Raw genomic sequence first — 56,659 nt, forward strand, 5'->3', positions numbered from 1 at the left:
GGGGCGCGGGGGGGCGCCGCGCCCCCCCCCGGCCCCGCCCCCGCAGGACGTCAGGCGTGCGCCCAGGACGGGACGGTGACCAGCGCGACCAGCTGCTCACTGCTGAGCGCCGGGGGGAATGCGGTGACCTGGTGGTCGGGCCCGTACGTCCAGATCTTGGCGGTGACCATGGTGCCGTCGGGGAGCAGCGCGCCCGCGATCCGCTCGGTGCCCTGGGTGTCCTTGGTGCCGTCGGGGCCGGGAACAGGGACCTCCTTGACGAAGCGCAGGGTTCCGTCCGGGGTCTGGCTGAAGCTCCCGTCGAACCCGAAGTTGCGGAACCTGGTGGCCGGTTCGACGGGGAAGCCGCGCTGCCAGCCGTGTTCGACGGAGACCACCAGTTGGCTGGTGTGGCCGCCGAGGGAGACCGTTCCGTGCACCCGTCCCGGGGTTTCCTGCGTGCCCGTGCCCGGGTCGAAGGTGGCCCCGGCGGGCAGCGCGGTGTGCAGGGCGGTGAGCATGGCGGGGCCGCCGACGGGTGCGGCGGGCGGCACGGTGGAGGCGGGAAGGACGGTGAAGGCCGGCCGCCAGGCGTCGGAGGTGGCCACGGCCAGCAGTCGTTCCCGGGTGAGTGGCGGTTGCTCGCGGGCCGGGTGGCCCGGGCGGCCGGAGGCGATCTCGGTGGCGCTGACCATCCGGCCGTCGGGGTCGGCGAACGTCACCGTCCAGCTGCGGTCGTCGCCGTCCCAGCGTGGGGCGGTCGCGGTGGTGACCAGGCGCGAGCCGTCCGGGCGGGTGGCGAGCTCGCAGGTGGCGGTCGGCCGGGCGAGGGTGTCGGGGCACTGCAGGGCGGCGGCACCGTCGCCGAGCGGGGTGGGCAGTCGGTCGATGGTCAGCAGTAGCCGGGCCGGACCGTTGCCGTCGTCGTAGTCCAGCCAGGCCATCGGGGTGTGGCCGGGCTGCAGATCGTCGGGCGAGGTGCCCGAGAGGTCGGTGACCCGGCCGTCGGCGGGCATCAGTGAGCTCAGGGTGTCGGACATGAACGTCTGGCCGACGGGCGTGGCGGCCGGTGCGGGGCGTGCCGGGGAGCGGTCGGGCAGCAGGGCCAGCGCGCACCCGGCCGCGGCGACCAGGGCGAGCGCCGAGGCCCCGGCCGCCCGGCGCCGCCGCACCCGGGTGCGGCCGCGGCGTTCGGCGGCCAGCGCGAACAGCTCGGTGGGCGGTTCGGGGGCGTGCGCGGCGGAGGCCCGCAGGGCGCGGGCGAAGTCCTCTTCGGAAGTCATCGGCATTCTCCGGAAACGGTGCGGAGGGAACGTGCGGCGGGAAAGTGCGGAGGGAACGTCAGGGGAGGAGCTCGCCGAACTGCCCGCCTTGGTGGGCGCGCAGACGGCTCCGGGAGAGACGGAAGGAAACGTCAGGGCCGGACGAGCTCGTCGAACTGCTCGCCGAGGCGGCCGCGCAGGCGGCTGAGTGCGCGGGCGGCGCGGGAGCGAACGGCGCTCGGGGTGAGTCGCAGGGCGGTGGCGGTCTCCTCCACACCCAGGTCCTCCCAGTAGCGCAGGATGAGCACCGCCCGGTCCTGCTGCGGCAGTTCGGCGAGTGCCTGGAGCAGGGTCACGCGCAGCGCGGGGTCGGCGGCGGGCATGGCGGGCGTGGCGGATTCGGCGAAGGTGTCGGTGACGTGTTCGCGGCTGCTGCGCCGGCGCCGGTGGCTGAGGAAGGTGTTGACCAGGACGGTGCGGGCGTACCCGGCCGGGTTCGCCATCCGGGAGACCCGTCGCCAGCTGCCGTAGAGCTTGCCGAGTGCCTCCTGCGCGAGGTCCTCGGCGAGGTGGGCGTCGCCGCCGGTCAGCAGGTAGGCGGTGCGCACCAGGTGGCGGCTGCGGGCGGCGGCGAAGTCCCGGAACTCCGGGGGGCCGCCGTCGGCGCCGGTCGTCGTCGTGCTGTCCATGCCCCTCTAACGCGGTGGGACTTCACTCTTGTCGCACTGTCGAACAAACGCTGATCGATCATTTTTCAGCCGAACGGGGTGTCGGAACGGACAGAACGGGTCAAAGTGTGACGATGCCGTGGTGACCACCACCAGCGAGCCCAGTCAGGCCGCCCCGCCCGTCCTCGACCGGCGGCAGCGGAACGTCGTGTTCGGCACCATCGTGCTCGGCATGCTGCTGGCCGCCCTCGACCAGACCATCGTCGGCACCGCGCTGCCCACCATCGTCGCGGACCTCGGCGGCGCCGCGCACATGTCGTGGGTGGTGACGTCCTATCTGCTCGCGGAGACCGTCACCACGGCGCTGGTCGGCAAGTTCGGTGACCTGTTCGGCCGCAAGGTGGTCTTCCAGGTCTCCGCGATCGTCTTCATCACCGGCTCCTTCCTGTGCGGCCTCGCCACCAACATGACGCTGCTGATCGCCTGGCGGGCCGTGCAGGGCGTCGGCGCGGGCGGCCTGATGGTCACTTCGATGGCGCTGATCGCCGATGTCATTCCGCTGCGCGAACGCGGCAAGTACCAGGGCGCGATCGGCGCGGTGTTCGGTGTCGCCACCGTGATCGGCCCGCTGCTGGGCGGGCTGTTCACCGACCATCTGTCCTGGCGCTGGGCGTTCTACGTCAACGTGCCGATCGCCGTCCTGGTGGTGATCGCTGCCGCCCGTTCCATCCCGGTGGTGCGCTCCGCCGCCCGCCCGGTGATCGACTACCTGGGCATCGTGCTGGTCGCGATCGGCGCCAGCGCCCTTATTCTGGCGACCAGTTGGGGCGGCAACGAGTACGCGTGGAGCTCGCCCGTCATCATCGGCCTGTTCGTCGGCGGTGTGGTCGCGCTCGGCCTGTTCTGCTGGGTGGAGACCCGCGCCGCCGAACCCACCCTGCCGATGCGGCTGTTCCGCAACCAGGTGTTCACGGTCTGCTCGGTGCTCAGCTTCATCGTCGGCTTCGCCATGCTCGGCGCGATGACCTTCCTGCCGACCTTCCTGCAGTACGTGGACGGCGACTCGGCGACCGTCTCCGGCGTGCGGACCCTGCCGCTGGTGCTCGGCCTGCTGATCGCGTCCGTCTTCAGCGGCAACACGGTGTCCAAGACCGGCCAGTACCGGATCTTCCCGATCGTCGGCTCGCTGGTGATGGCGCTCGGCCTGTACCTGCTCTCGCTGCTGAACGCCGGCACCAGCGCCTGGCTGGCCAGCCTCTACATGTTCGTGCTCGGTACCGGCATCGGCCTGTGCATGCAGGTGCTCACCATCGCCGTGCAGAACACCGTCGACTACGCCGACCTCGACACCGCCACCTCCGGCGTCACCTTCTTCCGCACCCTCGGCTCCTCGTTCGGCACCGCCGTGTTCGGCACCATCTACACCAACGCGCTGCGGACCAACCTGGCCGACGGCGTCGCCGCGGCCGCCCGGGCCACCGGTGAGAGCCCCGAGCAGCTCGCCGTCCGCGCGCAGAGCCCGCACGGCGTCCAGGGGCTGCCGCCGGCCGCGGCCGAACCGGTCATCGGGGCGTACGCGGACTCGCTGCACACCGTGTTCCTGTGGACGGTGCCGGTGGCGCTGCTCGGCTTCGTGGTCGCGCTCTTCCTCAAGCAGGTCGAACTCCGCGACTCGGCCCGCGCCACCTGCACCGACATGGGCGAGGGCTTCGCGCAGCCCTCCTCCGGCGACTCCGCCAAGCTGCTCGAACTCTCCGTCGCCAAACTCCTCGGCGGCGTCGGACTGGACACCGCCCGGCAACTCGTTCAATCCTCCGGCACCCGGCTCGACATGGCCGGCGCCTGGGCCGTCATGCAGGTCGATCTGTTCACCCGCAGCGTCGGCCACGCCACCCTCAACCTGATCGCCGCCCGCCGCCGGATCCCCCCGGAGGTCCTCCAGCCGGTGTTCGACCGGATGGTCGCCGAAGGGTTCCTGGAGGCCCACGGGGGTTTCTACGCGCACACCGAGGCCGGCGAGCGGGAAGCCGCGACGATCAACCGCGCCTGGTCCCAGTGGCTGTGCCACCGCCTGGAGCAGGACATCGGCCGCCCCCGCAGCGCCGAACTGCGGGCCGCCGCCGACACCATCGCCAAACGCATGATCGCCGAGGACCTTGCCGAAGGGTTTCCGCAGAGCGGCGCGCCAGCCCGTCTCTGACTGCCCGGCCACGGCGATCGGCCGTCGTTTCATGCGAATGTCGGCCCGCTTGTCTTTGTTTCCCAGGTTTCGAGGCGGTTCGGATCATGCCGCCCCATAAACTGACCCCCATGCTCCTGTACGCCCCCGCGATCTTCTTCCTGCTCCTGACCGCCGTCGGCGTACAGCGCGACCGGCGCCGTTTCAGAAACGCCGTGTACCTCGGACTCGCCGTCACCTTCCTTGCCTTCGCCCTGCTCGTCACCCTCGGCAGGACCGGCTCCGTCTTCGTCGAAGTCTTCCTGATCGCGGTCGTCCTCTCTCCCACCGTCGCCACCCTGGTGCTCTCCGGCCTGCTGATCTCCAACGGTTTCAAGATGATCCGCAAGGAAGGCCGACGGCTCGCCAATCTGCTGTCGCTGCTCTGCGGCCTCGGCATCCTGGTGGTCGTCGCCCTGCTGATCGCCGCCAGCCAGGCCGACTCGCAGATCCTCGCGGTGATCGCCCGCACCGTCTTCCTGCTCGCCTGCTACCTGTCCTTCCTCTTCCTCTGCTTCATCGGATACGCCTACCTGTACGGCCGGCTGATCCCGCGTCAGGACGTGGACTACGTCGTCGTCCTCGGCTCCGGACTGCTCGGCGGCACCCGCGTCCCGCCGCTGCTGGCCAGCCGCCTCGAACGCGGCCGCGCCCTGTACGAGCGCCAGGCCGCGAACGGCCGCCCGCCGCTGCTGATCGTCTCCGGCGGCCAGGGCCCCGACGAACAGCTCCCCGAAGCCCACGCGATGGCCGCCTACCTCACCGACCGCGGCTTCCCCGCCGACCGGATCCTCCTGGAGGACCGCTCCCGCACCACCGAGGAGAACCTCCGCTTCTCCCGCGAGCTGATGACCGCCGCCAACCCCGCCTACCGCTGCATCGTGGTCACCAACAACTTCCACGCCTTCCGCGCCGCCCTCCTGGCCCGCCAGGAATCCCTCAACGGCCAGGTCGCGGGCTCCCCGACCGCCGCCTACTTCTGGCCCAGCGCCACCATCCGCGAGTTCGTCGCCGTGCTCGCCACCCACAAGTGGATCAACCTGACGGTCTGCGGGCTGCTCTCCCTGGTCTCCGTCACCGCTTAGCGATCGGAGCACCGGGCGAAGGGTGGTTCGGGGGCAAAGTTATGCTGGGCGCCTTCACCGTTCAGCGCTCGGGGGATGTCGTGCCGCCCAACAACGCCACTGTCCCGGGGCCTCCGGTGCGGCGCCGCCTGCGGATGCTGCTGGGCGCGGCGGCGGGGGTGCTGCTGCTCGGGCTGGTGCCCGCCGTGCGGCACGGGGCGGAGTCGGCGCTCGGGGCGGGCGGGCCGCGGCTGACGGTGGCGACCTGGAACATGTGCGGGGTGAGCGCCTGGGGCTGCGGCGAGTACGGCGGCGGTGAGCAGAAGGCCGGCGTGCTGCGCTCGCTGGCGAAGGAGCACGGGGCCCGGGTGATCCTGGTGCAGGAGGCCTGCCGGGGCGACCTGGACCGGGCCCGGGCCGGGCTCGGCGCCGACTGGCAGCTCGCCTTCCAGCCGTACGAGCAGGCGGACGCGACGGGCGCCCGCACGCCCGTGGACTGCGGCGGCGGACGAGGCGAGGCGGGCATCGGCATCCTGGCGGCCGCCCCGCTCACGGACATCGCGCCGGTCGCCGCACCCCAGCCCGAGCACGGCCTGCGCCGCGGCATCCTGTGCGCCACCGCCACCGCCGCCGCCGCCACGAGCGGTGCGGGCCTGCGGCTGTGCGTCGCGCACCTCTCGCTGCCGCCCGCCGACCGGTCCGACCGCGCTGCCGAGCTCCGCGACGACCAGCTCTCGGCGCTGATCGAGGCGGCCGGGACGGACGGCTCGGTGTTCGGCGGCGACTTCAACTCCTCGCCGCCCGGCCCGCACTACAAGGACGCCTGGATCTGGCCGGCGGCCTACTTCGACACCGTCCAGGAGTGCGCCCAGCGCGCGCCGGACCAGCGCAGCGGCTTCGCGCCCACCCACGAGAACGGGCTCAAGCTGGACTACCTGTTCACCGCGCTGCCCCGGCACGGCTGCTCCCTGGTGGACACCGGCTTCTCCGACCACCGGGCGCAGCTGCTCAGCGTCGCCGCCGCGCTCTGAGGGGGAGCGTCAACCGCCGTACCGCTGCTGCAAGTCGGCGTCGCGGGCGAGCGCACCGGCCACCACGAAGGTGACCTGGCCGGGCGCCGAGACGCGGCCGTCGGGGGCGGTGGCGCGGACCTCGACGGTGTGTCCGCCGCCGCGCCACTCCCAGGCGGGCTGCCAGCTCCACAGGCCGTCCTGGACGGGTGCGGTGCCCAGCGGGTGCTCCCCGATGGCGAGTTCGACCCGGTCGGCGCCGTCCGGGGCGTAACCGGTCAGCCGGACGGCGGGGCCGGGCACGTAGCTCTGGTCGGCGGGGTCGGTGACGACGGGCGCGGGCAGCGGTGGGGCGGGCTCGGTGACGGTGAGGGTGTGCTCGGTGCGGGTGCTCTGCTCGCCGTCGGCGGCGACGCCGAACAGTTTGAGGGTGTACTGGCCGGCTTCCCAGGGGAGGGTGAAGCGGCGTTCCCAGCGGCCCGCGGCGTCGGTCGGCCCGGAGCCCATGTACTTGCCGCTCAGCCAGATGCTGACCCGCGCCGCGCCGGGGGCGTGGCCGCCGATGGCGACGGCGTGCCCGGGGACGGTGGTTCCGGGCGCGGGGAAGTCGACCCGGGGCGGGGGGAAGCGGTCGGTGCCGGCGAGCAGCGCGTCGATCGCGGTGGTGTCCCGGTCGGGTTGTTCGCCGCCGGTGCGGACCTGGCCGAGGCGCGGGGTGATGCCGGCGACGAGCAGGTTGAGCAGTGCCATGACGGACGGCAGGGTGCGCGGGGTGACGGTGTTGTGGCCGGTGATCAGCGGGGAGTCGTTGTACACCAGGTGGAAGCTCGGGTAGTCGCGGAACAGTTCGACGAACGGGGCGAGCTGGCGCGGGTAGTGCTCGTCCTGGGGCGAGGTGACGAGGTAGACGTTGGTGTGCCGGTACGGGGTGGTGGCGACCAGTTCGGGCAGCACCGCGTCGAGGACGGCGACCTTCTCGGGCGTCACCTGCCCCATCATCAGGGCGGCGGTGGCGGGCCGGTGTTCGTACAGGTCGGTGCCGACGAGGAACTGCGGGACGACGGCGATGACGTTGCCGTAGCCGTGCCGCAGCGCGAACTGGAGGGCCGCGGTGCCGCCCTTGGAGCCGCCGAACATGGTGACCTGGTCGGCGGTGAGGCCGAGGGCGTGGACGAACCTGGCGATGAGCGCGGCGACGGCGTGCTCGACGCCGAAGTCCATGTTCCTGCACAGGTAGTAGGTGTTGCCGCCGTCGAACCGGTCGCGGATCCACAGGATGTTGGCGCGGACCTGGTCGAGGACGCCGTTGGAGAAGCCGTAGTCCTGCGGGGCGGAGAAGTTGGCGAACACCACGACGAGGTGCCGGGTGCCGTTGCGGGCGTGGCTGAACCGGTACTCGACGGGGACGGGCCCGCTCGCGTCCCGGCCTTCGACGACGGGGCGGGTGCGGGACTTGTCAGACACGGTGGGGGTCCGTTCCTCTGCGCATGTGCTGCAGGTCGCGGAGCCGGGCGGCGGCTCCGTCGGGGTCGGTGGGGGCGGTGAGGCCGGCGGGCAGCGGCCAGGGGACGCCCTCGAAGGTGTCGTGGACGCCCGGGTCGTGCCGGGGCCCGGCCGCAGGGGCCGGCGCGTCGAGGTCGCCGCCGGCGATCAGCAGCCGGTCGGCCAGCCGGGCGGAGGCGCGGCCGTCGTCGAGGTCGCAGTAGTCGTGCTGGAAGCGCCGGTAGCGCTCGGCGTAGCGGGCCCGCACCCCGTCGGCGTGGCGGATCGCGGTGATCAGCTGGGCGGACTCGGCGAGCAGCGGCCCGGGGGCGCTGGTCTCGAAGTCGAAGTAGAAGCCGCGCAGGGTGTCGCGGTAGTGCTCCAGGTCGTAGGTGAAGAACAGGATGGGCCGGCCGGTGTTGACGAAGTCGAACATCAGTGAGGAGTAGTCGGTGATCATCACATCGGTGATCAGCGACAGGTCGGCCATGTCGGGGTAGTCGGAGACGTCGTGGACGAAGCCGTCGCCCGCGCCGGGGACGGGGTCCACGACGTTGGGGTGGCGGCGGACCAGCAGTACGTGGTCCGCGCCGAGCCGGGCCCGGGCGTCGTCCAGGTCGATCCGGAAGTCGAGCTTGTACCGGCCGGGCGCGTAGTACTGGTCGTCGCGCCAGGTGGGGGCGTACAGGACGACCCGCTTGCCCTCGGGGATGCCGATCCGGCGGCGGATCGCGGCGGCACGGTGCCCGGTGCCCGGGCGGCGCAGCACGTCGTTGCGCGGGTAGCCGCATTCGACGATCTCGCCGGGGAAGCCGAAGGCGCGGCGCAGGATCGGGGTGGAGAAGGTGTTCGGGGAGACCAGCAGGTCCCAGTTCTCGACCTCGGTGGCCAGGCGTTCCAGGTAGCGCTTGTCGGCGAAGTGGACGGCCTCGATGTCGTGGCCGATCTTCTTCAGCGGGGTGCCGTGCCAGGTCTGCACGACGACCTGGCCGGGGCGCTTGCGGAACCAGTCCGGCAGGTGGTTGTTGGCCACGATGTAGCGGCTGGTGGCGAGCGCCTCGTACCACTCGGGCGACCACATGCGCACGGCGCGGGCCGTGTCGGGGACGTCCACCTGGTCGTCCCTGACCACCCACAGGTGCTCCAACGGCACGCGGCGGCGCACCAGTTCCTCGTGGACGGCGCGCGGGCTGTCGGAGTACTGGGTGCCCTTGAAGGCATCGAACAGCACGGCGGGCCGGACGGGCTGCTGGCGGGCGGCGGGGTAGGCCTTGGTGCGCAGCAGCTTCTGCCGGTAGGGGCCGCGGGCGTGGTCGGGCATCGCGGAGTGGACCTGGAGCGAGAGCCGGTCGTAGCTCTCGGCCTGGATCTCGTAGCCGCGCCCGTCGCTCTCCACGGCCTGCGGGAGGCCGGGGATGACGTCCTGCTCCAGCTTGAGCATCAGGTCGGGCAGGCGGTCGGCCGGTGCGGTGCGGGCGGGGTCCTGGCGGCGCAGGTAGAGGTCCCAGCGGCCGGCGGCGAGCGGGACGGTGCCGGCCAGGGTGCGGATCCGGGCGGGGGCGAAGCGGGCCCGGAAGTGCTCGCCGATCAGGTCGAGCGGGACGACGCGTTCGGTGCCCTGGGCGCGCGAGCGCAGCACCAGGTGGACCTGGTGGCGCCGCTCGGCGGGGACCAGGTGCAGGGCGGGGTAGCGGCCGACGAGCTCCAGGGTGCCGTCGTCCTCCCAGGCGTGGCGGGTGACCAGCGGGAGGGTGGCGCGCTCGAACAGCACCAGGTAGCCGGAGCCGTTGCGGTGGACCACGAGTTCGCGGTCGCCCTCGGCGGTCTGCAGGCTGCCGGGGAGGCGGTGGTGGCCGTCGGGGGTGTTCTCGGCCATCACCGGATACATCGTCAGCTTGCGTCCGGCGACGTGGAAGGTGGTCTTCCAGCCGTTGGCGCCGAGGTCCCAGGACTGCGGAACGGCCTGGTCGGCGCCCTCGCCGCGGTGCGCGGGCACCAGGGAGCGCAGCGGGACGCGGACGGTGAAGGTGCACCAGCCCTCACCGCCCGGGGTGAAGTGGACGGGAGCCTGGGTGCGGCCCGCGCCGCCGAGGCTGACCAGGCGCAGCTCGCCGCTCTCGGGGACGCTGGGGCCGAGGTGGACGCCGCGCAGTTCGAGCCGGTCGCCGACGATGCGGTGGCCGGTGATCCGGCAACGGACCACCTCGACGCGGAGCTTGAGCCGGTTCTGCACGAACAGCGGCAGCACCCGGGTGTTCTTGTCGACATACCGGTACGGCGGGTTGGCGGCGCTGCCGACGCTGCCGCGGTCCAGGCCCCGGTAGCGGAACAGGCCGCGGCTGAGCACGCCGGCGGCGACGTCCCAGGTGCCTTCCACCCACTGGCCCTTCTGCTTGAGCCGGTTGGTGTCGAAGCTCGCGCTGAAGCCCGACCAGTCGTAGCAGTAACGGTTCTGGTTGGAGTGCTCGGTGGCCTGCGGGGCGTACACGGTGCGGGTGGGGACCAGCAGCATCCGGTCCTGCTTGGTGTTGCGCAGGGCGAGGGCCTTGACCGACATGTGCCGCTTGTGGACGTTGACGAAGCGGATGTAGGCGCTGCCGGAGAGCTCCAACCGGTCGCCGTCCCAGCGGACTTCGCCGATCGAGCCGTGCAGGGACAGCTCCTTGCCGAGCCGGTACGCCTTGCGGCCGATGCCGACCCGGCGGTCGCCGAGGTGCGGGTACTTGAGGTAGCGGTGGAAGCGGCGCTGGACCGGCATCGGGCCGCCGCGCCGCTCGAACTCGACCACGTCGAGCAGCTCCTGGAGCTTGCGGCGGCGCACCAGCAGCCACTTCACCCGGGCCTCGGCGGGCAGTTCGTCGATCAGGTCCTCGCCGGCCTCGTCGAGGAACTCGTTGGTCCACTGGACGAAGGAGAGCCGGTACTCCTCGTCGCCGTCGGGCAGCGCCTTCAGGTGGAGCATCAGGTCGGAGGTGAGGCAGGCCAGGTCGTACTTGCGCTTGGACTCGGCGAAGCTCTTCGAGCGGTGCTGCCCGAGGAAGCGGCTGACGGACAGCACGGCGGAGACCCGGTCGCGCAGGTTGTCGATCTCGTGGTGGCGCTGGGTGATGGAGGGCGCGGCGTTGCCCTCGCGGCGGCGCCAGTAGTAGACGACGTCGGTGATGGTGTCGACCTTGGCCGCCCGGAAGTGGGCGAACATGTTGACCCAGGAGTCCTCGTACAGGACCCCTTCGGGGAACTCGATGTAGTAGTAGTCCCAGAAGCTGCGCCGGAACAGCTTGTTCCACACCGTGCGGTCGTAGATCAGCTTCTCGAACCTGGTGATGTGGGTGCCGCGCCGGTTGGCCTCCATCGGGCCCTTGTGCAGCGGAGACTGCCACTTCCTGGTGGAGTTCATCATCTGCACGTTGCCGGAGACGAAGTCCGAGCCGGACTCCTCCAGGGTGCGCAGCAGCGTCTCGTAGGCGTGCTCGGGCACCACGTCGTCGCCGTCGGCGAACACCAGGAACTCGGCCTCGGGGTGCAGTGCGCGCAGGCCGGTGTTGCGGGCGTGGCCCGGGCCGTTCGCGTCCTGCCGGATCAGCCGGAACCGCGCGTCCCGGGCGCACATCGCCCGCGCGATCGCGGTGGAGCCGTCGGTCGAGCCGTCGTCCACCAGGATCACCTCGAAGTCGCGGAACGACTGCCGGGCGATGGACTCCAGGCATTCGGCGAGGTACATCTCGACGTCCTGGAACGGGACGACGACGCTCAGCCTCGGTCGGTGGGCACGCACGGGATCCGCTCCTCCGTCAGCCTGCGGTGGCCGGGACGGGCTTGTCCTCGCGCAGCGCCTGCCAGAGCTTCTGCGCGCGGGGCTCGTCGGCGACCACCCGGTTGTGGTCGATCCGGTCGGTGACCACGGGGAGCAGCACGGTCTTCATCCGCTCGGGCTGCAGGCCCTTCATGCTCTGCGCGAAGTCGAGCAGGCCGCTCAGCGAGCCGAGGTCGGTGTCGGTGGTCAGCGCCTTGGTGGCCGCGTTCGCCACCCCGTACGCCTTGGTCGGGCTGGAGAGGGTGCCCTTGCGCTGGAGCTGGGAGAGGACGGAGAGCAGGAACTTCTGCTGCAGGCCGATCCGGCCGAGGTCGCTGCCGTCGCCGATGCCGTGCCGGGTGCGGACGAAGGCGAGCGCCTGGGTGCCGTCCAGGGTGTGGGTGCCGGCGGGCAGGTGCAGGCCGCTGTACTTGTCGTCGATGGCGACGTCGGTGGTGATCTCCACGCCGCCCATCGCGTCCACGAGTTCCTTGAACCCGGCGAAGTCGATCTCGACGTAGTGGGTCATCCGCAGGCCGGTGATGGTCTCGACGGTCTTCACCACGCAGGCCGGACCGGCCGTGGTGTAGACCGAGTTGAACATCACCCGGGGCGCGGCCGGGATCTGCTTGCCGTCGGCGGTGGTGCAGGCCGGCCGGGCCACCATGGTGTCGCGGGGGATGCTGACCACGGTGGCGTTGACGCGGCCCTGCGGTATGTGCACCAGCATCGCCGTGTCCGAGCGGGCGGTGCCGCCCACATCGCCGCCCGCCAGCTCGCCGTTGTCGCCGCTGCGGGAGTCCGAACCGAGTACCAGGATGTCCTGCGCGCCGGTGGGCAGTGCGGCCGGCCGGTCCTCGCCGAGCACCTTGTCGATGTCGACGGTGTCGAGGTTGCCCTCCAGGTGGCGGTACATCCACAGCCCGGTACCGCCGACGGCCAGACCGAGTGCCAGCACCACGCCGCCGCCGATCAGCAGAACCCGCCGACCCCGGCGACGCGGCTTCGGCCGCCGGCCCGGGGCGGCGGCAGCGTCGGTCTTGGGTCCGGCCGACACGCCGTCGGTCTGCGCCATGGATCGAGCATCCTCCCAGTTCACGGGCTACGGTGCGTGCCCGGAGGGGTCATGCTCTCACGGTGTTTTTCATGGCCTGTTGGTTTTTTGATCACAGACCGATACCGACTCTTTGCGTTTCCCTCACATCACGCTCCGTGACTGTGCGCCTTTCTGCTCCTACGGAGGGTGACATTTGATGATGTGGCGTCAAGTGGCCGAGAGACTCCCAAGCTTGACTGAGGGTCGGCTGGCGTCAGGGGCCGGTGTCCGTGGCGACGAAGGTGTACGCGCCGAGTTCGAGGAACAGGGCGTCCGCGAGTTCCGGCACGCCGGTGAGCGGGACGGCGAGTCGCCGTTCCAGCGCTCCGGGATTGTTGGTCACCGGGTTGTAGGCCCGCAGCACGATCCGGGCGTCGCACGGGAGGGGCTGGTCGAACCGGACCACGACCGTGACGGTGCCGGAGTAGTTGGCGGGCAGCAGGATCGAGCGCGTGTACCCCTCGTCGGTACCGGGCGAGTAGACCTGCGCCGTCAGGCTGAACGGGGCCTGCTGGTCGGTGTTGGAGAAGGTCGCGGTGCCGTCCGGCAGGTCGGTGCCGGAGATTCCGAAGACGAACCGGGTCGGGGTGTTGTTCAGGTTGCAGATCGCCAGGTTGGCGAGGACGTAGCTGGTCTGCCGGCACGGGATCACGTCGATGTTGCGCCAGCCGACGTTGGGGTTGTACCTGACCCAGTTCAGGTAGTCGACGAGCGAGCTGAAGGTGGGCAGCGTCGCGGACATCGGGTGGGCGGGGGTGTCCACGGTGGTGATCGTGCAGTAGTGGCCCGGCGGTGTGTCGCTCGGGAAGAGGAACGCGGATCTGCTGACGCAGATCTTCCCGGGCGGGATCTCCCTGGAGCCGCCGCGGACGGTGAACGGCACGCTGGTGCCGCCGCCCTCCGCGGGGATCGGGGTCCAGGCCCGCGGGTCCAGGAGCAGCCCGCCGGGGGCGAAGTAGAGCCTGACGTTGCCCGAGCTGGGGCAACTGGTCCGCAGGTTCTTTCCGCGGACGTAGATGCGGTTGAGCCTGCCCTGCACGATGGGATGGCGAATTCCGAGGTCCGGGCCGTTGTAGCTGGACTCCAGCAGGTCGAAGTCGAGGATGTCGCTGCCGAAGGGGACGATGTCCGGGGACTCCCAGACCGGGTCGGCGGTGGGGGTCTGTCCGAGGTCCTGGAAGTTGTCCCGGACCAGGATGTCGTCCCAGCTGGCGGCTGCGTTCATGGTTCCTCCCGAGAGTCTTCGCGCCGACGGGCATGCGTCGGTCTCGCGCGGGCGGGCAGGCAGTCTTCGGGGTGGCCGGGACGGCGAATGCACCCGTTCGGGGGAACGTCCCGGTGCAGCAAATGTACGTTCCCGAACCATTCGGCCCAATCCATCGGACGAGTGAACGTGCGTCACGCGCGGCTGACGGGTCCGAGGTGCCGTCAGAGGCCGGCCGGCACCATGGCCCCCGGCGCCGCCACGCCCGCCTCGGGCGCTACGGCAGTTCGGGACGCACCAGCGCCCGCGCGAAGGGCTCGCCCGTGCGCCGGGCGTGGGTCATCCGCTCGCGCACCTCGCCGAGGGTGCGCGGGCGGTAACCGGGGCCGCCGCAGCAGCCCTTGTGGAAGCGGATTCCGGCGTTCAGCAGGACCGACAGGGTCCGCCAGGCGGCGGTGTCGCGCCGCCGGGGTGCGGCGAAGGCGGAGCCCACGTGGATCAGCGGCTCGGCGCAGCGCGGGCAGCGGCGGTCGTGCCGCTCGTACAGCTCGCGGTAGGGCTGCTTCCAGGAAGCGCGGCAGGGCAGGCAGACGTAGGAGGTTTTGACGGAGGGCATGGCGGTCAGGGTAGGGCCCGCCGGGCGGCGGGCTCGACCGGATTTCCCGTCAACGGGCGTGCGAGGGAGGAAAGTTACCAGGTGAAGGGGGATACCCCCGCGCCGAGGCGGGTGGCGGTCAGGCACTGGCGCAGGCGGCGGTAGGCGTCTCCGTCGAAGTGGCCGGCCCGGGGGTGCAGGACGGTGGCGGCGGACAGCGCCACCGCGTCGGGGAGGATCGCGGACCAGCCGGCGTTGCCGGACAGGCCGGCGGCGAGGGCGGCGACGGCGGAGTCGCCGGCGCCGGTGGGGTTGCCGGTGACGGGGGAGGCCGGGGCGCAGCGCCACGCGCCGTGGGCGTCCACGGCGAGCAGGCCGTCGGGGCCGAGCGAGGCGAGCACGGACTCGGCGCCGCGGCGGAGCAGGGTGCGGGCGGCGTCGTGCGGGTCGGGCAGGCCGGTGGCGGCGGTGAGTTCGGCGGCGTTCGGCTTGATCGCGGTGGGGCGGGCGGGCAGCGCGGCGAGCAACGCGGGGCCGTCCGCGTCGAGCACCACGGGGATGCCGAAGCCGCGCCCAAGGGTGACGAGTTGGGCGTAGCCGTCGGCGGGGGCGCCGGGCGGGAGGCTGCCGGAGAGGACCAGGACGGCGGCCTGCGGGAGATGGCGTTCGGTCTCGGCGAGCAGGGCGTCCCACTCGGCGGCGGCGAGCACCGGGCCGGGCTCGTTGAACATGGTGGCGTCGGCGGTGTCCACCACGGCCACGGTGCGGCGGGTGTCGCCGGCGACCGGGACGGCGGCGTGGTCGAGCCCGGCGGCGGCGAGTTCGGCGCGCACCGCCTCGCCGGTGGGGCCGCCGAGCGGCAGGACGCAGCGGGCCGGGTGGCCGAGCGCGGTGAGCACCCGGGCCACGTTGACGCCCTTGCCGCCGGCCTGGGTGGCCGTCCCGGTGATCCGGTGGCTGGTATACGGGCGGATGTGGGGGACGGAGTAGGTGACGTCCAACGCCGGATTCGGTGTGACGGTGAGAATCATGAGGGACGCCCCGAGAAGACTTGGCTGACTGAAAGTGCTTGATCATAGCCATGTTCGAGCAGCTTCGAGCATCCCGGCCGGTGAACGTGAAGCGTCACTTGAGCAACCGGGACAGCCGCCGGTCGGCCAGCACCCGTCCGCCGGTCTGGCAGGTCGGGCAGTACTGGAGCGAGGAGTCGGCGAAGTTCACCGAGCGCACCGTGTCCCCGCACACCGGGCAGCGCTCGCCCTCCCGGCCGTGCACCGCCAGACCGGCCCTCTTCTCGGCCTTCAGCCCGCCGGCCGGGGCCGCCCGCAACCGCTCCAGGGCGCGGCCGAGTTCGTGCCCGATGGCGGCGTGCAGCCGGGCCAGCTGTCCGGCGTCCAGGGAGGCCGCCAGCGCGTAGGGGGAGAGCTTGGCGGTGTGCAGGATCTCGTCGGACCAGGCATTGCCGATCCCGGCCAGCACGCTCTGGTCGGTGAGGAAGGTCTTCAGCCGGTGCCGGGCCCCGGCGGCGAGGGCGGCGAGCTGCTCCGGGGTGAGAGTGAGCGCGTCGGGGCCGAGGCGGGCGATGCCGGGAACCTGCCGAGGGTCCGTCACCACGTAGGCCGCGAGCCGCTTGGTGGTGCCCTGCTCGGTGAGGTCGAAGCCGCTGCCGTCGTCCAGCACCAGCCGCAGCGCGAGCGGACCGCGGCGGCTCGGCGGCTTGGCGGGGAAGGACTCGCGCCGGTGCACCCAGCCCGCCCGGGCCAGGTGCACCACCAGGTGCGGGCCGCCGTCGGTGGCCAGGTCGAGGAACTTGCCGTGCCGGGTGACGCCGCTGACGGCCCGTCCGGTGAGCGCCTGTACCGGCGGGTCGAAGGTCTTCAGGGCGGGGATCGACAGCACGTCCACGCGCTCCAGCACGCGTCCGGCGCAGAGGGCGGTCATCCACTCGGCGAGCGCCTGTACTTCGGGGAGTTCGGGCATCCGCCCAGTCTGGCCCGGCCCCCACCGGGCGGGCCACCGGGGCAGTGGTCGATGGGCGGGGCCGCACGCTAAGTTGTCTGAACAAGTGGACGGTCGGGGAGCTGTCGGAGGGAGACGCGGACGGCAGCGGGGTACGGGCCTAGGCCTCCGCCGGTGGCTACATCGCCTGGATGTTCCTCCTCCAGGGCCTGGCCGTCCTCGCCGCCGTCCTCGCCGTCCGCGGCCGCACCCTGCTGCCCGCCATGCGCGAGGGCCGCACCGCGGCGGTGGCCGGCGGCCTGATGTCGCTCACCGCCTACGGCCTGGTGGTGTGGGCCCAGACCGTCGGCGACCTGCCCACCATCGCCGCCCTGCGGGAGACCTCCATCGTGATCGCCGCCCTGATCGGCACCCTCGTCCTGCGCGAACGCCTCGGCACCCTCCGGCTGGCCGCCAGCGCCACCGTCCTGACCGGCATCGCGCTGCTGGAGTTCGCCTACTGACGGTCTCGTGGGTGGGGCGGGCCGGCGCAGGAGCGCGCGGTGGCCCACCTGGACCACTGGCCGCCGGGCGCGGGCAGCGCGGGGCCGCCGCCGAGGGTGGTGAGGACGGCGGCGGCGTTCGGGGCACGGAAGAACTCGAGTTCGGACACCGGTTCAGCCGGAGAGGCAGCAGTACAGGTGCTGCTCGGCCTTCTTGGCACGGCGGGCGAGGACGCCCAGGCGGTGGATCAGCTGGAGGAGTTCGGCGGTCGGCAGGGGCCGGAGCTCCTCGGCGCGGGCCCAGCGGGCGGCGAGTTCGGGCAGCCGCTTGCGCTCGATGGTGGCGAGGGCGTCGCGGGTCTCGTCGGACAGTTGCACCACCCAGGGCCCGGTCATCCAGGGGTCCTCCTGGTCGATCTCGGTGACCGGCCCGTCCCCGGTCACCCAGGGCTGCGGTCCGGTCGGCCAGATCGACCGGTCGGGTGCGCCGCCGGCCTCGAACTCCTTCGTTTCGATGGCGGCGACCAGCCGGCGCAGCACCGTGGTCGGGTCCACCCGCTTGGCCCGTACGGATTCGAACGACTCGGCGGGCTTGGCCTCCTTGTCGGCCATCACCGTCCGCACGGCCGTCTCGTCGGCGGCCCGGAAGTAGTCGGTCTGAAAATCAAGGTCCAGGATCATGTCGCACGCTCCCCTCGCTCGGCAAGATGCCCAGTGGACCACGGCGAACGGACGCTTGGATACCGGGCCTCCGGTTCGCCGCCGTCCTGTGATCTGCGAGCCACCCCCGGGGCGCTTGCCGGCCAGGTGACGGAGCGGAGAGCGGGCCGTGCCGACGTCCCCGCACTGGGCGTCGGCGCGGCCCTCCCGGTCAGTAGTTGCCGGGGATGTTCGCGGCCCGGCAGGCCTGCGCGAACTGCGGGGTGCAGATCTCGTCGGCCTTGTACAGGCCGGCCGCGACGATCGTCTCGGCGACCTTCGCCTTGGTGACGACCACCGGGCTGAGCAGCATGGACGGGATCTGGCGGCCGCCCGAGTCGGTCATCGTGGCGGCCACCGAGGTGACGTCGATGCCCTTGACCAGGTAGACCGCCATGTTGGCGGCGGCCTCGGCCTCCGGCTGGTACGGCTTGTAGATGGTGTAGGCCTGCTCGCCGGTGAGGATCCGTCGGACGGCCTCCAGCGAGGCGTCCTGCCCGCCGACCGGGACGTCGGTGCGCCCGGCCTTGTGCAGCTCCTCGATGATCGCGCCGGCCATGCCGTCGTTGGCGGAGTAGACGGCCTGGAAGCCGTTCTTGCCGAGCCTGTTGATCGCCTCGTTGACCTTGGCGGCGGCCACCTCGGGCTTCCACTCGCCGGACTGCTCGTAGGCGATCCGCTTGACCTTGCTGTCCAGCGCGTGGTGCGCGCCGGCCTTGAAGTCGGCCGCGTTCGGGTCGGCCTCCGAGCCGTTGATCATCACGACCTCGGCGCCGGCCGCCTTGTTGCCCAGCGCGTCCAGCAGGGCCTGGCCCTGGAGTTCGCCGGTGCGCTTGTTGTCGAAGGAGATGTACGCGGCGACATTGCCGGCGGCCAGCCGGTCGTACGCGATGACCTTGGTGCCCTTCTTGGCGGCCTGCTCCACCCACGGGGCGGTGACGGCGGCGTTCACCGGATCGAGCAGGATCACCTTGACGCCGCGGGCGAGCAGCGCGTCGAACTGCTGCTTCTGCGCCGTCTCGTCGCCGTCGGCGTTGGCGTAGTCGACGGTGCACTTGGTGCACAGACCGCTGACCTGGGCCTCGATCAGCGGCTTGTCGAACGCCTCGTACCGGGTGGAGGAAGCGCGTTCGGGCAGCAGCAGGCCGATCGCCTGGCTGCCCGAGGACGAGGGTTTGTCGCTTCCGCAGGCGGCGAGCGACATCGTCATCGACACGGCGGCCGTGCCGATGACGAGTCGACGCGTCATCGAATTCATGGTGGGTGGTGCCTCCCTGAGAGCGCCGCGTCGTTGCGGCGAGAGTGAAGGGGAGTCAAGCCCACCCATCATTTGTCGTCAAGAAGTAAATCATTGGTCAGGGTGGTGGGATCAAGTCGTTACCTTCTTGAAGAATTGCCGGACGGTTGGTCTGCGGAGCTTTCAGCGCTCGTTGCGGGCCACCAGGAACACCCCGCCGACCACTATCGCGCCGCCGAGCAGGATCGGCCAGGTCAGAGCCTCGGAGAGGAACAGCCACCCGAGGAACACGGCCACCACCGGATTGACGTACGCGTAGGTGGCGACCAGTGGCAGCGGTGCGCGCTGAAGCAGCCAGGCATAAGACGTGAACGCGACGATGGAGCCGAACAGCACCAGGTACCCCAGCCCCACCCAGGACGCGGTGGACACCGCCGCCGGATCGAAACCGCCCGGCTCGCCGCGCAGGAACGCCAGCGCGAACGCACCCACCGCGCCCGCCAGCATCTCGTACACGCTCGCCACGAACGGGTCGGCCGGCATCGGCAGCCGGCCCGCCAGCACCGAGCCGAGCGCCCACACCACGGCGCCGACCACCACCAGCAGCAGCCCGGTCAGCCCCACCTGGCCGGTCAGGCCCGGCGCGGTCAGCACCGCCAGGCCCACCAGGCCGAGCAGCACGCCCGCCAGCGTGGCCGGGCCGGTCCTGGTCCCGAACGCCCGGCGCAGCAGCACCACCCACAGCGGCACACTCGCCACCATCAGCGCCGCCAGCCCCGACGGGACGGTCCGCTCCGCCAGCACCACCATGCCGTTGCCGCCGCACAGCAGCAGCACGCCCACCAGTGCGGCGGAAGCGAAGTGACGCCACGTCACCCAAAGGGTCCGGATCCCCCGGCGGGCCGCCAGCCCCGCCGCCAGCAGCACCGAGGCCGCCGCGAACCGCAGCGCGCCCGACAGCAGCGGCGGCATGGTCTCCACCACCACCCGGATCGCCAGATAGGTCGATCCCCACACCACGTACACGATGCCCAACGCACCCCAGACCGCCGCCCCCAGCCCGGCCGGGCGGGTGCCGGAGCGGGGCGAATCGGCCGACGAGGCGGGGGATTTGACGGGGGGTGAGGCGGGGGACGCGTCGGGGATCGAGCCGGGGGATGAGCCGGGTCGCGGACAGTCGGGATCGGCGGCGGGCTGCGGAGAGGTCGCGGACATGTGCGTCTCCTTCTCTTACTCCTGACAGGGGTTCGGCGGAATGACACCACACTCCGCCCGCGCCCGGCAGGGGGTTTCAGCAGCCGATACGGGCAGAAGCCCGATCGCGCACGCCGGGCAGGGCCGACCGGATGAACCGGCGCACCACCGCACCCCCAACCGGCCCCACCCCGGCCGCCGCGGATGGTAGGCATGGGGGCGGCCGAGCGCAGCCGACCCGAGGAGCGGCCGCATGGCATGGTTCGCCGCCCCCGAGTACCGGCTCGCCCGCGAGCTGTTCCTGCGCCTGCTCGCCCTCGTCTACCTGTGCGGATTCCTCGCCGCCGCACGCCAGTTCCGCGCCCTGCTGGGCAGCCGCGGCCTGCTCCCGATCCCGCGCTTCGTCGCCCGCGTCCCACTGCGCCACGCCCCCAGCCTGTTCCACTGGCACTACAGCGACCGCCTCTACGCCACCGTCGCGTGGACCGGCGCCGCGCTCGCCGCCGCGCTACTCGCCGGAGCGGCGAACCAGGTGCCGCTCGGCGTCGCGATGGCCCTGTGGGCACTCCTCTGGGCGCTCTACCTGTCGATCGTCAACGTCGGGCAGACCTGGTACGCCTTCGGGTGGGAATCCCTGCTGCTCGAAGCCGGCGCGCTCGCCGTCCTCCTCGGCAACGCGGCCACCGCGCCGCCCGTCCTCGGCATGTGGCTGCTGCGCTGGCTGCTGTTCCGCGTCGAGTTCGGCGCCGGACTGATCAAATGGCGCGGCGACGAATGCTGGCGCAAGCTCACCTGCCTCTACCACCACCACGAGACCCAGCCCATGCCCGGCCCGCTCAGCTGGTTCTTCCACCACCTGCCCCGGCCCCTGCACAAGGTCGAGGCCGCCGCCAACCACTTCGTCCAACTCGTCGTCCCCTTCGGCCTGTTCCTTCCGCAGCCGATCGCCTCCGACGCCGCCCTGCTGATGATCGCCACCCAGCTGTGGCTGATCGCCTCCGGCAACTTCGCCTGGCTGAACTGGCTCACCGTCGCCGTCGCCCTCGGCGCCCTCGACACCGGCACCCTGCGCCGCGTCCTGCCGATCGCCCCCGACCCGCACTACCCGGCCCAACCCGCCTGGTACCAGGCCCTGGTGGCGCTCTACACGCTGCTCGTGGCGGTCCGCTCCTGGCAGCCCGCGCGCAACCTGCTCTCCTCCCGGCAGCAGATGAACCGCTCCTTCGACCCGCTGCACCTCGTCAACACCTACGGCGCGTTCGGGTCCGTCAACCGGGTGCGCCACGAGATCGTCCTCGAAGGCACCCGGGACGTGGAAGGGGTGCACGGCTGGCGCGCGTACGAGTTCCGCGGCAAACCCGGCGAACTGCGACGGCTGCCACGGCAGTTCGCGCCCTACCACCTGCGCCTGGACTGGCTGATGTGGTTCGCCGCCATCTCCCCGGCCTACGCCCGGCCCTGGTTCCTGCCGCTGCTCGCCCGCCTCCTCGTCAACGACCCGGACACCCTGCGCCTGCTGCGCCACAACCCGTTCCCCGGCACCCCGCCCGCCCTGATCCGGGCCCGCCTGTACCGCTACCGCTTCACCACCGGCCCCGAACTGCGCGACACCGGCGCCTGGTGGCACCGCACCCCCCTGCGCGACTACCAGCGGCCCGTCGGCCTCACCGAACTGCGGCGCTTCGTTCCGGGAGCCCCCCGGTGACCCGCCCCGGCCCCCGCCCGCCACCCCGGAAAGGCGTACTGTCGGTGGCGCTCCCTACCGTACGGACCACGCGAGCGGGCCCCGGCCCGACGCCACCGGTCCACTGCGGCCCGGCAATTCACGGGGTCAGGTGCTGCAAGCGTCGAACGCGCACCCGTATTCTGGCCTACCGCGACGCCACCGCCGCCGCAACCACCCCACCCGCACCCCTGCCCGCCACACGCCACGAACCGGACTTCACATGACAGTGCGCACCCTGAACGACGCCGACGACGCCGCGTCCGAGACCGCGTCCGCGACGACCGCGTCCGCGACGGACGGCGAGACCCGCCAGAGCACCCGTGAGGAGCTCGGCCGGTTCGCCGACCAGGGCGGCTTCGCGCTCAACCCCGAGACCAACCCCTGGCTGGAAGCCGCCGAGACCCTCACCGGCCCCGAGGACGCCCGCGCCGCGTCCACCGTCCTCGCCGAACTCCGCAGCCGCGACACCCGCGCCGTCGGCAAGGCCGCCAACGCCATCGCCGACAAGGCCGGCCTGCGCATCCCCGACACCCTCGGCGGCCTCACCACCCTGCTCGACCTGCTCCAGCGCGTCCACGCCACCGCCGCGACGCTGCGCACCGAGGTCTACGAGCACGACCTGCCGCAGCTCGCCGCCGCCACCGGCACCAGCACCTACCGCAAGGACCAGGGCATCAAGCTCGGCTGGAACCGCCGCCGCGTGCTGCGCGGCCAGGCCCGCGCCCTCACCCCCGCCGGCACCCGCGCCCCCGGCCGCGCCGAGCTGCACGCCGCGCTCGTCGCCGCCGCGGCCGCCCACCGGGACTGGAAGGCACTCGCCGCGGACGTCGCCGGGTCCTCGCGGCCCTCCGTGCCGGTGGACGGCGCACTGCTGACCGAGACGGCCAACGTCGTCGACTCCCTCGCCGACGCCGTCCGCTCGCTCGCCCGCCTCCTCCCCGAGCGCGCCCTCGACTCCCTCCCGCTCGGCGAACTCGCCGACCTCGTCGACCGCCTCGCCGCCGACGAAGGCACCCTCTACCGCCTCTCCACCCTCCGCCAGCTCCGCCTCGAACTCGCCGAGCAGGGGCTGACGGAGCTGCTGGAGGAACTGACGGAGCGCCAAGCCGACAAGGACGCTGCGCTGGCCGCCTACGACCGCCACCAGACCGCCCGCGCAGCCCTCGCGGCGGGGCCGCGGCAGGCTACGGACGAGGTCGTGGGCTCCGCGGTTGAGACGGCTGCTGAGGCTGAGACCGAGGCCGAGGTTGCTGCCGAGGAGCCGGCCGCTGAGGTGGAGCCGGTGGCGGAGGCCGTTGCCGAGACGGAGGTTGAGGCTGCTGCGGAGGAGCCCGCTGCTGAGGTGACGGCTGAGGTGGCGGCCGAGCCGGTTGCTGTCGAGGAGCCGGAGGCCGAGGCCGAGCCGGTCGTGGAGACCGTTGCCGAGGCGGAGGTTGAGCCGGAGGCCGAGGCCGAGCCGGTCGTGGAGACCGTTGCCGAGGCGGAGGTTGAGCCGGAGGCCGAGGCTGAGCCGGTTGCGGTCGAGGAGCCGGAGGCCGAGGTCGAGGTTGTCGCCGAGGCCGAGCCGGCCGGGGAGGACGTTGCCGAGGCGGAGGCGGAGGTTGCGGCCGAGGTTGAGGCAGAGACCGAGCCGGTTGCCGAGGTGGCGGCTGACGTTGTTGCGGAAGAGCCTGCCGCTGAGGCTGCGGCCGAGGTGGTGGCCGAGCCGGTTGCGGAGGTCGTTGCCGAGGTGACGGCTGACGTTGTTGTGGAGGTCGTTGCCGAGGCGGAGGCTGCGGCCGAGGTTGAGGCTGAGCCGGTTGCTGTCGAGGAGCCGGAGGCCGAGGCGGAGGTTGTCGCTGAGGTTGAGCCGGTTGCGGAGGCTGTGGCCGAGGTTGAGGCTGAGCCGGTTGCTGTCGAGGAGCCGGAGGCCGAGGCGGAGGTTGCTGTCGAGGCCGAGGTTGAGCCGGTTGTCGAGGCTGCGGCCGAGGTTGAGCCGGGGCCCGTGGTGGCGGCCGAAGTTGAGGCTGAGTCGGTTGCCGAGGTTGAGGCGGTCGTGGAGCCCGCCGTTGAGGCGGTTGCCGAGGCGGAGGTTGAGCCGGAGCCGGTCGTCGAGCAGTCAGTCGTTGAGGCTGAGCCGGTCGCCGAGCCCGTCGCCGAGACGGCCGTCGAACCCGCTCCCGAGGTCGTCGCGGAGACTGTTGCCGAGGTGGTTTCCGAGTCGGGGCCGGTCAAGCCGGAGTTGACGCCGGGCAAGCCGATCACCGGGTACTCGGCCGAGGAATTGGTCGCGCTGGTGGCGTGGTTCGATGCGGACGGGACCGAGCGCAGTGACGACGAGCTGCTGCGCGCGGCGATGAAGGAGCTCGGGTTCGCCCGGCTCGGCCCGCGAATCAAGGAGGCTCTGGGGGCGGCGGTGGCCTCCGTCCGGGGCTGACGTACTGCCAAGAACCCTTTCCGTGCCCGTCGTTGTGCGAGTCAGCACAGCGGCGGGCACGGTCGTTTCGAGGGTGAATGGTGCGGTGGGTGCGGCAGGTCGATGTTGTTGAACATGTCGGCGGTGCCGGCCGCCGGTGAGCGTTTCGCGTCATGCGCCGATGTCCTCCTGCCAGAGGTCTGGTCGGGCCGTGACGAACTCCGTCATCATGCGTACGCACCGTGGGTCGTCCAGCAGGGTGATTCCGGTGCCGTGCTCGGCAAGCCAGTGGTGACCGCCGGTGAACGTGACCGACTCGCCGATCACCACGTGCCCGATCCCGAACTGCCGTACCAGGCCCGAGCAGTACCAGCACGGCGAGAGCGTGGTGACCATCACCGTGTCCCCGTACCCGCGCAGGCGGCCGGCGGCGCGGAATGCGGCCGTCTCGGCGTGCATCGACGGATCGCCGTCCTGAACCCGGCGGTTGTGCCCCCGCCCGAGCAGCTCCCCGTCCACGCCGAACAGCGCTGCCCCGATCGGGATCCCACCCTCGGCCAGCCCGAGTTCCGCCTCCGCCACCGCAACCGCGAGCCACTCCCGTGCCTGCTCCACCGCGATCTGACCGCCCACCGGCCACCTCCTCTCGTCCGCGTCCGGTCTACCCCCTCCCGCGCGCGCCCACCGCGACCGCAGCGTTCTTCGCTCGATCGAGTGTTCGGAGGGGCGGGGAGGGGAGGGACGTTGACGGTACGTCAGGTGTCGGGGCTCACCGGGACCATGGCCCCCACCACTTCGGGGGCAGCGGGTCCGCCGGTGCCGAGGTCGGCTGATCGGGATGCAGGCCGAGCCGCAGGAGCGCGTCGGCGCGGAAGCGGACAACGATCGTGCCGTGCCAGTGCCCGTCCTCGCGGACGCCGCACATCAGATCGACCCTGACCTCGTCGTCGGCGAACGGGTACCAGTCGATACCTCGGTCCCGCAGTCAAACCGCCGTCAGCCGGCCTGGCCGCGGGCAGCCGGGAAGGTTCTCGTAGTGGAAGAGGGTCACCCATTCGAGGGTCTGATCGTCCATGCCGTCATCATGGTGCACCGGGCGAACCGACTGCTTGCCATTTCCTGCCGGCGCGAAGCCGGTCGGAGTCCTGAAAGCGACATCTCCTGCCCGGAGTTGGCCGGGCCTGCCCGCCCGGGGGGCCGATGCGTCCCGCTGCGGACGACGGCGATAGCAGGCCGTGCGGGAGGCGGCAAGGGGGTGGCCGCTGGCGGGATCCCGCCAGCGTGGCGAACGGGGCGATAGCGGGACATGACCGGCACGTGGAGGGCCCCCTTCGGCCCGGTGGCGGAACCCGGCCAATATGCGGAGCGAGCCTGTCATTTCGCTCTCCGCATTGTCATGCTTCTGCCCAACTCCTGCTCGGCGGCCGTCCCCCACCCTGACGGGCCGCCGGGAACCGCGCGGGAGCAGCACGTCAGCGCCCGTACCGCCCCACGGTGCCAAGCCCGGTGCCCCGGTGCGCGGCGCGACCGCGCACCTGCGGTTTCGTGGAAGGGACCCCGCACGTGAAGCGAAAGCTGACAGTTGGAGCCGTACTCTCCGCCACCGTTCTGCTGGCGGGCGCCGTCCAGGCCGCCGCCGCCCCCGCCCCCGCGCAGGCGGGCGTGCCGTCGGTGGGGCAGCAGCGCGAGGCCCTGCTCTCCCTGGCCGGGGCCGAGGCCGCCCCGGTCGCCAGGGCACTCGCGCTGGGCGGCCAGGAACGCTTGATCGTCAAGGACGCCGTACTGGATGCCAACGGCGACCGTCACCTGCGCTACGAGCGGACCTTCGCGGGCCTGCCCGTCGTCGGCGGCGACCTGGTGGTGCATCAGCGGGCCAATGGTTCGATCAGCTCGGTCGACCGGGACTTCGCCGGGCAGCTGTCGCTGCCGAGCCTCCTCCCGAAGCTCTCCGCCGACCAGGCCGCCGCCGGGGCGACCGACGCGGTCCGCGCCACGCTCGGGGTGGCGGCCGACCGGCAGGGGGCGGCGCTCGCGCAGGTCGGTGCAACCGGCGCGGCGCAGTTGGTGGTCTGGGCCGTCGGCGACACCCAGCGCCTGGCCTACCGGACCGTGGTGGAGGGTGTGCGTGCCGACGGCACCCCCAGCCGTCAGCGGCTGATCACGGATGCGGCCACCGGCGCGGTCCTCGACAGTGGCGACGCCATTCGGACCGCGATCGCGACGGGCACCGGCACCGGCGTCCGGGTCGGGGCCGTCACCCTGACCACCACGCAGACTGGGACCTACCAGCTGAAGGACCCCACCCGGGGCAACCTGTACACCATCGACATGGGCGTGCCCGGCACCCCGCTGTTCACCAGCACCACCAACGTCTGGGGCAACGGCCTCCCGTCCAACCGCCAGTCGGCCGCCGTGGACGCCCAGTTCGGCGCCGCCGCGACCTGGGACTACTTCAAGAACACCTTCGGCCGCAACGGCATCCGCAACGACGGTACCGGCACCTACAACCGCGTCCACTACGGAACCAACTTCATCAACGCCTTCTGGGACGACTACTGCTTCTGCCTGACCTACGGCGACGGCCCTTCCAACACCCGCCCGATGACCGCGCTGGACGTGACCGGCCACGAAATGGCCCACGGTCTCAACACGGTCACCGCCGCACTGGGGGACACCGGCGAGGCCGCCGGCCTCAACGAGGCCAGCTCGGACATCTTCGGGACCATGGTCGAGTGGTACGCCAACCTGCCGGCCGACCCGCCGGACTACCTCATCGGCGAGAAGCTCGACATCAACGGCAACGGCACCCCGATCGGTTACATGGACAAGCCCTCCAAGGCCGGTGGCTCGCCGGACTACTGGTACCAGGGCATCGGCGACCTGGACCCGCACTACTCCTCGGGCCCCGCCAACCATTGGTTCTACCTGCTGGCCGAGGGCAGTGGCGCGAAGGTGATCAACGGTGTGAGCTACAACAGCCCGACGGCCGACGGTTCGACGCTCACCGGCATCGGCCGGACCAAGGCCGCCGCGATCTGGTACCGGGCGCTGGTGAACTACCTCGTGCCGAACAGCACCTACAAATCCGCCCGTGCCGCGACGCTCAATGCGGCGCTCGACCTGTACGGCTACCCGGAGCGCGACGCGGTGGCCGCGGCCTGGAGGGCGGTCAAGGTCAACTAGCACCGTGCACAGTGTCGGTCGTGACGAGGCTTCAGCTTCTGGGCTGGGGCCTCGTCGCTCGTGGCGGCCGGTCCGGGGCCGATCGAGTCCTGCAGGTCAGCGGAGGACTGCGGCGAGGAGGTCGATACCCAAGGTCACCGCCCATCCTCCCCTCCCGCCCGGCAGCAACCCCGGCGGGAGGACGTCTCGCGTGCAGATCCTCGCTGTCCCGGTGCTGGACGCCCTCCGTCCTTGGCTAGGGCCGGCCCGGTCCTTCCAGGAGGGTGGGCAGGGTGTGGTGGCCGTTGGAGATCAGGGAGTCGACCGGCTCCAGTTCCGTGCCGGGGGCGAGGGTCAGGTGCGGGAAGCGGTCGAAGAGGGCGCGGAGGGCGGTGCGCGCCTCCAGGCGGGCGAGGGGGGCGCCGAGGCAGAAGTGGGGGCCGTGGCCGAAGGCGAGGTGGTCCTTGATGGCGCGGGTGACGTCGAAGAGGGTGGCGGTGTCGCCGTGGCGGGTCGGGTGGCGGCCGGCGGCGGCGTAGGAGGCGAGGATGGCCTCGCCGCGGTGGATGGTCACGCCGCCGGGCAGCGGGATGTCCTTCAGGGCGAAGCGCAGCGGCAGGTGGGCGACGGGGGCCTCGCGGCGCAGGGATTCCTCGACCACGTCGTCCCAGCAGGCCTTGCCGGTGCGGACCAGGGCGAGTTGGTCGGGGTGGGTGAGCAGCAGGGCGATGGCGTTGTCGATCAGGTTGACGGTGGTTTCGTAGCCGGCGGAGACCACCAGCAGAACGGTGCCGAGCAGTTCTTCCTCGGTGAGGGCGCTGCCGTCGCCCTCGGTGTCGCGGGCGGCGATCAGCAGGGAGGTCATGTCCTCGCCGGGGTGCTCGCGTTTGGCGGCGATCAGTGAGGCGATCACCGTGTAGAACGCCTGGTTGTTGGCGGCGGACTCCTCCGGGCCGAGGGTGGTGTCGAAGACCCCGTCGACGTGGTGGCGGAAGCCGTCGCGCAGTTCGTCGGGCAGGCCGAGCAGGTGGGCGATGACCAGGATCGGCAGCGGGCGGGCCAGGTGTTCCCGCAGGTCCACCGGCGTCCCCTCGGCGCCGGCGGTGGCGATCGTGTCGAGCAGCGTGGCCGTCATGTCCTCGATGCGGTCGGCGAGCGCGGCGACCTGGCGGGGGGTGAAGGCCGCGCTCACCAGGCGGCGCAGGCGGCGGTGGTCCTCGCCGTCGGCCGAGAACATGTTGCGGGCCGTCACCCACAGGGCCAGTGGCCAGCCGGCCGCGACCGGCTCGTAGTCGGGCCAGTGCCGCTGGGCGTTCTTGGCGATCCGCGGGTCCTTGAGCAGGTCCTCCAGCAGGTCGGGGTCGGACACGGCCCACACCTGCACCCCGAGGATGTCGGCAGGCGTGACGGGGCCGCGCGCGATCAGCTCGGCGCTCTCCGCGTCGCGGGCCCGCCCGGTGGGGTCCAGGACGAGCACCGGGTGGTTGACCGGGCACTCCAGCGGGCGGTTGAGCGAGGGCGTCCGGTTGTCCAACTGGCGCTCCACGAAGGCTCCTTCACGCGGGTCGAGGCGAACGGGTCGATGCGAACGGGTCGAGGCGCACGGGGCAGGCGTGCACGGTCGAGGATGGGCCCGCCGTCCGGCACCCGTCGAGAGCGCAGACCCCTGCCTTCGCGCGCCCCCGGCGCACTTCCGCCCGCCGTCGCCTTCCCGGATTCCCCCGCCTTCCCCGATTGACGGGGACCGTCATGCCACGTGACCCGCGCGGGCCGGGAGAACCCGGTGGGCGGCATGACAACGATCACGATGCCCCGGCCGCGGCGGTCCCGTCCGACGCCCCGCCAACTCGTCCGGGCGAGCCGCCGGCGGTGGGCCGTACAGCTGTGGGGCGGGGCGCAACCGTCGGGCGGAGTGCGGCCGGAGTGGCGCAGGATTCGGACCGGCCGGGTGCCCAGGCGATTTGACGGTTCCTTTAAGGTGCGGGCATGCGAGATTTCGGGGCGGGACTGAGATTCCTGTTCAACGGGCAGCGATGGGTGGCGCGGCACGGCCGCTGGTGGGGCTTCGGGATGATCCCGGCGCTGATCACCCTGGTCGGATACCTGGCCGCACTGGCCGTGCTGATCGCCTACGCGGGCGACCTGGCGGCCTGGGCGACACCGTTCGCCGACCACTGGTCCGAGGTGTGGCGGGACACCGTCCGGATCGCCGTCGGTGCGGCGGCGGTCGGCATGGGCGGACTGCTGGCCATGCTGACCTTCACGGCGGTGACGCTGCTGATCGGCGAGCCGTTCTACGAGTCGCTGTCCGCGAAGGTCGAGGAGAGCGAGGGCGGCGGCCCGCAGGGCCCCGAGCTGCCGCTGTGGCGCGAACTGTGGATGGCCGCCCGGGACAGCCTGGCGGTCCTGCTGCGCGCCGCCGGCTTCGGCATCCTGCTGTTCCTGTGCGGGTTCATCCCCGTGGTCGGCCAGACCGTGGTCCCGGTGATCGGAATCTGCGTCTCCGGGTTCTTCATGACCGTCGAACTCACCGGCACACCCCTGCAGAAGCGCGGCCTGTCGCAGAAGCAGCGGCTGCGCCTGCTGCGCTCCCGGATGTCGATGGCGGTCGGCTTCGGCGCCGGACTGGTGCTGCTGTTCCTGATTCCGGTGCTGACCGTGCTGGCGATGCCCGGCGCGGTGGCCGGCGCGACGCTGCTGGCCCGCGAGATCGCGCCGCACGAGGAGTCCGAGCCCGCCGACAGCCCGGACGACAGCCCTGCGGACGGCCCGGACGGCTACCCGGCGGATCCGTACCAGCCGCAGCCGTACCCGCAGAACCCCTACCAGCAGAACCCGTACCAGCAGCCGTACCCCCAGAACCCGTACCAGCAGCCGACCCCCCAGAACCCCTACCAGCAGTCGCACCCGCAGAACCCGTACCAGCAGCCGTACCCCTCGGACCCCCGGCAGGGCTGACCGAATTCTCACCGAACGTGTTCGGCGATTTGACGTAGCGTCACCGACTGCGCGATAACGTCCCCATGCCCGTATCCGTGGACGCCGCCCCGCGCGGCATTGACCTGGGCGACCCCGCGTTCTGGCGGCTGCCCGAGAAGTTGCGCGCCGAGGCGTTCGGTCGCCTGCGGGAGCGCCCGGGGCCGGTGGCCTTCACCGACCGGGCGACGGGGCGGCGCTGCTGGGCGCTGGTCCGGCACGCCGATGTGATGACCGCCAGCCGGTCGCCCGAGGTGTACCTCTCGGGGCCGGGGGTGACGTCGCCGGAGCCCGCCCGCTGGGTGCGGGCGGTGTTCGGTGACTCGATGGTCAACCTGGACGACCCCCGGCACGCCGATCTGCGCCGGGTGGTCGGCCGGGCGTTCACGCCCCGGCTGCTCGCCGAGGTCGAGCAGGACATCGCGCGGACCGCCGCCCGCCTGGTGGACCGGGTGGAGCGCGAACGCCCCACCGACTTCGTCGCGGCCGTCGCCGGGGAACTCCCGTACCAGGTGATCTGCTCGATGATGGGCATCCCCGAGGCGCAGCGCCGCGCCATCCTGGCCCGGATCAACCGGGCCTCCGCGCCGGCGGGCGTCACCCGGCGGGGGCTTCGGGTGCCCGGCCGGGGGCTGCACGCGCTGGCCGCGATGCACCTGACGGTGGCCGCGCTGGGCCGGGAGCGGCGCCGCCGTCCCACCGGCGACCTGATCTCTGCGCTGGTCACCGCCGACGTGGACGGCCGTCGGCTGGGCTCGCGCGAACTGGGCGCGTTCTTCTCGCTGCTGCTGGTCGCCGGCGTCGAGACCACCCGCAACGCGCTCGCCCACGGCCTGCACCTGCTGACCGTCCACCCCGAGCAGCGCGACTTGCTGCTCGGCGACCTGGACGCGCACCTGGGCGGCGCGGTGGAGGAGATCGTCCGGCACTCGACGCCGATCGTGCAGTTCCGCCGTACCGTCGCCGTCGATCACAAGCTCTCCGGGATCCGGCTCGCGGCGGGCGACAAGGTGGTGCTGTTCTACGGTTCCGCCAACCGCGACGAGGCGGTGTTCGACCGCGCGGACGCCTTCGACATCACCCGCTCGCCCAACCCGCACCTCGGTTTCGGCGGCGGTGGCCCGCACTTCTGCCTGGGCGCCCACCTGGCCCGCCAGGAGATGCGCACCCTGCTGCGGGAACTGTTCACCCGGCTGCCCGGGATCCGCTCCACCGGCGAGCCGGAGCTCGTCCCGTCCTCGTTCGACCACCGGGTCCGCGCCCTGCGCTTCACCTTCTGACGCCGCCGGGCCTTCGGGCAGCAGAACGGGCGGCCACCTCGCCGGTGACCGCCCGTGGTGACGTCCTCGCAGGTCAGCTCGGGTGGCTCCCCACCGCGTCGCGGACCTCCGCGCCGAGCACGCTGTTCGCGCGGGCGCAGTTGGCGCCGCAGAAGAACCGGCCGGCGACCTCGACGCCCTTGCCGACGATCCGCACCGTGCACTGCTCGCAGCGCGGGGCCAGCTTCTCCATCGCGCACTCGAAACTGTCGAAGACGTAGGTGTCGCCGGTGATCGTCTTGATCTCGAAGGACAGCCAGTAGTCGTTCTGGCACACCACGCAGACCGCCATGTCGGGCTCCTCTCGCCGTACGGGTCCACCGCCGAGTCTTGGCCCGTGCGGTTCGGGCGGCAATCGGCGGCGGTCCGAACGGTTCCGCACCGTGCCGAGCTGTCGGAACACGGTCAGGTCCGATAATGGTCAGCAGGGCCCGGGATCAGCCGAGGAGGCCGAGATGATCATTCGAATCTGGGAGGCCCAGGTCTCCCCACTCCGGGTCGAGGAGTTCTGCGCCCGGCTCGCCTCCACCGTGTTGCCCGGCTTCGACCGCTGGGACGGCTTCCTCGGCGGTGAACTGCTGTGCGCCCTGGTCGACGACGACCACCGCGTCCAGATGATCACCCGCTGGCGCGACGAGGAAGCCCTGCGCGCCTACGCCGGCCCGATGTGGCGGATCCGCCCGGTCTGGTCCGAGGACGAACTCCGCGAACTGGAGCACCCGCCGACGGTCGCGCACTTCCACTCCCTGCGCCGCCTCGACCCCGTCCCACCCACCGAGGCCGCCGCCGACCGGCCGGTCACCTCCGCCGAGGCCGCCGCCGACTGACCGGTTACCCCCGCCGAGGCCGCCGCCGACCGGCCGGTCACCCCCGCTGGACCGGAATGCCCCGGTCGGCCTTCACCTGCTTCATCGTCAGGTGCGAGTGCACCTGCGCGATGCCCGGCAGGCCGGACAGCACATCGGTGACGAAACGCTCGTACGCGGCCAGGTCCGCCACCGCGACCCGCAGCAGGTAGTCCGGGTCGCCGAACAGCCGGTGCGCCTCGACCACCTCCGGCAGCTCCGCGACCCGACGCTCGAACTCGGCGACGGTGGACCGGTCCTCGTGCCGCATCACCACCGTCACGAACGGCTGGAACCCGCACCCGACCGCCACCGGATCGAGCTGCGCGCGATAGCCGCGGATCACCCCCTGCTGCTCCAGCTGCCGCACCCGGCGCAGGCACGGCGACGGCGTCAGCCCGACCCGGTCGGCGAGTTCGGCGTTGGTGAGCCGGCCGTCCTGCTGGAGCTCGTGGAGGATTCTGCGGTCGAGGCGGTCCATGGCGCAACATTCTGCCCCACAAGTGGGCTGACCAGCGAAAACGGGACATCGGCTGCCAGCGCCCGACGGATAGCGTCCAGGACGTCACCCCGAACCTCCTGAACCCGAAACCGAAGGTGCCATGGACCCGCATGCCCTGCTGCTCTTCCTCGGCGTGGACCTGCTGCTGGTCTGCACCCCCGGACCGGACTGGCTCTACATCGCCGCCCGTGGCCTCGGCCAGGGCCGGACCGCCGCCCTCACCGCCGTCGCCGGCGTCTGCGCGGGCTACGGCGTGCACACCCTGCTCTCCGCCGCGGGCCTGGCCGCCGCGCTCCGGGCCCTGCCCGGACTGCTGCCCGTCCTGCGCCTGGCCGGCGCGGGCTACCTCGCGTTCCTCGCCATCACCATGCTCCTCACCCTGCGCCGGAGCGGCCGCGAGGCGGCCCTCGCCGCCGCCCGCCCCCAGCCCACCCGCGTCGTCCTGCGCCAATCCCTCCTGACCGCCCTGCTCAACCCCAAGGGCCTGCTGCTCTACCTCTCCCTCGTCCCCCAGTTCGTCACCCCCGGCACCACCCTCCCCGTCGGCGCCCAGGTCGCCACCCTCGGCGCCATCAACGTCCTCTGCTGCGCCGCCGTCTACACTGCCGTGGCCCTCACCACCGCCCGCCTCGCCACCCGCCTCACCACCACCCCCACCGCCGCCCGCCGCCTCTCCGCGATCTCCGCGATCCTCCTCCTCGCCGTGGCGGGCGTCACCGCGACAGCCTGACACCACAGCCGACAACCCGGGCGGCAGCATCGCGCACAGCCTCGCCCTGCGGTCCGCGCGCAGCGAGCGGACGACAGACCCTCCCCGTGGGGCCACCCGCGCTGTCGCGCGCAGCGCCTGGTACGGGCCGTACGGCGGTTCTCGCGTGCTGGCCGCGCGCAGCGCTCGCCCCGTCCTTCGTCGGTGCCCGGCCGCGCGCGGCGATCGGACGGCGGCCCCTCTCCGTGGGTCGCGCAGCGCCGGTGCCACCCGTACTGTCGCGCGCAGCGCCTCGTAGCGGCCGTGCAGCGGTTCTCGCGTGCTGGCCGCGCGCAGCGCTCGCCTCGCCGTTCGTCCGTGCCTGGCCGCGCGCAGCGCTATGCCTCGCCCCACCGTCTCGCCCGCAGGCTGGTGCCACCCGCACTGTCGCGCGCAGCGCCTCGTAGCGGCCGTGCAGCGGTTCTCGCGTGGTGGCCGCGTGCAGCGCTCGCCTCGCCGTTCGTCCGTACCTGGCCGCGCGCAGCGCTTTGCCTCGCCCCACCGTCTCGCCCGCAGGCTGGTGCCACCCGTACTGTCGCGCGCAGCGCCTCGTAGCGGCCGTGCAGCGGTTCTCGCGTGGTGGCCGCGCGCAGCGCTCGCCCCGTCGTTCGTCCGTGCCTGGCCGCGTGCAGCGCTCGCCCCGTCGTTCGTCCGCGTCCCGGCCGCGCGCGGCGATCGGACGGCGGCCCCTCTCCGTGGGTCGCGCAGCGCCCGTGCCACCCGCGCTGTCGTGCGCGGCGCCTGGTACGGGCCGTGCTGCGGTTCTCGCGTGCCCGGCCGCGCGCAGCGCTTTGCCTCGCCCCACCGCCTCGCGCACCGCGCTGCGGTTCTCGCGTGGTGGCCGCGCGCAGCGCTCGCGCCGTCGTTCTTCCGCACCTGGCCGCGCGCAGCGCTTGTGCCTCGCCCCCAGCCTCTTGCCCCCAGCCTCTTGCCCCCACCGCCTCGCCCCCACCGCCTCGCCCCCACCTCTCGTTCCCACCGCCTCGCGCGCAGCGCTCGCAGTGCGGTTGCGTCAGAGCGCTGCTGTGTCGTGGGCGGTGAGGGCGGCGTGGAGGGTGAGGAGGTCGGGTGGGCGGGCGGGGTTGAGGCCGGTGAGGGTGGCGGTGCGGCGGAGGCGGTAGTCGACGGTGTTGGGGTGGACGAGGAGGCGGGTGGCGGTGCGGCGGCGGTCGAGGCCGCAGGCGAGGAAGGTGCGGAGGGTGGTGAGGAGTTCGGGGCGGTCGGTGAGCGGGGCGAGGATCGCGGCGAGGGTGTCGCGGGCGGGGCCGGGGCGGCTGAGCTGGTATTCGAGCAGGACGTCATCGAGCAGGTGCAGTCCGGGTCCGCGGCCGGTGGTCTCGGCGACCAGCCGGATCTCGGTGGCGAGTTGGACGGCGTCGGCCACCGCCGAGGGTGGCGCGGTGGTCGCGGCGGCGACGAGGGGTGCGCCGCAGGCCCGGGCGAGGCGGTCGAGCTGGGCGGTCAGGGCGTCGCGGTCGAACAGTCCGGTGGTGGGCAGCAGCACTGTTCCCCCGTCGGCGGCCAGTGCGGCGAGCGGGACGCCGTCCGGCTGGCGGCGCTCCAACTCGGCGCGCAGGCGCCGGAGTTTGCGCCGGGCGGCGACCGAGCGGTTGACGCCGGGGCGGGACTCGTCGGGGTGCGGGCCGATGGCGAGGGAGAGCACGACGTAGCGGGCGGGGAGCCGGATGCCGGCCCGGTCGGCGGCGGCGCGCGGGTCGCCGCCCTCCAGCAGGCGGGAGAGCAGGGCCTGTCGGGCGACCTGTTCGTCGCCGAGCGCGGCCTGCCGTTCCTGCACGTAGCCCGCGGCGACGGCGCAGCTGACGAGCCGGAGGTAGCCGAGCAGGCGGTCCTGCGCGGTGACGATGTCGGGCAGGTCGGCGGGTTCGGCCGCGGTGAGCAGGCGGGCGGCGCACAGTTGCGCGCCGAGGTGGTACGCGCCGACCACGGACTCCAGCGGGACGCCTTCGTCCGCCCGCCGCGCGGACGACTCGCGGATGCGGGCGAGTTCGTCCTCGCCGGGCGGCCGCCCGGTGCGCAGGACGTCGGCGAAGGCCCGGATCCCGCGTTCGAGCTGGCGGGTGATCTCGCCGCGGAGCTGTTCGGGCGGCAGCGCGTGGTAGGCGGGCAGGCGGTCCAGCAGGCGGGCGGTGACCTCGGTGGCGAGTTCGGGGGCGAGGGCGAGCAGCCGCTGGTGGACCGGGGTGCCGCCGAACTGTGGTTCGGGGGCGGAGTGTTGGGCGTTGGGCGCGGTCACAAGCCACCTCGCGAATCTCTGTGCAGCGGCCCGGCGACGTGGCCGGTCGACGCGTCCATGATGGTTTCCCCGGAGGTTACCTACTCGTAGGTAACTCGCGCGATCCCCACCGACCCCCCGTCAGGTCGCGCCCCCCACCCCCACCGGAACAGTCAGAAACGGGAGAGCCATGTACCGAGCCGTCGCCCGGACGATCGCCGCCGCCCTCGCCGCCGCCGCTCTCGCCACCGCGGCCCCTGCCGTCACCGCCACCGCGGTCGGCACGTCCACCGACACGTTCTACACCTACGACGGCAGTACCCCGCTGTCCTCGCTGGCGCCCGGCACCGTGCTGAAGACCCGCACCCTCGCGTACCACCTGCTGGGCGTACCGACCCCGGTGCAGGCCGTGCAGCTGCTGTTCCGCACCACCGACGCGCAGGGCCGCCCGTCCGCCGGGGTGACCACCGTGGTGCGGGGCCTGGGCAGCGACGGGTCGAAGGCGGTGTCGTACCAGTCGTTCTACGACTCGCTGAACCCGGCCGACGGCCCCTCCCGGGCGATCGCCGGCGGCCTCACCCTCGGCGGGGCGATCCCCAACGCCGAGGCGCTGCTCGTGGTGCCGCTCGTGCTCCAGGGCTACGACGTGGTGATCCCCGACACCGAGGGCCAGAGCGCCGATTTCGCCGCCGGACCCGAGTACGGCACCACCACGCTGGACTCGATCCGCGCGGTCTCCGCCTCCCCGGCGACCGGCATGAACGCGGACACCCGGTTCGGCCTGCTCGGGTACTCCGGCGGCGCGATCGCCACGAACTGGGCCGCCGCCCTCGCCCCCGGCTACGCGCCGGACGTCAATCGCCGCCTGGTCGGCTTCGCCGAGGGCGGCCTGCTGGTCGACCCCGCGCACAACCTGAAGTACGTGGACGGCGGGGTGGTGTGGACCGGCGTCATCCCGATGGCGATCATCGGCGTCGCCCGCGCCTACGACCTCGACCTGACGCCGTACCTGAGCGACTACGGCAAGCAGGTCTACGCGAAGATGCAGGGCGCCTCGATCGTCAACGCGCTCGGCCAGTACCCCGGCCTGACCTGGAAGAAGCTCGCCAAGCCCGAGTACGCGGACGCGAACTCCGTGCCCCCGTTCCTGGCCGCCGTCAACAAGATCAACCTCGGTTCGGCCGCCACCCCCACCGTCCCCGGCTACATTGCCCAGGGCAACGCCGGCGTGCTGGAGGGCACCTTCTCCAACCTGCCCGGCATCGGCACCGGCGACGGCGTGATGGTGGCCGGCGACGTCCGCGCCCTGGCCCGGCAGTACTGCGCCACCGGCAACGGCCGGATCGCCTACCAGCAGTACGACCTGCTCAGCCACCTCGGCGCGACCGTCCCGTGGGCGCCCACCGCGATCGGCTACCTGAACGACCGGTTCGCCGGGAAGGCCGCCCCCAGCGACTGCGGCCGCATCCCGGGCGGCAACTCGCTCGCCCCCGAACAGCCCGTCCCGCCCGGGCGGTAGCACGGCGAAGGCCCGCCCGGTGCGTCCGGGCGGGCCCAAGGTGCCGTCAGGGCCTCAGAGTTCGCGCGGGTACAGCTTCGCGGCGCGACGGATCTGCAGCGCCGCGAAGATCTCGGTCAGGCCCATCACCAGCAGTGCGCAGCCGCCCAGGACCGCCAGCGCGGTGATCGAGTGAGCCGGGAACACCATCAGCAGGATGCCCGCCAGCACGTACAGCGCGGCGATGAAGCCCTGCCAGCCGCGGGCCGGCATCAGTGGGTCGGAGGCCACCGCGGCGAGATGGGTGATGCCGCGAAACAGCCAGCCGATGCCGATCCACAGCGCGAGCAACAGGATCGACTGGGCGGCCGAGCGGAAGCACAGCAGGCCCAGCAGCACGCAGATCGCGCCGCTGACGAACGCCAGCACCCGCAGCGCCGTCGCGACGTGCGTACCGAACGCGGCGACCAGCTGCACGATGCCGATCACCACCAGGTACACGCCGAACAGCACGCCGACCACCCACAGCGTCTGCTTCGGCCACGCCAGGATCATCACCCCCAGCGCCAAGGAGATCAGACCGCCCGCCAGCACCGCCTGCCAGGCCATCCGGGCCAGTTGCTGGAACGGGCCGACCAGGCCGGGACGGTCGTCGGTCCGATAGGGATCTGCCATGGCTCCTCCGGGGTTGCCGCTGCGAAACAGGGATCACCCCCAGCCTCGGCGCCCGTCCCGCCCCCGGGCACGGCGGACTCCGCCGAACGGGTGAGGCTGCTCGCGCGGATCCGCTACCGTCTGTTCACCCTGACGTCCTGACGGGCCGTCTACCATCTGACGCTATGACGGATCAGGGGCGGGGGAGCCCCCAGTCCGCGGCCGACGCGGCCGGGGCGGGGGACAGCGGCAGGGCCGGGCCGAATCACAGCGGGGCGGGGCCAGTCGGTGGGCCGGGGCCGAATCACAGCGGAGCCGGGCCGGTCGGCGGTGGGGACGGGTCGGTCAACAGCGGGGCCGGGCCGGTCGAGGGGCACTACATCGTCTGCGGCGGCAACTCGATCGCCTACCGGCTGATCCTCGAACTCACCGAGCAGTACGAGGTGCCGGTGGTCGCCGTGGTGCCCGACCGGTCGCGCGAATACGGCCCCGCCATCGCCGAGTTGCCCGGTGTGGCGGCCGTGCTCGAGTACTCCACGCTGACCGGCGAGGCGCTCGGCGCGGCCGGGGTCGAACGGGCCCGCGGCATCGCGTTGATGGACGGCACCGACCAGGAGAACATCCACGCCGCGATGGCCGCCGAGAACCGCAACCACGGCGTGCGGATCGTGCTGCGGATCTTCAACCAGCGGCTCGGCGAACACCTGGAGAAGCTCCTCCCCAACTGCGCGGCCCTGTCCGCCTCCGCCACCGCCGCGCCCGCCTTCGCCAACGGCGCCCTCGGCCGCCCGCACACCGTCGAGGTCGGCGGACGTCACCTGTACGTCGCCTACGACGAGGACATCCACAGCAACCAGCTCTGCCTGGTCGCCGACCGGATCGACCGCCAGGACCTCAGCCGGCTGCGCCTGCTGCCCGACACCGGCGGCCGGGCCGCCGACTTCATCCGGATCGCCGAACGCTTCGGCAGCGGCGAAGGCCCGATCGAGCTCGGCCGCCCCGACCTCGACCCCGCCCGCGAACCCGGCGGCCTCGCCGCCCTGCAACCACTCGACGCCGAACCGGCCCTCCGCCAGCCGCTGGCCAAGCGGGTCAAGTGGTGGCTGCTGGACAGCCTCAAGTACTTCACCAACACCCGGCTGCGGGTCATCCTGATCACCGCCTTCGCCGCGATCGTGGTCGGCGCCGCGGTGCTCTACTACCGCACCCAGCACCCGCCCGGCCTCGGCTGGACGCTCTACTCCACCCTGCTGGACGCGGCCGGCGCCGCCCAGCCCGATCTGCCCGCCGACCAGGCCCTCGGCGACCCGTGGGCCCGCGCCGCCCAGGTGCTGATCACCTTCTGCGGCATCACCTTCGTCCCGCTGGTCACCGCCATCGCCGTCGAGGCCCTCGCCAGCGGACGCCGCGGCCTGCCCCGCCCGCCCGGCGCCCGCACCCGCGACCACGTCATCGTGGTCGGCCTCGGCAACGTCGGTACCCGGGTCGCCACCCTGATCCACGGCACCGGCCTGCCCGTGGTCTGCCTGGAACGCGACCCGCAGGCCCGCGGCATCGCCGCCGCCCGCGCCCTCGGCATCCCCGTCCTGATCGGGGAAGGCCCGCTGGAGGCGCAGCTCAAGCAGGCCCGGGTCAAGCACGCCCGGGCCGTCGCCGCCGTCACCTCCGACGACGCCGCCAACCTGGAAGCCGCCCTGGAAGCCCGCGCGGTACGGCCCGAAGTCCGCATCGTGGTGCGGCTGTTCGACGACGACTTCGCCCACCACGTGTACGCCACCCTCGGCAACGTCGCCTCCCGCTCGGTCTCCTACCTGGCCGCGCCCGCCTTCGCCGCCGCCCTGATGGGCCGCGAAGTCCTCGGCACCCTCTCGGTGTTCCGCCACGTCCTGCTGATCGCCGAACTCACCGTCGAGGAAGGCTCCGCCCTCGAGGGCAGCAACATCGGCGACCTGGAATCCGCCGGCGGCGTCCGGGTGGTCTCCGTCCGCCTGCAACGCCGCGCCGACTCCTACCAGTGGAACTTCGCCGACCGCTCCCGCCGCCTCACCCCCGGCGACCACATCGTCGTCGCGGCGACCAGGGCCGGCCTGGCCCGTATCATCCAGTAGCCGGGGCGGGGTTCCAACTCGCTTGTATGTTGGATGATTTGACGGAGCATCAATGATCAGCGCGATCCTGAACAACAACGTCGTCCTGGTGCCGGCCTTCCTGGTGCTGGCCGTGCTGCTCGGCGCCGCCGCCCGGTCGCTCGCCGCCCGGCGAGGCCTCCCGCAGTGGCCCACCGTGCTGCTCGGTGTCGCCCTGGCCGGTGAACTCGCCGCCACCCTCTGCCCCACCGGAAACGGCGGCGGCCAGAACCCGTCCTGCACCTGGGGCGCCGACCTGGCCTTCACCCTCGGTGCGGAACAGGGCCGGCTCAACCTGCTGATGTACGTCCCGCTGGGTCTCTTCGCCGTGCTGGCCTTCGGCCGGCCCGCTGTCGTCGCGGTCTCCGTGCTCGGGCTCACCGCCGCCACCGAGACCGTGCAGGGCCTGCTCCCGTTCATCGGCCGCGCCTGTGACAGCGGCGACCTCGCCGCCAACGCGCTCGGCGGCCTGGCCGGCGTGCTGCTCGGCTGCGCGGTGCGCCTCGTCCAACGCCGCCGGATACGGCCTGCCGGAAAGGAGTTGGCGGTCGGTGGTGCGATGGCGGCGGCGCTCGGGGTGCCGGTACTGCTGCTCCAGTCCCTGGTGCTGGAGCCGACCGTCGCCACCGGCCTCTCGGCAGCCACCGGTCCGCAACGTGAACTCGCCCACCGGGATGCCGAGTTGCTGTTCGGCCCCGGCTCGCGGGTGGTCGCGGTGCAGCGTCACCTCGGCGGCCCGGGAGTCGACCAACTGTTCGTCACCGGCGAGCGCCAGGGCTTCACCCTGGACTGGCCGTCCGGCCTGCTGAGGGACCTCAACGGCGGCTTCCTCCCCGAGGAGACCGACTCCGGCCCCGCCACCGACCAGCAGGCCCGCGAGGCCGCAGACCGGTTCCTCGCCCAGTGGCACCCCGCAGCCTCCGGCGAACCGCAGTTCGCCCCGCACGGTGGCCAGGGCGGGCGCCGCCGCTTCACCTACACCTACTCCGGCGGGACGGTCCACGTGGACGTCGACCGGAACAGCCGGGTGGTCGAGTTCCGCCGGGACTGAGCGGGTGTTCCGGTGCGGTCGGAGTGTGCCCGTCAGGTTCGCCCCGCCCCGCAGCGGCAATGCCGTCGGGGCGGAGCGTGATCCTCAACGTCCCTGCTGGGCCTACTTGTTGGTGAAGGAGGCCGGGCGCTTCTCGGCGAAGGCGGACATGCCTTCCTTCTGGTCGGCGGTGGCGAAGGCGGCGTGGAAGAGGCGGCGTTCGAAGCGGACGCCCTCGGCGAGGGTGGTTTCGAAGGCGCGGTTGACGGATTCCTTCATCATGACGGCGGCGGGGAGGGACATCGCGGCGACCGTCTCGGCGACCGCGTGGGCCTCGGGGAGGAGCTGGTCGGCGGGGACGATGCGGGAGACCAGGCCGGCGCGCTCCGCCTCCTCGGCGTCCATCATGCGGCCGGTGAGGCAGAGGTCCATGGCCTTGGCCTTGCCGACGGCGCGGGTGAGGCGCTGGGAGCCGCCGATGCCGGGGATGACGCCGAGCTTGATCTCGGGCTGGCCGAACTTCGCGGTGTCGGCGGCGATCAGGATGTCGCAGAGCATCGCCAGCTCGCAGCCGCCGCCGAGGGCGTAGCCGGCGACGGCGGCGATGACGGGCTTGCGGAGGCGGCCGAGTTCGTCCCAGGGGCCGAGCCAGTCGTCGAGGTAGACGTCGGGGAAACGGTTGTCCTGCATCTCCTTGATGTCGGCGCCCGCCGCGAAGGCCTTCTCGGAGCCGGTGATCACCATGGCGCCGATTTCCGGGTCGCGGTCGAAGGACTTGGCCGCCGCCACCACCTCGGTCATCAGCTGGGTGTTGAGCGCGTTGAGCGCCTTGGGGCGGTTGAGGGTGATGATGCCGACCCGGCCCTTGCGGTCCACCAGGATCGTCTCGTACTCGGTCATCGCCGCTAATCCTCTCCACGCTGAGCGGAACACTGACGGTGGATACGATCTCGGAACGTCGCCCCGGATGCCAGTCTCGACAGGCGAGACGATGGTCACCTCGGCAAACGCAGGTCGCCGCCCTCGGGGGTGGTGAAGAAGCGTGCGACGTCGGCCGCGGTGACTTCGGCGAGGGTGGCCGGGCTCCAGCGCGGGTTGCGGTCCTTGTCGACGACCTGGGCGCGGATGCCTTCGACCAGGTCGTGGTGGGTGAGGGCGGCGCAGGAGATCCGGTACTCCTGGTCGAGGGTGGCGGCCAGGGAGGGCAGGATGCGGGCCCGGCGCAGGGCGGCGAGGGTGACCTTGAGCATGGTGGGGGACTTGGCGAGCAGCTGCTCGGCGGCTTCCTTGGCCTCGGGGAGGCCGGTGGCCCGGAGACGCTCCAGGATCTCCTCGATGCTGTCGGCCGCGTAGCAGTGGTCGATCCACTCGCGCTGCTCGGCGAGTTCGGAGGCGGGGGCGGCCTCGGCGAGCGCGGCAACAGCGGCGACGGGGTCGTCCGCGGAGAGCAGCGCGGGCAGTGCGGAGGACGGGAGGAAGTGGTCGGCGAAACCGCAGTACAGCGCGTCGCCCGCGGTCATGGTGGCGGCGGTGAGGCCGAGGTGGGTGCCGAGTTCGCCGGGGGCGAGGGCGAGCAGGCGGCTGCCGCCGACGTCGGGGACGAGGCCGATGCGGGTTTCGGGCATGGCGACGGCGGAGCGTTCGGTGACGATCCGGATCGCGGCGTGCGCGGACAGGCCGACGCCGCCGCCCATGGTGATGCCGTCCATCAGTGCGAGGTACGGCTTGGGGTAGCGGGAGATCAGTTCGTTGAGGGGGTACTCGACGCGGAAGAACGCCCGGCCGCCGGCGCCGCCGAGCCTGGCGTCGTCGTGGATGGCCCGGATGTCGGCCCCGGCGCACAGTCCGCGTTCGCCGGCGCCGGTGAGCACCACGGCCGCCACCCGGTCGTCCGTGGCCCAGGCGTCGAGTGCGGCGCGGACGGTCTCCAGCATGCCGTGGGTCAGCGAGTTGAGGGCGCGTGGGCGGTTGAGGGTGATCCGGCCGGTGCGGCCGATCCGGTCGATCAGCACGTCCTGCGGGGTGTCCGTCGTCATTGCTGCCACCGCTCCGTCCCGGAAAGTACGACGATCTTTCCTGCACGGTACCGGGCCGGGCAGGACGGGCGGAATCTCACCCGAACAGCGGCGAACAGCGGCGAGCTGCGGGCGCGCCGTTGACGCACCCGCAGCCCAGGTGGGGCAGATCAGCCGACGATCTGCCCGGTGACCTCGCCGAAGCCGACCCGCAGCCCCCCCGGGCCGGGGGCGGTGGCGCTGATGGACACCTCGTCGCCGTCCTCCAGGAAGGTGCGCTCGGTGCCGTCGGGGAACTTGAGCGGGTGCTCGCCGTTCCAGGTCAGTTCGATGAGCGCGCCGCGGGTGTCCGGCTCGGGGCCGGAGACCGTGCCGGAGGCGTACAGGTCGCCGGTGCGCAGGCTGGCGCCGTTCGCGGTGAGGTGGGCCAGCTGCTGGGCGGCGGTCCAGTACATGGTGGCGAACGGCGGGCGGGAGACGGTGCGGCCGTTGAGCGCGACCTCGATCGCCAGGTCCAGGCCCCAGGGCTCGGCGTCCCGGTCGTCGAGGTAGGGCAGCGGCTCCACGTCGCGGGCCGGCGGGGAGACCCGGGCGTGCTGCAGGGCCTCCAGCGGCACTACCCAGGGGGAGACCGAGGTGGCGAAGGACTTGCCGAGGAACGGGCCGAGCGGCACGTACTCCCAGGCCTGGATGTCGCGCGCCGACCAGTCGTTGAGCAGGCAGACGCCGAAGACGTGCTCGGCGAAGTCGGCGAGCGCCACCGGCGTGCCCATGGCGCTGGGCGTGCCGACGACGAAGGCGACCTCGGCCTCGATGTCGAGGCGGCGGCTCGGCCCGAACGAGGGTGTGGCGTCCGTGGGGGCCTTGCGCTGACCGTGCGGTCGGGTCACCGGGGTGCCGGAGACCACGATGGTGCCGGAGCGGCCGTGGTAACCGATCGGCAGGTGCTTCCAGTTGGGGGTGAGCGGCTCCGAACCCGGACGGAAGATCTTGCCCAGGTTGGTGGCGTGGTGCTCGGAGGCGTAGAAGTCGACGTAGTCGGCGACCTCGAACGGCAGGTGCAGCTCGACGTCCGCCAGGTCGAGCAGGCAGGGCTCGACGGCGGCGCGGTGGGCGTCGTCGGTGAGCCACTCGGTGAGCGCGGCGCGCACCGCCTGCCAGGTCGAACGGCCCGCCGCCATCAGCGGGTTGAGCGTCTCGGCGGCCAGCAGCTCGGACGGGCTGCCGACCGCTCGGGCGGCCGCGCCGGCGTCCAGCACCCGCTCGCCGATCCGGACGCCGATCCGCCGGCCGGGCCGGTCGGGGGCGGTGAACACGCCGTAGGGCAGGTTGTGCACGCCGAACGGCGAGTCCGCGGGCAGATCGAGCCAGGTGGTGGTGGTCAAGAGTTCTCCAGGAGGCCGAGTCGGGCGAGGTCTTCCAACGGCTCGGCGATGCTACAGGTGCCGAAGGCGGTGAACGCGGAACGGATCCGCGCGATCTGGTGCTCCGTCAGTGACTGCACGGCGGTCGCCAGCCGGGCCCCGTCACGCTCGGCGAGCAGCTCGGTGGCCTGTTCCCGGCTCGAACTCCCGGCCGCCAGCAGGACGTTGAGGAAGCCGTGGTGCTCGTAGCCGGTGCCCAGGTCGGTGTGCCGCACCGCGTGGTGCAGGCCGGCCGTGCACTTGTACGGCAACTCGCGTTCCGCGCAGGCCACCTGGAAGGCGGCGAGCTCCGCGACGCTCGGGAACGCCGCGAAACTCAGGCCGCCGGTACGGTACTTGGCGCGGTAGCGGGTGCCGGCCAGGGCGTCCAGCGCATGCAGCGAATCCGAACGCGGCACCTCGACGGCCGCGCCGACGCCGTCCGGCAGCAGCGCGTCCAGTTCCGCCACCGCCGCCCGCACGTCCTCGCCGGCCACGTACTCCACGGCCGCCAGCGGCAGGCCCGCCGCGGCCTTCACCGCCTCCGCCAGCCGGCCGGTCGGCACCGTCACCACGATCGGGAACTCCGGTGCCAGCGGCGCGAGTTCGGCCAGCTTGTCGATCGGCGCGAGCAGCGGGCCGACCGCCGTCGCGTACGGGGCGGCGCGGTGCGCCCGGTGCGCGGGGACGGCCTCGGCCAGCGGCAGGTCGCCGGGCGGGAAGACCGCCGCGTCGTCGAACAGCCCCCGGTACAGCTCGGGTACGTTCATCGCTTCGCCCAGGTCCATGCGTAGTTCGGGTCCTCGCTGGCGGTGGCGGCCTCGCCGAGCTCCAGCGGGCGGAAGGTGTCCACCATCACCGCCAGCTCGTCGAAGAACTCCACGCCGATCGAGCGCTCGTACGCGCCCGGCTGCGGACCGTGGGTGTGGCCGCCGGGGTGCAGCGAGATCGACCCCTGTCCGATGCCGGAGCCCCTGCGGGCTTCGTAGTTGCCGCCGCAGTAGAACATCACCTCGTCGCTGTCCACGTTCGCGTGGTAGTACGGCACGGGGATCGACAGCGGGTGGTAGTCCACCTTGCGCGGCACGAAGTTGCAGATCACGAAGTTGTTGCCCTCGAACACCTGGTGGGCCGGTGGCGGCTGGTGCACCCGGCCGGTGATCGGCTCGAAGTCCGAGATGTTGAAGGCGTACGGGTACAGGCAGCCGTCCCAGCCCACCACGTCGAACGGGTGGTCGGGCACGGTGTAGCGGGTGCCGACCACGCCGCCCGGGCCGCGGTGCTTGACCAGGACGTCCACCTCGCCGCCCTCGACCAGCAGCGGGCCCTCGGGGCCGCGCAGGTCGCGCTCGCAGTACGGGGCGTGCTCCAGCAGCTGCCCGTACTTGGAGAGGTAGCGGCGGGCCGGGGTGATGTGACTGTTCGCCTCGATGCAGTAGGCGCGCAGCGGCTCGTCCCCGGTCGGCACCCAGCGGTGCGTGGTGGCCCGGGGGATGATCACATAGTCGCCCTGGCCGACCGTCAGGGTGCCGAAGACCGTCTCCAGTACGGCGGTCCCCGACTCGAGGTACACGCACTCGTCGCCCAGCCCGTTGCGGTACAGCTCGCTGGGCGCGCCGGCCGCGACGTAGGAGATCCGCACGTCCGCGTTGCCGAGCACCAGCCGGCGGCCGGTGACGACGTCCGCCGACTTCCACTCCTGGCCGGGGAACAGCTCGTGCAGCTTCAGGTGACGGGGGAGCAGCGGGAGGTTCGCGGTGGTGGACTGGTCGGGCAGCTCCCACACCGAGGCGGCCGTCACCGCCGACGGGATGTGCCGGTGGTACAGCAGCGAGGAGTCCGAGAAGAACCCCTCCTCGCCCATCAACTCCTCGTAGTAGAGGCCCCCTTCGGGGGTGCGGTGCTGGGTGTGCCGCTTGGGCGGCACCGAGCCCAGCTGCCGGTAGTACGCCATCGTCCCGCTTCTCCCTCGTCGCCCTGGTTGCCGGCTGTCCGTCAGAGGTTGCCGCGCCGGTCCTGCTCGCGCTCGATCGCCTCGAAGAGCGCCTTGAAGTTGCCCTTGCCGAAGCCCAGCGAACCATGCCGCTCGATGAACTCGTAGAACACGGTCGGCCGGTCGCCGATCGGCTTGGTGAAGATCTGCAGCAGGTAACCGTCCTCGTCGCGGTCCACCAGGATGCCGCGCGACTTCAGCTCCTCGATCGGGACGCGGACCTTGCCGATCCGCTCGCGCAGCTCCGGGTCGTCGTAGTACGAGTCCGGGGTGTGCAGGAACTCCACGCCGCGCGAACGCAGCACGTCGACGGTGGTGAGGATGTCGTTGGTGGCCAGCGCCATGTGCTGGCAGCCCGGGCCGGTGTAGAACTCCAGGTACTCGTCGATCTGCGACTTCTTCTTCGCGATCGCGGGCTCGTTCAGCGGGAACTTCACCCGGTGGTTGCCGCTGGCGACCACCTTCGACATCAGCGCCGAGTAGTCGGTGGCGATGTCGTCGCCGACGAACTCCGCCATGTTCACGAAGCCCATCACCCGGTTGTAGAACGACACCCACTCGTCCATCTTGCCGAGCTCGACGTTGCCCACCGCGTGGTCCAGCGCCTGGAAGAGCCGCTTCGGCGCGCCCTCGGGGCGGACCACGGTGGACTCCTTGGCGATGTAGCCCGGCAGGTACGGGCCGCTGTAGCGGGAGCGGTCGATCAGGGTGTGCCGGGTCTCGCCGTACGCGGCGATCGCGGCGCGGCGGACGGTGCCGTGCTCGTCGGAGACGTCGTTCGGCTCCTCCAGGATGGTGGCGCCCTGGGCGCGGGCGTGCTCGATGCACTTGTCCACGTCCGGGACCTCCATCGCGAGGTCGACCACGCCGTCGCCGTGGCGGCGGTGGTGGTCCAGCAGCGGGCTGTCCGGCAGCACGCCGCCCTTGATCACGAACCGGCAGGAGCCGGAGCGCAGCACGAAGGCCTTGCGGTCGCGGCGGCCGGTCTCCGGGCCCGAGTACGCGACCAGTTCCATGCCGAACACGGCCTGGTAGAACTGCGCCGTCTGGGTGGCGTTGCCGACCACGAAGACGACCGCGTCCTGGGCGGTCACCGGGAACGGGTCGGTCGAGGCGTCGTACTCGACCAGGCCCACCAGAGTGCGCAGCTGCTCGGCCGTCAGTCCGGCCTCCAGCTCCTCGGGAGTCAGTTCAACAGCGGCGTCGGCGGTCATCGGTGCATTCCTCCACGTCGAGTCGGTTGCGAGGAGCTTCCTCCAGCTCGGTGAGGTGGGCAACAGGTCCGATTCCGGCTGCTCAATGTGTACAAGATGAGCAGCTCGGGGCCGGTCGCACTGGGCGGATTGCTCAGTGCCCGGCCCGATCGCCTCCAGGTTGACGCGCGGTGAGGTGTCCGGCGAACCACTGCGCGGCCAGGTCGGCGACCGCCTCCAGTGCCCCCGGCTCCTCGAACAGGTGGCCCGCACCGGGGATGATCTTCAGCGCGCTCTCGCAGCGCAGTTCGGAGCGGGCCTGCCGGTTCAACTCCACCACCTCCCCGTCCGCGCCGCCCACGATCAGCAGCGTCGGCGCGGTCACCATCGGCAGCCGGGCCTCGGCCAGGTCCGGGCGGCCGCCGCGGGAGACGATCGCGCCCGGCGCGGTGTCCGGGTCGGCCGCCGCCCACAGTGCCGCGGCCGCGCCGGTGCTCGCCCCGAAGTAGCCGAACGGCAGGCCCGCCAGCGGCGGGTGGCGGCGCACCGTGCGGGTCGCCTCGGCCAGGCGGCCGCCCAGCAGACCCGGGTCGAACACCTTCCAGCGGTCCTCGGCCTCGTGCGGCGACAGCAGGTCGAACAGCACGGTGGCCAGGCCTTCCCGGTGCAGCCGTTCGGCGACCTTCCGGTTGCGCGGGCTGCCCCGGCCGGAGCCGCTGCCGTGCGCGAACAGCACGACGCCGATGGGGTGTTCGGGCACCGCGATGACCGCCGGGCCGGTCGGGAAGGCCAGTTCGTGGGTGGCCACCGCCGGGCGGCGCGGCCGGTTCGCCTGTTCGAGCGCGGCCAGCACCTCCTCGTCCGTGGTCTGCCGGAAGTCCTGGTAGAACTCGCCGACGGCCAGGAACCGGGACGGGGTGTGCACCGCGACGAACGCGTCCGCCGCGCCGGCCAGCCGGGACGTCCAGTCGTACGGGGCGACCGGCACCGCCAGCACCACCCGCGCCGCGCCGCGGGCCCGCACCAGCCGGCAGGCCGCCAGCGCCGTCGAACCCGTCGCCACCCCGTCGTCCACCACCAGCACCGTGCGCCCGGTGAGCGGCACCGGCGGGCGGCCCTCCCGGTAGGCGGCGGCGCGGCGGGCCAGCTCGGCGCGCTCACGGGCCTCCACCGCCGCGAACTGCTCGGGGGTGACGCCGGCCATGTCCACCACGGTCTGGTTCACCACCCGGGCGCCGTCCTCGCCGACCGCGCCCATCGCCAGCTCCGGCTGCTCCGGCACCCCCACCTTGCGGATCACGCACACGTCCAGCGGCGCCCCCAGGGCCGCCGCCACCTCCACCGCCACCGGCACCCCGCCCCGGGGCAGGGCCACCACGACGGCGTCCCGCGCCTCGGCGGCCTTGGCGGGGGTGTCGGTGAGCGCGGCGGCGAGTCGGCGTCCCGCATCGGTCCGGTCGGTGAAGTGCATGAGGGAACCTCTCCGTTCTCCACCGTACGCGCGTGGGGTGGGAGCGGAGAGGTCGGAACAGCGGGGCCCCGGAACGGGACAGAACGGGTGATAAGAAAAAAATAAGTATTAACCGTCCGATAGCGTTAGTTTCCCCTCAGACCGGGTAGCGACCAAGTGGTTTCGCATTGGCCTGACTACGAGGAGGTGATCCAGGTGTCTACCCAGCTGCCGTCGGGCATGGAGCATCATCCGGACATCCTGGAGATGCGTGAACACGCCGAACGGGCGACATCCACGACCGCAGGGCAGGGGACGGAGGCACTGGCGATCTGCGCCGGTCTGTTCCTCGCCATCTCGCCATGGGTGGTCGGCTTCAGCGGCTTCACAGGCCTGGCCATCAGCAACCTGGTGCTCGGTATCGCCTACACCGTCCTGATGGCGGGCTACGGCCCGGCATGGGGCCGCACGCACGCACGCGCCTGGGCCTGCGCGGTCATCGGCGTGTGGACGATCATCGCGCCCTGGGCCGTCAACGGCGGAGCGCACATCCGCCGGACCATCCTGACCAACACGATCACGGGCGGCATCATGACGCTGCTGGCCCTGGCCGCGGTCGGAATGGTGTTCGCCGGAGCTTCCGGCGCGGCGCGACGACGCCCCTGATCGTCGCGTGACCTCCTTCCGCCCCGGCCCCGCCGCCGGGGCGGACCCATGTCCGGCGCCGGGACGGGGTCCGGCAGCGCCGCGCGGTGGACGGAAGGTGAACGGCAGGTCGGGGAACGGTCACAGCCCGGGGCCGGGCGGCATGACGCGGGCGCCGACCGGGCAGCCACGCTGTGGAACCACGGGGGAGGGCCGGAGTGACCGTACGGGAACAGCAGCTGTGGGCGGCCGTGGTGGCGGCCCGGCAACAGGTCCGGCAGAGCGGGGACGCGGCGCTGCCCGCCCTGGTCGAAGCGCTGCACTGGTGGTGCGGCCCGCTGCTGGGCAACCGGGCGCGGGCGGACGAAGTGGATGCCGCCCTGGCCGAATGCGTATCCGCCGCACGGCAGTTGGTGGGCGTCCGCCCCGAGTACCTGCCCGCACTGGCGGCCGCGCTGTACCGGCAGTCGCTCGCCCTCGGCCACCGCGGCGAACGCGCCCGCGCGCTGCCGCTCGCCCGCGAAGCGCTCACCCACTACCGGGAGCTGGCCGACGACGACCTCCGGGTGTTCGGGCCGCCGACCGCCGCCGCCCTGGAGAACCTGGCCAACCAGCTCGCCGGGACGGGCGCCCGCACCGAGGCCGTCGACACCGTCCGGGAAGCCGTGGCCCTGCGCCGACGACTCGCCACCCGCCACCCCGGCCGGCAGCAGGACCTCGAACTCGCCTCCGCCCTCGCCGACCTGGGCATCGCCCTCGGCGAGGCCGGCCGCCACCAGGAAGCCGTGGACGTCGCCCAGGAAGCCGTCGCGGGATACCGGGCAGCGGGCGGCGGCCGGGGCCCGGACCGGGTCGCGTACTGGGTGGCGCTGGCCAGCCTGGTCCAGGAGCTGGAGCACACCGGCCGCCACCACGAACGGGAGCCGGTGCTGGAAGAACTCGCCGACACCCACCGCCGGGCCGTCCGGCACAACCCGGAACTGGTCGCCGAACTGGACGCGACCCTGCGCGAGCGGGGCTACCGCGTCGGCCCCGACGGGCGACTGCGACGGGAAGCGCCCGAACCGTCACGCGAACAGTGGATGAGAATCGCCGAGTTGACGAAGCGCGGGCACGCGCTGGCGAACCGCGGCGACCCGGCGGGCGCGGTGACGGCGTTCCAGCAGGCACTCGCGCTGGCCCGGCAACTGCCCGCCGCCGACGCCCGGACGCGGCCGACGCTGGCCGCCGTGCTGCACGACCTCGGCCTGGCGCTCGGCTGGGACGGCCGCCCGGCGGAGGCGATCGGCGTCCTGGAGGAGTCCGTCCGGCTGCACCGGGCGGAGCTCGCGCAGCGCGGCGCGCCGGTGGCTCCGCTGCTGGCCGAGAGCCTCGACACACTCGGCAACCGGCTCTCCGTACTCGGCCGCCACCGGGCGGCGCTGGCCGCCACCCGGGAGGCGGTGGAGCTCCAGGAACAGGTCGCGGAGCGGACCGGCGGGGAGCGGGAGAACCGTGAACTCGCCCGGATGCTCAACAACTTGAGCATCCGGTACGCCGACCGCAAACGGCACCGCGCGTCCCGCGACGCCTCCCGCCGATCCGTCGCCCGCTACCGTTCCCTGCCCTTCGCCGGCCCCGAGCACCTCACCGGCCTGGTGCACGCCCTCACCAACCTCGCCCTCCGCGAGGCCCGGCTGCGAAACACCGAACCCGTCGCACCCCTGGTCCGCGAAGCGGTCAAGCTGATCCACCTGCCCCGGGGCCACCAGCGCGCCCAACTCGCCGAATCCCTGCACTGGTTGGCCTGGTACCTGCGCCGCCACGGCGACCCGGCGACGGCGGACATCGCGAAGATGGCAGAGGCGAGGCTGCGGTACTGAGCGGCCCCGGACAGGCCCTACTGGCTCGGGCGGGTCATCCGCAGGACGTCGAGGGCCTCGTCCAGCTGGGCCTCGGTGAGCAGGCCGCGGTCCAGGTAGCCGCGTTCGACCACCACCTGGCGGATGGTCTTGCGCTCCGCGAGGGACTGCTTGGCGACCTTCGCGGCCTCCTCGTAGCCGATGTACCGGTTGAGCGGGGTCACCACCGACGGGGAGGACTCCGCGTACTCGCGGGTGCGCTCCGCGTTCGCGGTGATGCCGTCGATGGTGCGGTCGGCCAGCAGGCGGGCCGCGTTCGCCAGCAGGCGCACCGACTCCAGGACATTGCGGGCGATGACCGGGAGCATCACGTTCAGCTCGAAGTTGCCGCTCGCCCCGGCCACCGTGACGGTGGTGTCGTTGCCGATCACCTGCGCGGCGACCATCAGCACCACCTCGGGCAGCACCGGGTTGACCTTGCCCGGCATGATCGAGGAACCCGGCTGCAGGTCCGGCAGGTTGATCTCGCCCAGGCCGGTGCGCGGGCCGGAGCCCATCCAGCGCAGATCGTTGGCGATCTTGGTGAAGCCGACGGCCACCGTGCGCAGCTGGCCGCTCAGTTCGACCAGGCCGTCGCGCGCGCCCTGCGCCTCGAAGTGGTTGCGGGCCTCCGTCAGCGGCAGCCCCGTGGCCCGGGCGACCTCGGCGATCACCGCCGCGGAGAACCCGGACGGGGTGTTGATGCCGGTGCCCACCGCCGTTCCGCCGAGCGGCAGTTCGGCGAGCCGGGGCAGAGTGGCCGTCAGCCGCTCCACGCCGTGGCGGACCTGCGCCGCGTAGCCGCCGAACTCCTGGCCGAGGGTGACGGGCGTGGCGTCCATCAGGTGGGTCCGGCCGGACTTCACCACCTCGGCGAACTCCCCGGCCTTCGCCTCCAGCGCCCCCGCGAGGTGCTCCAGCGCCGGGATCAGCTCGTGCACCACGGCCCCCGTGGCCGCGATGTGGATCGAGGACGGGAACACGTCGTTCGACGACTGTGAGGCGTTGACCTGGTCGTTCGGGTGCACGGGACGGCCCAGGCGCTCGCCCGCGAGGGTGGCGATCACCTCATTGGCGTTCATGTTCGACGAGGTGCCGGAGCCGGTCTGGAACACGTCCACCGGGAACTCGCCGTCCCAGCGGCCCTCCGCGACCTCCTCGGCCGCGGAGCGGATCGCTGCCGCGACCGGCTCCTCCAGCACGCCCAGGCGCGCGTTCACCGTCGCCGCCGCCGCCTTGATCCGGGCCAGCGCCGCGATGTGGGCGCGCTCCAGGCGCTGGCCCGACACCGGGAAGTTCTCGACCGCGCGCTGTGTCTGCGCCTGCCACTTGGCCGTCGCCGGCACCCGCACCTCGCCCATCGAGTCGTGCTCGGTCCGCCAGCCCTGCTCGTTCTTGCTGTCCGCCATGGTGGGACACCTCCTGGTCCCGTCAGCCTTCCACGGCCGCCGGGCATTCCCACCCCGTCCCACCTGCGTGTCGGCCCGCGCCGTCCCCCGGTGGCGCGGGCCGAGGCGGCGTCAGCCGTGGTAGGAGGCGATGATCTTGGTGAAGGCGTACGCGGACTGGCTGATGCCGCTGCAGGTGTCGCCCGCGGGGGTGCCGGACGGGCACGGGCGGTCGCGGTTGACCGCCCAGAAGGTGAACCGGGCCAGGTGGTGGGCCTTGGCGTAGTTCAGCATGGTGGTGAAGTCGGCGGTGGAGACCGTCTCGTCGGACTCGTCGGTCTTTCCGTTCATCGAGGAGATCCCGATGTGCTTGTACGCCGTCGCCGAGTCGTAGCCGTAGGCGGCGGCCACCGCGTTCTTCAGGCCGTCGGCGGCCTGGGTGGAGACGGTGCCCATCGCGCCGCTGTGGCCGCCGAAGTCGAACGGCATGACGGTCCAGCCGTCCACCGCGAGGCCGGCCGCCGCGCCCTTCTTGATCAGGTCGGTGCCGGTGGAGTCCGGGCCGGTGGGGGTGGTGCCGAAGGTGACGTACACCTTCAGGCCCGGGTTGTTGGTCTTGACCGTCTTCAGCGCGCTGATCACCCGCTGGCGGACCGTCGCGTTGGCGGCCTCGGTGTTCTCGATGTCGATGTCGATCGCCTTCAACCGGTACGCGTCGATCACCTTCTGGTACGCGCCGGCCAGCGCGGAGGCCGAACTGCACTTCTCGCCCAGCTTGTTGCCGCTCCAGCCGCCGAAGGAGACCAGCACGTCGCCGCCAGCGCTGCGGATCGCGTTGATGGTGCTCTGGTCGCTGCCGCCGGTGAGCGCCCGGGAGCCGTCCCACTTCGGGTTGCAGCCGCCGTCGGAGAGCATGAAGGCCAGCGTGAACTGGGTGGCGCCGGTGGCCTGCATCACCTGCACCGGGTTCTGCGGGCTGCCCCAGCCCAGGTACTCGTACGGGGCGTTGAGGCCGACCGGGTCGGGGGAGGCGGCCTGCCCGGCCGGGGCCAGGGCGAGCGCGCCGGCCGAGAGGGCGGTGGTGGCGGCGAGGGCGAGCAGCGGACGGGCGAGGGTGGGCTTGGCCATGGGGTCACCGTTCCGGGAGTCGTGGACGCGGCCGGGCGGAGGGTCGTCCGACCGCTCAACTGTTAGGAAAGTTTCCTGATCTGACAGGGAATCAGTTCGCCCTGTCCGCGTCAAGACTCCGGGCCGGACGGGCGGCATACTCCTCGGTAGCCCCGTTCCGCGCAAGCCTCCGAGGAGCCCGCCCCATGTCCACCACGCCGTCCGCGAAGACCGCCGGCCGCCCCGACCCGCTCGACCTGCTCGGCGTCGACGAACTGCTCACCGACGACGAGCGGTTGATCCGCGACACCGTGCGCGCCTTCACCGACCGGCAGATCCGGCCGCACCTCGCCGACTGGTTCGAACGCGGCACCTTCCCGGTCCGCGAGATCGCCCCCGAACTCGGCAAACTCGGCGTCCTCGGCATGCACCTGGACGGCTACGGCTGCACCGGCTCCACCGCCACCGAGTACGGCGTCGCCTGCATGGAACTGGAGGCCGCCGACTCCGGACTGCGCAGCTTCGTCTCGGTGCAGGGCTCGCTCGCCATGCGCTCCATCCACGCCTACGGCTCCGAGGAGCAGAAGCAGCGCTGGCTGCCGGAGCTGGCCGCCGGACGGGCCGTCGGCTGCTTCGCCCTGACCGAACCCGAGGTCGGCTCCGACCCGGCCGCGATGCGCACCCGGGCCCGGCGCGACGGCGGCGACTGGATCCTCGACGGCGCCAAGATGTGGATCACCAACGGCTCGGTCTCCGACGTCGCCGTGGTGTGGGCCGCCACCGAGGACGGCGTGCGCGGCTTCCTCGTCCCGCAGGGAACCCCCGGGTTCACCGCCCGCGACATCCCCGGCAAGCTCTCCCTGCGCGCCTCCGTCACCAGCGAACTCGCCTTCGACGGCGTCCGGTTGCCCGCCGAGGCGATGCTGCCCCACGCGCGCGGCCTGCGCGCCCCGCTGTCCTCCCTCGGCGAGGCCCGCTACGGCATCCTGTGGGGCACCGTCGGCGCCGCCCGCGACTGCTACCGGGCCGCCGTCGACTACGCCCGCGACCGCGAACAGTTCGGCCGCCCCATCGGCGGCTTCCAGCTCACCCAGCAAAAGCTCGTCGACATGGCCCTGGAACTGGAGAAGGCCTACCTGGTCGCCGTCCGGATCGGCCGCCTCAAGGACGAGGGCCGCGCCCAGCCCGCGCACATCTCCTTCGGCAAGCTCAACAACGTCCGCACCGCACTGGAGATCGCCCGCACCGCCCGCACCATCCTCGGCGCCAACGGCATCACCACCGCCTACCCCGTCCTGCGCCACGCCAACAACCTCGAATCCGTCCTCACCTACGAGGGCACCTCCGAGATCCACACCCTGGTCCTTGGCGAGGCCATCACCGGCGAGTCCGCCTACCGCTGATATTCGCTGGTCAGGGCACCCGCGCGGCCCCTACGGTGGCGCCATGACGACGCAACGGCTCCCGACCACCACCCTCTGGCGCCCCACCGGCCCCGAGGAACTGGCCCTGGTCGCCGCGTCCGGCTGGCGCGCCTGGCCGCCGCGGCTGCCCGAGCAGCCGATCTTCTACCCCGTCCTGAACGAGGACTACGCGATCCGGATCGCCCGGGACTGGAACGTCCCGGCGTCCGGCGCCGGGTACGTGACGCGCTTCGAGGTCGAGACCGAGTTCCTCAAGCGCTACCCCGTACAGCAGGCCGGCGGCGAGACCATCCTCGAACTGTGGGTCCCCGCCGAGGAGTTGGCCGAGTTCAACCAGCACCTGGTGGGCGAGATCCAGGTGGTCCACGAGTTCCGCTGATCCCCGGCGAAGGCTGGCTCGTCGGGGAGGCCGGATGCACGAGGGGCCGGGAAGTTCCCACCGCAGGCAGGGCCTGGCTCCCCCTTTCGGGTGGGGTGGTCTCCGCCGGAAGTCGGGGGATGGGGGTCGGGTGTCCGCCTGGGGGACGATCCCGGGCGGTACCTGGTGCGCATGGGCGGGGGGTCGGGGCGGGGGCACCATGGAGGGGACGGTGGACGGCGGGATTGGGTGGGGCAGGGATGGGCGGCGTGCGGCGGGCGGCGGCGGTGGTGGTGGGCGGAGCGGCTGTTGCGGCGCTGGTGGTGATGCTCGCGCCCGCCGCGATACAGAAGGCGCAGGACCGGATGGACCAGACCCTGCGTTACCCGACGGGCGCCGCCGCCAAGGCGGCGGGCAGTCAGGTGCCGAGCTGGCTGCCCGACACGGCCGTGCGGATCGCGTTCCTGGCGGACAGCCAGGACGCCGACCGGCTGATCCGCGCCACGCTGCCCGACCGGACGCTGCCCGCCGGGTGCACCGAGGGGCGCCCGATCGGCAGCGTCCACCTGCGGGCCCACTGGTTCCCGAGCGACACCCCGCAGCGCGCCACCGCGCACTGCGGCCTGTACGACGTCGCGCTAATCGGC

Annotated in this window: 47 protein-coding genes (1 of these 47 cut by a window edge); 19 read left to right on the forward strand and 28 right to left on the reverse strand. The window is 72.5% G+C overall.

Annotated elements, in window-relative coordinates:
- Window positions 1-50: 50 nt before the first annotated feature.
- Both ACFV18_RS30335 and ACFV18_RS30340 read right to left on the reverse strand, forming a co-directional pair.
- Complete coding sequence (locus ACFV18_RS30335; protein ID WP_380488457.1) at window positions 51-1,262, reverse strand: hypothetical protein; 1,212 nt, start codon at window positions 1,260-1,262, stop codon at window positions 51-53.
- Between the two features lie 131 nt (window positions 1,263-1,393).
- Window positions 1,394-1,930, reverse strand: coding sequence for a SigE family RNA polymerase sigma factor (locus ACFV18_RS30340; RefSeq protein WP_380488458.1), 537 nt, complete (start codon window positions 1,928-1,930; stop codon window positions 1,394-1,396).
- Window positions 1,931-2,051: 121 nt separating this feature from the next.
- On the opposite strand from ACFV18_RS30340, the gene ACFV18_RS30345 reads away from it, so the two are divergent.
- The 3 genes from ACFV18_RS30345 to ACFV18_RS30355 all read left to right on the forward strand — a co-directional run bounded on the left by ACFV18_RS30345 (window position 2,052) and on the right by ACFV18_RS30355 (window position 6,222).
- Window positions 2,052-4,109, forward strand: a complete 2,058-nt coding sequence (locus tag ACFV18_RS30345; protein WP_380488459.1) for an MDR family MFS transporter — start codon at window positions 2,052-2,054, stop codon at window positions 4,107-4,109.
- A 110-nt stretch (window positions 4,110-4,219) separates the two neighbouring features.
- Entirely contained in the window at window positions 4,220-5,212 is a 993-nt protein-coding gene (locus ACFV18_RS30350) for a YdcF family protein (protein WP_380488461.1), read from the forward strand.
- A gap of 41 nt (window positions 5,213-5,253) precedes the next feature.
- Window positions 5,254-6,222, forward strand: a complete 969-nt coding sequence (locus ACFV18_RS30355; RefSeq protein WP_380488462.1) for an endonuclease/exonuclease/phosphatase family protein — start codon at window positions 5,254-5,256, stop codon at window positions 6,220-6,222.
- Window positions 6,223-6,231: 9 nt separating this feature from the next.
- On the opposite strand, the gene ACFV18_RS30360 is transcribed toward ACFV18_RS30355, so the two are convergent.
- From ACFV18_RS30360 to ACFV18_RS30390, 7 genes are all read right to left on the reverse strand, one after another.
- Window positions 6,232-7,665 (reverse strand): hypothetical protein, encoded by a 1,434-nt coding sequence (locus tag ACFV18_RS30360; RefSeq protein ID WP_380488463.1) that lies wholly within the window; start codon window positions 7,663-7,665, stop codon window positions 6,232-6,234.
- Window positions 7,658-11,458, reverse strand: a complete 3,801-nt coding sequence (locus ACFV18_RS30365) for a CDP-glycerol glycerophosphotransferase family protein (RefSeq protein ID WP_380488465.1) — start codon at window positions 11,456-11,458, stop codon at window positions 7,658-7,660. Before ACFV18_RS30365 ends, ACFV18_RS30360 begins: the two co-directional genes overlap by 8 nt.
- 16 nt (window positions 11,459-11,474) lie before the next feature.
- The gene (locus ACFV18_RS30370) at window positions 11,475-12,551 is read right to left on the reverse strand and encodes an LCP family protein (protein ID WP_380488467.1); all 1,077 of its coding nucleotides are present in this window, start codon (window positions 12,549-12,551) and stop codon (window positions 11,475-11,477) included.
- Between the two features lie 235 nt (window positions 12,552-12,786).
- Complete coding sequence (locus ACFV18_RS30375; RefSeq protein WP_380488469.1) at window positions 12,787-13,797, reverse strand: hypothetical protein; 1,011 nt, start codon at window positions 13,795-13,797, stop codon at window positions 12,787-12,789.
- 256 nt (window positions 13,798-14,053) lie between these two features.
- Window positions 14,054-14,392, reverse strand: coding sequence for a deoxyxylulose-5-phosphate synthase (locus tag ACFV18_RS30380; RefSeq protein ID WP_380488470.1), 339 nt, complete (start codon window positions 14,390-14,392; stop codon window positions 14,054-14,056).
- A gap of 74 nt (window positions 14,393-14,466) precedes the next feature.
- On the reverse strand, window positions 14,467-15,402 hold the full coding sequence (locus tag ACFV18_RS30385) for a 1-phosphofructokinase family hexose kinase (protein ID WP_380488472.1): 936 nt from the start codon (window positions 15,400-15,402) through the stop codon (window positions 14,467-14,469).
- Between the two features lie 94 nt (window positions 15,403-15,496).
- A complete protein-coding gene (locus ACFV18_RS30390) occupies window positions 15,497-16,351 on the reverse strand; it encodes an Fpg/Nei family DNA glycosylase (protein ID WP_380488473.1) in 855 nt (284 codons plus the stop codon).
- 170 nt (window positions 16,352-16,521) lie between these two features.
- Between ACFV18_RS30390 and ACFV18_RS30395 the strand changes: the two genes are divergently transcribed.
- Window positions 16,522-16,833 (forward strand): EamA family transporter, encoded by a 312-nt coding sequence (locus tag ACFV18_RS30395; RefSeq protein WP_380488475.1) that lies wholly within the window; start codon window positions 16,522-16,524, stop codon window positions 16,831-16,833.
- Here ACFV18_RS30395 and ACFV18_RS30400 read toward each other — a convergent pair.
- From ACFV18_RS30400 to ACFV18_RS30415, 4 genes are all read right to left on the reverse strand, one after another.
- Window positions 16,827-16,982, reverse strand: coding sequence for a hypothetical protein (locus ACFV18_RS30400; protein WP_380488476.1), 156 nt, complete (start codon window positions 16,980-16,982; stop codon window positions 16,827-16,829). The genes ACFV18_RS30395 and ACFV18_RS30400 overlap by 7 nt on opposite strands.
- A 4-nt stretch (window positions 16,983-16,986) precedes the next feature.
- A complete protein-coding gene (locus tag ACFV18_RS30405; protein WP_380488478.1) occupies window positions 16,987-17,493 on the reverse strand; it encodes a hypothetical protein in 507 nt (168 codons plus the stop codon).
- A gap of 190 nt (window positions 17,494-17,683) precedes the next feature.
- Window positions 17,684-18,769: a sugar ABC transporter substrate-binding protein gene (locus ACFV18_RS30410; RefSeq protein WP_380488480.1), complete on the reverse strand. Its 1,086-nt coding sequence runs from the start codon at window positions 18,767-18,769 to the stop codon at window positions 17,684-17,686.
- Window positions 18,770-18,931: 162 nt separating this feature from the next.
- Window positions 18,932-19,963: an EamA family transporter gene (locus ACFV18_RS30415; protein WP_380488482.1), complete on the reverse strand. Its 1,032-nt coding sequence runs from the start codon at window positions 19,961-19,963 to the stop codon at window positions 18,932-18,934.
- Between the two features lie 232 nt (window positions 19,964-20,195).
- Between ACFV18_RS30415 and ACFV18_RS30420 the strand changes: the two genes are divergently transcribed.
- Together ACFV18_RS30420 and ACFV18_RS30425 are read left to right on the forward strand one after the other, a co-directional pair.
- A complete protein-coding gene (locus ACFV18_RS30420; protein ID WP_380488484.1) occupies window positions 20,196-21,647 on the forward strand; it encodes a lipase maturation factor family protein in 1,452 nt (483 codons plus the stop codon).
- 130 nt (window positions 21,648-21,777) lie between these two features.
- Window positions 21,778-24,084 carry a hypothetical protein gene (locus tag ACFV18_RS30425; protein ID WP_380488486.1) on the forward strand — a complete coding sequence of 769 codons (2,307 nt, stop codon included), beginning with the start codon at window positions 21,778-21,780 and terminating at the stop codon, window positions 24,082-24,084.
- Window positions 24,085-24,234: 150 nt separating this feature from the next.
- Here the strand turns inward: ACFV18_RS30425 and ACFV18_RS30430 are convergent, their stop codons facing one another.
- The gene (locus ACFV18_RS30430) at window positions 24,235-24,696 is read right to left on the reverse strand and encodes a nucleoside deaminase (RefSeq protein WP_380488487.1); all 462 of its coding nucleotides are present in this window, start codon (window positions 24,694-24,696) and stop codon (window positions 24,235-24,237) included.
- A gap of 930 nt (window positions 24,697-25,626) precedes the next feature.
- On the opposite strand from ACFV18_RS30430, the gene ACFV18_RS30435 reads away from it, so the two are divergent.
- Complete coding sequence (locus ACFV18_RS30435; protein ID WP_380488489.1) at window positions 25,627-27,246, forward strand: M4 family metallopeptidase; 1,620 nt, start codon at window positions 25,627-25,629, stop codon at window positions 27,244-27,246.
- A 235-nt stretch (window positions 27,247-27,481) separates the two neighbouring features.
- Here the strand turns inward: ACFV18_RS30435 and ACFV18_RS30440 are convergent, their stop codons facing one another.
- Window positions 27,482-28,726, reverse strand: a complete 1,245-nt coding sequence (locus ACFV18_RS30440; RefSeq protein ID WP_380488526.1) for a cytochrome P450 — start codon at window positions 28,724-28,726, stop codon at window positions 27,482-27,484.
- A 485-nt stretch (window positions 28,727-29,211) separates the two neighbouring features.
- Here ACFV18_RS30440 and ACFV18_RS30445 point away from each other — a divergent pair, with 485 nt between their 5' ends.
- Both ACFV18_RS30445 and ACFV18_RS30450 read left to right on the forward strand, forming a co-directional pair.
- Entirely contained in the window at window positions 29,212-30,183 is a 972-nt protein-coding gene (locus ACFV18_RS30445) for an EI24 domain-containing protein (protein ID WP_380488490.1), read from the forward strand.
- A gap of 65 nt (window positions 30,184-30,248) precedes the next feature.
- On the forward strand, window positions 30,249-31,481 hold the full coding sequence (locus tag ACFV18_RS30450; RefSeq protein WP_380488491.1) for a cytochrome P450: 1,233 nt from the start codon (window positions 30,249-30,251) through the stop codon (window positions 31,479-31,481).
- Between the two features lie 73 nt (window positions 31,482-31,554).
- On the opposite strand, the gene ACFV18_RS30455 is transcribed toward ACFV18_RS30450, so the two are convergent.
- Entirely contained in the window at window positions 31,555-31,812 is a 258-nt protein-coding gene (locus ACFV18_RS30455) for a Prokaryotic metallothionein (RefSeq protein ID WP_380488492.1), read from the reverse strand.
- Between the two features lie 163 nt (window positions 31,813-31,975).
- On the opposite strand from ACFV18_RS30455, the gene ACFV18_RS30460 reads away from it, so the two are divergent.
- Entirely contained in the window at window positions 31,976-32,347 is a 372-nt protein-coding gene (locus tag ACFV18_RS30460; RefSeq protein ID WP_380488494.1) for an antibiotic biosynthesis monooxygenase family protein, read from the forward strand.
- 37 nt (window positions 32,348-32,384) lie between these two features.
- On the opposite strand, the gene ACFV18_RS30465 is transcribed toward ACFV18_RS30460, so the two are convergent.
- Window positions 32,385-32,846 (reverse strand): Lrp/AsnC family transcriptional regulator, encoded by a 462-nt coding sequence (locus tag ACFV18_RS30465; RefSeq protein ID WP_380488495.1) that lies wholly within the window; start codon window positions 32,844-32,846, stop codon window positions 32,385-32,387.
- Window positions 32,847-32,967: 121 nt separating this feature from the next.
- Here ACFV18_RS30465 and ACFV18_RS30470 point away from each other — a divergent pair, with 121 nt between their 5' ends.
- The gene (locus ACFV18_RS30470) at window positions 32,968-33,597 is read left to right on the forward strand and encodes a LysE family translocator (protein ID WP_380488496.1); all 630 of its coding nucleotides are present in this window, start codon (window positions 32,968-32,970) and stop codon (window positions 33,595-33,597) included.
- 1,030 nt (window positions 33,598-34,627) lie between these two features.
- On the opposite strand, the gene ACFV18_RS30475 is transcribed toward ACFV18_RS30470, so the two are convergent.
- Complete coding sequence (locus tag ACFV18_RS30475; RefSeq protein WP_380488497.1) at window positions 34,628-35,869, reverse strand: PucR family transcriptional regulator; 1,242 nt, start codon at window positions 35,867-35,869, stop codon at window positions 34,628-34,630.
- 169 nt (window positions 35,870-36,038) lie between these two features.
- Between ACFV18_RS30475 and ACFV18_RS30480 the strand changes: the two genes are divergently transcribed.
- A complete protein-coding gene (locus ACFV18_RS30480; RefSeq protein WP_380488498.1) occupies window positions 36,039-37,367 on the forward strand; it encodes a lipase family protein in 1,329 nt (442 codons plus the stop codon).
- A gap of 54 nt (window positions 37,368-37,421) precedes the next feature.
- Here the strand turns inward: ACFV18_RS30480 and ACFV18_RS30485 are convergent, their stop codons facing one another.
- Window positions 37,422-38,021, reverse strand: a complete 600-nt coding sequence (locus ACFV18_RS30485; RefSeq protein ID WP_380488500.1) for an HdeD family acid-resistance protein — start codon at window positions 38,019-38,021, stop codon at window positions 37,422-37,424.
- A 164-nt stretch (window positions 38,022-38,185) separates the two neighbouring features.
- Here ACFV18_RS30485 and ACFV18_RS30490 point away from each other — a divergent pair, with 164 nt between their 5' ends.
- Both ACFV18_RS30490 and ACFV18_RS30495 read left to right on the forward strand, forming a co-directional pair.
- Window positions 38,186-40,108, forward strand: coding sequence for an NAD-binding protein (locus tag ACFV18_RS30490; RefSeq protein WP_380488502.1), 1,923 nt, complete (start codon window positions 38,186-38,188; stop codon window positions 40,106-40,108).
- A gap of 52 nt (window positions 40,109-40,160) precedes the next feature.
- The gene (locus tag ACFV18_RS30495; RefSeq protein WP_380488503.1) at window positions 40,161-41,177 is read left to right on the forward strand and encodes a VanZ family protein; all 1,017 of its coding nucleotides are present in this window, start codon (window positions 40,161-40,163) and stop codon (window positions 41,175-41,177) included.
- A 102-nt stretch (window positions 41,178-41,279) separates the two neighbouring features.
- Here ACFV18_RS30495 and ACFV18_RS30500 read toward each other — a convergent pair whose 3' ends face one another.
- The 7 genes from ACFV18_RS30500 to ACFV18_RS30530 form a co-directional block, all read right to left on the reverse strand.
- Window positions 41,280-42,056, reverse strand: coding sequence for an enoyl-CoA hydratase (locus ACFV18_RS30500; protein ID WP_380488505.1), 777 nt, complete (start codon window positions 42,054-42,056; stop codon window positions 41,280-41,282).
- Between the two features lie 95 nt (window positions 42,057-42,151).
- The gene (locus ACFV18_RS30505) at window positions 42,152-43,192 is read right to left on the reverse strand and encodes an enoyl-CoA hydratase/isomerase family protein (RefSeq protein ID WP_380488506.1); all 1,041 of its coding nucleotides are present in this window, start codon (window positions 43,190-43,192) and stop codon (window positions 42,152-42,154) included.
- Window positions 43,193-43,341: 149 nt separating this feature from the next.
- Complete coding sequence (gene fahA / locus ACFV18_RS30510; protein ID WP_380488507.1) at window positions 43,342-44,556, reverse strand: fumarylacetoacetase; 1,215 nt, start codon at window positions 44,554-44,556, stop codon at window positions 43,342-43,344.
- On the reverse strand, window positions 44,553-45,362 hold the full coding sequence (locus ACFV18_RS30515) for a hypothetical protein (protein WP_380488509.1): 810 nt from the start codon (window positions 45,360-45,362) through the stop codon (window positions 44,553-44,555). Before ACFV18_RS30515 ends, fahA begins: the two co-directional genes overlap by 4 nt.
- Window positions 45,341-46,528: a homogentisate 1,2-dioxygenase gene (locus ACFV18_RS30520; protein WP_380488511.1), complete on the reverse strand. Its 1,188-nt coding sequence runs from the start codon at window positions 46,526-46,528 to the stop codon at window positions 45,341-45,343. Before ACFV18_RS30520 ends, ACFV18_RS30515 begins: the two co-directional genes overlap by 22 nt.
- A gap of 41 nt (window positions 46,529-46,569) precedes the next feature.
- A complete protein-coding gene (gene hppD / locus ACFV18_RS30525; RefSeq protein ID WP_380488513.1) occupies window positions 46,570-47,781 on the reverse strand; it encodes a 4-hydroxyphenylpyruvate dioxygenase in 1,212 nt (403 codons plus the stop codon).
- Between the two features lie 133 nt (window positions 47,782-47,914).
- On the reverse strand, window positions 47,915-49,231 hold the full coding sequence (locus tag ACFV18_RS30530) for a phosphoribosyltransferase family protein (protein WP_380488514.1): 1,317 nt from the start codon (window positions 49,229-49,231) through the stop codon (window positions 47,915-47,917).
- 195 nt (window positions 49,232-49,426) lie between these two features.
- Here ACFV18_RS30530 and ACFV18_RS30535 point away from each other — a divergent pair, with 195 nt between their 5' ends.
- Together ACFV18_RS30535 and ACFV18_RS30540 are read left to right on the forward strand one after the other, a co-directional pair.
- Complete coding sequence (locus tag ACFV18_RS30535) at window positions 49,427-49,876, forward strand: SPW repeat protein (protein ID WP_380488515.1); 450 nt, start codon at window positions 49,427-49,429, stop codon at window positions 49,874-49,876.
- A 197-nt stretch (window positions 49,877-50,073) separates the two neighbouring features.
- Window positions 50,074-51,717 carry a tetratricopeptide repeat protein gene (locus ACFV18_RS30540; protein WP_380488516.1) on the forward strand — a complete coding sequence of 548 codons (1,644 nt, stop codon included), beginning with the start codon at window positions 50,074-50,076 and terminating at the stop codon, window positions 51,715-51,717.
- A 17-nt stretch (window positions 51,718-51,734) separates the two neighbouring features.
- On the opposite strand, the gene ACFV18_RS30545 is transcribed toward ACFV18_RS30540, so the two are convergent.
- Together ACFV18_RS30545 and ACFV18_RS30550 are read right to left on the reverse strand one after the other, a co-directional pair.
- The gene (locus tag ACFV18_RS30545; RefSeq protein WP_380488518.1) at window positions 51,735-53,144 is read right to left on the reverse strand and encodes a class II fumarate hydratase; all 1,410 of its coding nucleotides are present in this window, start codon (window positions 53,142-53,144) and stop codon (window positions 51,735-51,737) included.
- A gap of 111 nt (window positions 53,145-53,255) precedes the next feature.
- Entirely contained in the window at window positions 53,256-54,251 is a 996-nt protein-coding gene (locus ACFV18_RS30550) for a chitinase (protein ID WP_380488519.1), read from the reverse strand.
- 185 nt (window positions 54,252-54,436) lie between these two features.
- Here ACFV18_RS30550 and ACFV18_RS30555 point away from each other — a divergent pair, with 185 nt between their 5' ends.
- The 3 genes from ACFV18_RS30555 to ACFV18_RS30565 form a co-directional block, all read left to right on the forward strand.
- Complete coding sequence (locus tag ACFV18_RS30555) at window positions 54,437-55,633, forward strand: acyl-CoA dehydrogenase family protein (protein WP_380488521.1); 1,197 nt, start codon at window positions 54,437-54,439, stop codon at window positions 55,631-55,633.
- 43 nt (window positions 55,634-55,676) lie between these two features.
- On the forward strand, window positions 55,677-56,033 hold the full coding sequence (locus ACFV18_RS30560; protein ID WP_380488522.1) for a hypothetical protein: 357 nt from the start codon (window positions 55,677-55,679) through the stop codon (window positions 56,031-56,033).
- Window positions 56,034-56,272: 239 nt separating this feature from the next.
- Window positions 56,273-56,659: the 5' portion of a hypothetical protein gene (locus ACFV18_RS30565; RefSeq protein WP_380488523.1), read on the forward strand. Its footprint extends 72 nt past the window's final position; 387 of the gene's 459 nt are visible here — the first part of the coding sequence; its start codon is at window positions 56,273-56,275; the stop codon falls past the right edge of the window.

It is taken from the genome of Kitasatospora sp. NPDC059673 (assembly GCF_042734215.1).
Classification (GTDB): Bacteria; Actinomycetota; Actinomycetes; order Streptomycetales; family Streptomycetaceae; genus Kitasatospora.

Excerpts from the sequence above, each read along its gene's own strand:
- ACFV18_RS30335 (WP_380488457.1), bottom strand. The coding sequence starts at position 1,262 with ATGACTTCCGAAGAGGACTTCGCCCGCGCCCTGCGGGCCTCCGCCGCG.
- ACFV18_RS30340 (WP_380488458.1), bottom strand. The coding sequence starts at position 1,930 with ATGGACAGCACGACGACGACCGGCGCCGACGGCGGCCCCCCGGAGTTC.
- ACFV18_RS30350 (WP_380488461.1), top strand. The coding sequence starts at position 4,220 with ATGCTCCTGTACGCCCCCGCGATCTTCTTCCTGCTCCTGACCGCCGTC.
- ACFV18_RS30355 (WP_380488462.1), top strand. The coding sequence starts at position 5,254 with ATGCTGGGCGCCTTCACCGTTCAGCGCTCGGGGGATGTCGTGCCGCCC.
- ACFV18_RS30370 (WP_380488467.1), bottom strand. The coding sequence starts at position 12,551 with ATGGCGCAGACCGACGGCGTGTCGGCCGGACCCAAGACCGACGCTGCC.
- ACFV18_RS30375 (WP_380488469.1), bottom strand. The coding sequence starts at position 13,797 with ATGAACGCAGCCGCCAGCTGGGACGACATCCTGGTCCGGGACAACTTC.
- ACFV18_RS30380 (WP_380488470.1), bottom strand. The coding sequence starts at position 14,392 with ATGCCCTCCGTCAAAACCTCCTACGTCTGCCTGCCCTGCCGCGCTTCC.
- ACFV18_RS30385 (WP_380488472.1), bottom strand. The coding sequence starts at position 15,402 with ATGATTCTCACCGTCACACCGAATCCGGCGTTGGACGTCACCTACTCC.
- ACFV18_RS30390 (WP_380488473.1), bottom strand. The coding sequence starts at position 16,351 with ATGCCCGAACTCCCCGAAGTACAGGCGCTCGCCGAGTGGATGACCGCC.
- ACFV18_RS30395 (WP_380488475.1), top strand. The coding sequence starts at position 16,522 with ATGTTCCTCCTCCAGGGCCTGGCCGTCCTCGCCGCCGTCCTCGCCGTC.
- ACFV18_RS30405 (WP_380488478.1), bottom strand. The coding sequence starts at position 17,493 with ATGATCCTGGACCTTGATTTTCAGACCGACTACTTCCGGGCCGCCGAC.
- ACFV18_RS30410 (WP_380488480.1), bottom strand. The coding sequence starts at position 18,769 with ATGAATTCGATGACGCGTCGACTCGTCATCGGCACGGCCGCCGTGTCG.
- ACFV18_RS30415 (WP_380488482.1), bottom strand. The coding sequence starts at position 19,963 with ATGTCCGCGACCTCTCCGCAGCCCGCCGCCGATCCCGACTGTCCGCGA.
- ACFV18_RS30420 (WP_380488484.1), top strand. The coding sequence starts at position 20,196 with ATGGCATGGTTCGCCGCCCCCGAGTACCGGCTCGCCCGCGAGCTGTTC.
- ACFV18_RS30445 (WP_380488490.1), top strand. The coding sequence starts at position 29,212 with ATGCGAGATTTCGGGGCGGGACTGAGATTCCTGTTCAACGGGCAGCGA.
- ACFV18_RS30450 (WP_380488491.1), top strand. The coding sequence starts at position 30,249 with ATGCCCGTATCCGTGGACGCCGCCCCGCGCGGCATTGACCTGGGCGAC.
- ACFV18_RS30455 (WP_380488492.1), bottom strand. The coding sequence starts at position 31,812 with ATGGCGGTCTGCGTGGTGTGCCAGAACGACTACTGGCTGTCCTTCGAG.
- ACFV18_RS30460 (WP_380488494.1), top strand. The coding sequence starts at position 31,976 with ATGATCATTCGAATCTGGGAGGCCCAGGTCTCCCCACTCCGGGTCGAG.
- ACFV18_RS30465 (WP_380488495.1), bottom strand. The coding sequence starts at position 32,846 with ATGGACCGCCTCGACCGCAGAATCCTCCACGAGCTCCAGCAGGACGGC.
- ACFV18_RS30470 (WP_380488496.1), top strand. The coding sequence starts at position 32,968 with ATGGACCCGCATGCCCTGCTGCTCTTCCTCGGCGTGGACCTGCTGCTG.
- ACFV18_RS30480 (WP_380488498.1), top strand. The coding sequence starts at position 36,039 with ATGTACCGAGCCGTCGCCCGGACGATCGCCGCCGCCCTCGCCGCCGCC.
- ACFV18_RS30485 (WP_380488500.1), bottom strand. The coding sequence starts at position 38,021 with ATGGCAGATCCCTATCGGACCGACGACCGTCCCGGCCTGGTCGGCCCG.
- ACFV18_RS30490 (WP_380488502.1), top strand. The coding sequence starts at position 38,186 with ATGACGGATCAGGGGCGGGGGAGCCCCCAGTCCGCGGCCGACGCGGCC.
- ACFV18_RS30495 (WP_380488503.1), top strand. The coding sequence starts at position 40,161 with ATGATCAGCGCGATCCTGAACAACAACGTCGTCCTGGTGCCGGCCTTC.
- ACFV18_RS30500 (WP_380488505.1), bottom strand. The coding sequence starts at position 42,056 with ATGACCGAGTACGAGACGATCCTGGTGGACCGCAAGGGCCGGGTCGGC.
- ACFV18_RS30505 (WP_380488506.1), bottom strand. The coding sequence starts at position 43,192 with ATGACGACGGACACCCCGCAGGACGTGCTGATCGACCGGATCGGCCGC.
- ACFV18_RS30515 (WP_380488509.1), bottom strand. The coding sequence starts at position 45,362 with ATGGACCTGGGCGAAGCGATGAACGTACCCGAGCTGTACCGGGGGCTG.
- ACFV18_RS30520 (WP_380488511.1), bottom strand. The coding sequence starts at position 46,528 with ATGGCGTACTACCGGCAGCTGGGCTCGGTGCCGCCCAAGCGGCACACC.
- hppD (WP_380488513.1), bottom strand. The coding sequence starts at position 47,781 with ATGACCGCCGACGCCGCTGTTGAACTGACTCCCGAGGAGCTGGAGGCC.
- ACFV18_RS30530 (WP_380488514.1), bottom strand. The coding sequence starts at position 49,231 with ATGCACTTCACCGACCGGACCGATGCGGGACGCCGACTCGCCGCCGCG.
- ACFV18_RS30545 (WP_380488518.1), bottom strand. The coding sequence starts at position 53,144 with ATGGCGGACAGCAAGAACGAGCAGGGCTGGCGGACCGAGCACGACTCG.
- ACFV18_RS30550 (WP_380488519.1), bottom strand. The coding sequence starts at position 54,251 with ATGGCCAAGCCCACCCTCGCCCGTCCGCTGCTCGCCCTCGCCGCCACC.
- ACFV18_RS30555 (WP_380488521.1), top strand. The coding sequence starts at position 54,437 with ATGTCCACCACGCCGTCCGCGAAGACCGCCGGCCGCCCCGACCCGCTC.
- ACFV18_RS30560 (WP_380488522.1), top strand. The coding sequence starts at position 55,677 with ATGACGACGCAACGGCTCCCGACCACCACCCTCTGGCGCCCCACCGGC.